Origin of the sequence: Pseudobacteroides sp., assembly GCF_036567765.1 — a bacterium.
Taxonomy (GTDB): Bacteria; Bacillota; Clostridia; order Acetivibrionales; family DSM-2933; genus Pseudobacteroides.
The window spans coordinates 1-57,671 of record NZ_DATCTU010000074.1; the positions used below are offsets into that span (position 1 = coordinate 1).

General features: G+C 38.1%; 61 protein-coding genes and 2 pseudogenes (1 of these 63 running past the window's edge). 23 read left to right on the plus strand and 40 right to left on the minus strand.

What is annotated here, in order from left to right; translation table 11 throughout:
- Window positions 1-242: 242 nt before the first annotated feature.
- The 13 genes and pseudogenes from VIO64_RS10510 to VIO64_RS10565 all read left to right on the plus strand — a co-directional run bounded on the left by VIO64_RS10510 (window position 243) and on the right by VIO64_RS10565 (window position 19,277).
- Window positions 243-1,385 carry a S53 family peptidase gene (locus tag VIO64_RS10510; RefSeq protein ID WP_331917890.1) on the plus strand — a complete coding sequence of 381 codons (1,143 nt, stop codon included), beginning with the start codon at window positions 243-245 and terminating at the stop codon, window positions 1,383-1,385.
- A gap of 95 nt (window positions 1,386-1,480) precedes the next feature.
- Window positions 1,481-2,473 carry a hypothetical protein gene (locus VIO64_RS10515; RefSeq protein ID WP_331917892.1) on the plus strand — a complete coding sequence of 331 codons (993 nt, stop codon included), beginning with the start codon at window positions 1,481-1,483 and terminating at the stop codon, window positions 2,471-2,473.
- A 181-nt stretch (window positions 2,474-2,654) separates the two neighbouring features.
- On the plus strand, window positions 2,655-3,944 hold the full coding sequence (locus tag VIO64_RS10520; RefSeq protein WP_331917894.1) for a pitrilysin family protein: 1,290 nt from the start codon (window positions 2,655-2,657) through the stop codon (window positions 3,942-3,944).
- Between the two features lie 364 nt (window positions 3,945-4,308).
- Window positions 4,309-4,524: pseudogene (locus tag VIO64_RS23080) on the plus strand (S-layer homology domain-containing protein); the annotation flags it as partial.
- A gap of 446 nt (window positions 4,525-4,970) precedes the next feature.
- On the plus strand, window positions 4,971-6,149 hold the full coding sequence (locus VIO64_RS10525; protein ID WP_331917896.1) for a phosphodiester glycosidase family protein: 1,179 nt from the start codon (window positions 4,971-4,973) through the stop codon (window positions 6,147-6,149).
- 41 nt (window positions 6,150-6,190) lie between these two features.
- A complete protein-coding gene (locus tag VIO64_RS10530) occupies window positions 6,191-7,231 on the plus strand; it encodes a bifunctional glycosyltransferase family 2/GtrA family protein (RefSeq protein ID WP_331917898.1) in 1,041 nt (346 codons plus the stop codon).
- Window positions 7,232-7,313: 82 nt separating this feature from the next.
- The gene (locus tag VIO64_RS10535) at window positions 7,314-8,909 is read left to right on the plus strand and encodes a phosphodiester glycosidase family protein (RefSeq protein WP_331917900.1); all 1,596 of its coding nucleotides are present in this window, start codon (window positions 7,314-7,316) and stop codon (window positions 8,907-8,909) included.
- Between the two features lie 44 nt (window positions 8,910-8,953).
- The gene (locus VIO64_RS10540; protein WP_331917902.1) at window positions 8,954-9,589 is read left to right on the plus strand and encodes a DedA family protein; all 636 of its coding nucleotides are present in this window, start codon (window positions 8,954-8,956) and stop codon (window positions 9,587-9,589) included.
- Between the two features lie 36 nt (window positions 9,590-9,625).
- The gene (locus VIO64_RS10545) at window positions 9,626-10,543 is read left to right on the plus strand and encodes a copper amine oxidase N-terminal domain-containing protein (RefSeq protein ID WP_331917904.1); all 918 of its coding nucleotides are present in this window, start codon (window positions 9,626-9,628) and stop codon (window positions 10,541-10,543) included.
- A 160-nt stretch (window positions 10,544-10,703) separates the two neighbouring features.
- Window positions 10,704-11,681: a cohesin domain-containing protein gene (locus VIO64_RS10550; RefSeq protein ID WP_331917906.1), complete on the plus strand. Its 978-nt coding sequence runs from the start codon at window positions 10,704-10,706 to the stop codon at window positions 11,679-11,681.
- Between the two features lie 107 nt (window positions 11,682-11,788).
- The gene (locus VIO64_RS10555; RefSeq protein ID WP_331917908.1) at window positions 11,789-14,473 is read left to right on the plus strand and encodes a CotH kinase family protein; all 2,685 of its coding nucleotides are present in this window, start codon (window positions 11,789-11,791) and stop codon (window positions 14,471-14,473) included.
- 202 nt (window positions 14,474-14,675) lie between these two features.
- Complete coding sequence (locus VIO64_RS10560; RefSeq protein WP_331917910.1) at window positions 14,676-17,054, plus strand: glycoside hydrolase family 9 protein; 2,379 nt, start codon at window positions 14,676-14,678, stop codon at window positions 17,052-17,054.
- A gap of 189 nt (window positions 17,055-17,243) precedes the next feature.
- Window positions 17,244-19,277, plus strand: coding sequence for an LTA synthase family protein (locus VIO64_RS10565; RefSeq protein ID WP_331917912.1), 2,034 nt, complete (start codon window positions 17,244-17,246; stop codon window positions 19,275-19,277).
- A 90-nt stretch (window positions 19,278-19,367) separates the two neighbouring features.
- Here VIO64_RS10565 and VIO64_RS10570 read toward each other — a convergent pair.
- A pseudogene (locus VIO64_RS10570) lies at window positions 19,368-20,789 on the minus strand (DNA translocase FtsK); the annotation flags it as partial.
- A 1,076-nt stretch (window positions 20,790-21,865) separates the two neighbouring features.
- Between VIO64_RS10570 and VIO64_RS10575 the strand changes: the two are divergent.
- The 9 genes from VIO64_RS10575 (at window position 21,866) to VIO64_RS10610 (ending at window position 28,263) form a co-directional block, all read left to right on the plus strand.
- The gene (locus VIO64_RS10575) at window positions 21,866-22,504 is read left to right on the plus strand and encodes a hypothetical protein (RefSeq protein WP_331917914.1); all 639 of its coding nucleotides are present in this window, start codon (window positions 21,866-21,868) and stop codon (window positions 22,502-22,504) included.
- A gap of 17 nt (window positions 22,505-22,521) precedes the next feature.
- Window positions 22,522-22,839, plus strand: a complete 318-nt coding sequence (locus VIO64_RS10580; protein ID WP_331917916.1) for a hypothetical protein — start codon at window positions 22,522-22,524, stop codon at window positions 22,837-22,839.
- Window positions 22,815-23,639 carry a hypothetical protein gene (locus VIO64_RS10585; RefSeq protein ID WP_331917918.1) on the plus strand — a complete coding sequence of 275 codons (825 nt, stop codon included), beginning with the start codon at window positions 22,815-22,817 and terminating at the stop codon, window positions 23,637-23,639. Before VIO64_RS10580 ends, VIO64_RS10585 begins: the two co-directional genes overlap by 25 nt.
- A gap of 88 nt (window positions 23,640-23,727) precedes the next feature.
- Window positions 23,728-24,378 (plus strand): PAQR family membrane homeostasis protein TrhA, encoded by a 651-nt coding sequence (gene trhA / locus VIO64_RS10590; protein ID WP_331917920.1) that lies wholly within the window; start codon window positions 23,728-23,730, stop codon window positions 24,376-24,378.
- Between the two features lie 142 nt (window positions 24,379-24,520).
- Window positions 24,521-25,363, plus strand: coding sequence for an MBL fold metallo-hydrolase (locus VIO64_RS10595; protein WP_331917922.1), 843 nt, complete (start codon window positions 24,521-24,523; stop codon window positions 25,361-25,363).
- A 368-nt stretch (window positions 25,364-25,731) separates the two neighbouring features.
- Window positions 25,732-25,956 (plus strand): anti-sigma factor domain-containing protein, encoded by a 225-nt coding sequence (locus tag VIO64_RS23085; RefSeq protein WP_414705266.1) that lies wholly within the window; start codon window positions 25,732-25,734, stop codon window positions 25,954-25,956.
- 308 nt (window positions 25,957-26,264) lie between these two features.
- Window positions 26,265-26,411 carry a hypothetical protein gene (locus VIO64_RS10600; RefSeq protein WP_331917924.1) on the plus strand — a complete coding sequence of 49 codons (147 nt, stop codon included), beginning with the start codon at window positions 26,265-26,267 and terminating at the stop codon, window positions 26,409-26,411.
- Between the two features lie 5 nt (window positions 26,412-26,416).
- Entirely contained in the window at window positions 26,417-27,739 is a 1,323-nt protein-coding gene (locus VIO64_RS10605; RefSeq protein ID WP_331917926.1) for a dockerin type I domain-containing protein, read from the plus strand.
- A 107-nt stretch (window positions 27,740-27,846) separates the two neighbouring features.
- Window positions 27,847-28,263 (plus strand): secondary thiamine-phosphate synthase enzyme YjbQ, encoded by a 417-nt coding sequence (locus VIO64_RS10610; RefSeq protein WP_331917928.1) that lies wholly within the window; start codon window positions 27,847-27,849, stop codon window positions 28,261-28,263.
- Window positions 28,264-28,565: 302 nt separating this feature from the next.
- Here VIO64_RS10610 and VIO64_RS10615 read toward each other — a convergent pair whose 3' ends face one another.
- From VIO64_RS10615 to VIO64_RS10650, 8 genes are all read right to left on the minus strand, one after another.
- Window positions 28,566-28,904 carry a hypothetical protein gene (locus VIO64_RS10615; protein WP_331917930.1) on the minus strand — a complete coding sequence of 113 codons (339 nt, stop codon included), beginning with the start codon at window positions 28,902-28,904 and terminating at the stop codon, window positions 28,566-28,568.
- A gap of 132 nt (window positions 28,905-29,036) precedes the next feature.
- The gene (locus tag VIO64_RS10620) at window positions 29,037-29,228 is read right to left on the minus strand and encodes a holin (protein ID WP_331917932.1); all 192 of its coding nucleotides are present in this window, start codon (window positions 29,226-29,228) and stop codon (window positions 29,037-29,039) included.
- 19 nt (window positions 29,229-29,247) lie between these two features.
- Window positions 29,248-29,844, minus strand: coding sequence for a peptidoglycan recognition family protein (locus VIO64_RS10625; RefSeq protein WP_331917934.1), 597 nt, complete (start codon window positions 29,842-29,844; stop codon window positions 29,248-29,250).
- 6 nt (window positions 29,845-29,850) lie between these two features.
- Window positions 29,851-30,183: a hypothetical protein gene (locus VIO64_RS10630; RefSeq protein WP_331917936.1), complete on the minus strand. Its 333-nt coding sequence runs from the start codon at window positions 30,181-30,183 to the stop codon at window positions 29,851-29,853.
- Window positions 30,184-30,312: 129 nt separating this feature from the next.
- A complete protein-coding gene (locus VIO64_RS10635) occupies window positions 30,313-30,531 on the minus strand; it encodes a hypothetical protein (protein WP_331917938.1) in 219 nt (72 codons plus the stop codon).
- Between the two features lie 235 nt (window positions 30,532-30,766).
- Window positions 30,767-31,597 carry a hypothetical protein gene (locus VIO64_RS10640; RefSeq protein WP_331917940.1) on the minus strand — a complete coding sequence of 277 codons (831 nt, stop codon included), beginning with the start codon at window positions 31,595-31,597 and terminating at the stop codon, window positions 30,767-30,769.
- Window positions 31,594-33,489 (minus strand): hypothetical protein, encoded by a 1,896-nt coding sequence (locus tag VIO64_RS10645; protein WP_331917941.1) that lies wholly within the window; start codon window positions 33,487-33,489, stop codon window positions 31,594-31,596. The genes VIO64_RS10640 and VIO64_RS10645 overlap by 4 nt, the downstream gene beginning before the upstream one ends.
- A gap of 69 nt (window positions 33,490-33,558) precedes the next feature.
- The gene (locus VIO64_RS10650) at window positions 33,559-34,236 is read right to left on the minus strand and encodes a stalk domain-containing protein (protein ID WP_331917943.1); all 678 of its coding nucleotides are present in this window, start codon (window positions 34,234-34,236) and stop codon (window positions 33,559-33,561) included.
- Between the two features lie 92 nt (window positions 34,237-34,328).
- On the opposite strand from VIO64_RS10650, the gene VIO64_RS10655 reads away from it, so the two are divergent.
- A complete protein-coding gene (locus VIO64_RS10655; RefSeq protein ID WP_331917945.1) occupies window positions 34,329-34,556 on the plus strand; it encodes a hypothetical protein in 228 nt (75 codons plus the stop codon).
- A 23-nt stretch (window positions 34,557-34,579) separates the two neighbouring features.
- Here VIO64_RS10655 and VIO64_RS10660 read toward each other — a convergent pair whose 3' ends face one another.
- The 31 genes from VIO64_RS10660 to VIO64_RS10810 form a co-directional block, all read right to left on the minus strand.
- Window positions 34,580-36,541, minus strand: coding sequence for a hypothetical protein (locus VIO64_RS10660; RefSeq protein ID WP_331917947.1), 1,962 nt, complete (start codon window positions 36,539-36,541; stop codon window positions 34,580-34,582).
- Window positions 36,541-36,942, minus strand: a complete 402-nt coding sequence (locus VIO64_RS10665; protein WP_331917949.1) for a hypothetical protein — start codon at window positions 36,940-36,942, stop codon at window positions 36,541-36,543. The genes VIO64_RS10660 and VIO64_RS10665 overlap by 1 nt, the downstream gene beginning before the upstream one ends.
- Window positions 36,933-37,124: a hypothetical protein gene (locus VIO64_RS10670; RefSeq protein ID WP_331917951.1), complete on the minus strand. Its 192-nt coding sequence runs from the start codon at window positions 37,122-37,124 to the stop codon at window positions 36,933-36,935. Before VIO64_RS10670 ends, VIO64_RS10665 begins: the two co-directional genes overlap by 10 nt.
- Before the next feature lie 185 nt (window positions 37,125-37,309).
- On the minus strand, window positions 37,310-37,675 hold the full coding sequence (locus VIO64_RS10675; RefSeq protein WP_331917953.1) for a hypothetical protein: 366 nt from the start codon (window positions 37,673-37,675) through the stop codon (window positions 37,310-37,312).
- A gap of 10 nt (window positions 37,676-37,685) precedes the next feature.
- Window positions 37,686-38,417 (minus strand): phage tail tube protein, encoded by a 732-nt coding sequence (locus tag VIO64_RS10680; protein ID WP_331917955.1) that lies wholly within the window; start codon window positions 38,415-38,417, stop codon window positions 37,686-37,688.
- Window positions 38,418-38,428: 11 nt separating this feature from the next.
- Entirely contained in the window at window positions 38,429-38,821 is a 393-nt protein-coding gene (gene gp17 / locus VIO64_RS10685) for a tail completion protein gp17 (protein WP_331917957.1), read from the minus strand.
- 1 nt (window position 38,822) lies between these two features.
- Window positions 38,823-39,146: a phage head closure protein gene (locus VIO64_RS10690; protein ID WP_331917959.1), complete on the minus strand. Its 324-nt coding sequence runs from the start codon at window positions 39,144-39,146 to the stop codon at window positions 38,823-38,825.
- The gene (locus VIO64_RS10695) at window positions 39,028-39,288 is read right to left on the minus strand and encodes a hypothetical protein (RefSeq protein WP_331918115.1); all 261 of its coding nucleotides are present in this window, start codon (window positions 39,286-39,288) and stop codon (window positions 39,028-39,030) included. Before VIO64_RS10695 ends, VIO64_RS10690 begins: the two co-directional genes overlap by 119 nt.
- Window positions 39,289-39,302: 14 nt before the next feature.
- Entirely contained in the window at window positions 39,303-39,869 is a 567-nt protein-coding gene (locus VIO64_RS10700; RefSeq protein WP_331917961.1) for a head-tail connector protein, read from the minus strand.
- 15 nt (window positions 39,870-39,884) lie between these two features.
- Entirely contained in the window at window positions 39,885-40,250 is a 366-nt protein-coding gene (locus VIO64_RS10705; RefSeq protein WP_331917963.1) for a hypothetical protein, read from the minus strand.
- Window positions 40,251-40,269: 19 nt separating this feature from the next.
- Entirely contained in the window at window positions 40,270-41,478 is a 1,209-nt protein-coding gene (locus tag VIO64_RS10710) for a LamG-like jellyroll fold domain-containing protein (protein ID WP_331917965.1), read from the minus strand.
- Entirely contained in the window at window positions 41,479-41,847 is a 369-nt protein-coding gene (locus tag VIO64_RS10715; RefSeq protein WP_331917967.1) for a hypothetical protein, read from the minus strand. It abuts the gene before it with no gap.
- A gap of 40 nt (window positions 41,848-41,887) precedes the next feature.
- Window positions 41,888-42,091 carry a hypothetical protein gene (locus VIO64_RS10720; RefSeq protein ID WP_331917969.1) on the minus strand — a complete coding sequence of 68 codons (204 nt, stop codon included), beginning with the start codon at window positions 42,089-42,091 and terminating at the stop codon, window positions 41,888-41,890.
- A 14-nt stretch (window positions 42,092-42,105) separates the two neighbouring features.
- A complete protein-coding gene (locus tag VIO64_RS10725) occupies window positions 42,106-42,549 on the minus strand; it encodes a hypothetical protein (protein WP_331917971.1) in 444 nt (147 codons plus the stop codon).
- Window positions 42,550-42,598: 49 nt separating this feature from the next.
- Window positions 42,599-43,819 carry a phage major capsid protein gene (locus tag VIO64_RS10730; RefSeq protein ID WP_331917973.1) on the minus strand — a complete coding sequence of 407 codons (1,221 nt, stop codon included), beginning with the start codon at window positions 43,817-43,819 and terminating at the stop codon, window positions 42,599-42,601.
- Between the two features lie 65 nt (window positions 43,820-43,884).
- Entirely contained in the window at window positions 43,885-44,619 is a 735-nt protein-coding gene (locus tag VIO64_RS10735) for a head maturation protease, ClpP-related (RefSeq protein WP_331917975.1), read from the minus strand.
- Window positions 44,616-45,866 carry a phage portal protein gene (locus VIO64_RS10740; protein ID WP_331917977.1) on the minus strand — a complete coding sequence of 417 codons (1,251 nt, stop codon included), beginning with the start codon at window positions 45,864-45,866 and terminating at the stop codon, window positions 44,616-44,618. Before VIO64_RS10740 ends, VIO64_RS10735 begins: the two co-directional genes overlap by 4 nt.
- A 25-nt stretch (window positions 45,867-45,891) precedes the next feature.
- Complete coding sequence (locus tag VIO64_RS10745) at window positions 45,892-47,442, minus strand: terminase large subunit (protein ID WP_331917979.1); 1,551 nt, start codon at window positions 47,440-47,442, stop codon at window positions 45,892-45,894.
- Window positions 47,432-47,983, minus strand: a complete 552-nt coding sequence (locus VIO64_RS10750) for a hypothetical protein (protein ID WP_331917981.1) — start codon at window positions 47,981-47,983, stop codon at window positions 47,432-47,434. The genes VIO64_RS10745 and VIO64_RS10750 overlap by 11 nt, the downstream gene beginning before the upstream one ends.
- Window positions 47,984-48,080: 97 nt before the next feature.
- Window positions 48,081-48,371, minus strand: a complete 291-nt coding sequence (locus tag VIO64_RS10755; protein ID WP_331917983.1) for a hypothetical protein — start codon at window positions 48,369-48,371, stop codon at window positions 48,081-48,083.
- A 3-nt stretch (window positions 48,372-48,374) separates the two neighbouring features.
- Window positions 48,375-48,656, minus strand: coding sequence for a hypothetical protein (locus tag VIO64_RS10760; protein WP_331917985.1), 282 nt, complete (start codon window positions 48,654-48,656; stop codon window positions 48,375-48,377).
- 3 nt (window positions 48,657-48,659) lie between these two features.
- On the minus strand, window positions 48,660-49,013 hold the full coding sequence (locus tag VIO64_RS10765) for an HNH endonuclease (RefSeq protein WP_331917987.1): 354 nt from the start codon (window positions 49,011-49,013) through the stop codon (window positions 48,660-48,662).
- Between the two features lie 626 nt (window positions 49,014-49,639).
- The gene (locus tag VIO64_RS10770; protein WP_331917989.1) at window positions 49,640-50,047 is read right to left on the minus strand and encodes an RNA polymerase subunit sigma-24; all 408 of its coding nucleotides are present in this window, start codon (window positions 50,045-50,047) and stop codon (window positions 49,640-49,642) included.
- A gap of 4 nt (window positions 50,048-50,051) precedes the next feature.
- Window positions 50,052-50,393, minus strand: a complete 342-nt coding sequence (locus VIO64_RS10775) for a hypothetical protein (protein WP_331917991.1) — start codon at window positions 50,391-50,393, stop codon at window positions 50,052-50,054.
- Between the two features lie 187 nt (window positions 50,394-50,580).
- A complete protein-coding gene (locus VIO64_RS10780) occupies window positions 50,581-51,942 on the minus strand; it encodes a DEAD/DEAH box helicase (RefSeq protein WP_331917993.1) in 1,362 nt (453 codons plus the stop codon).
- Window positions 51,932-52,252 carry a VRR-NUC domain-containing protein gene (locus VIO64_RS10785; protein ID WP_331917995.1) on the minus strand — a complete coding sequence of 107 codons (321 nt, stop codon included), beginning with the start codon at window positions 52,250-52,252 and terminating at the stop codon, window positions 51,932-51,934. The genes VIO64_RS10780 and VIO64_RS10785 overlap by 11 nt, the downstream gene beginning before the upstream one ends.
- Before the next feature lie 364 nt (window positions 52,253-52,616).
- Window positions 52,617-55,007, minus strand: coding sequence for a virulence-associated E family protein (locus VIO64_RS10790; protein WP_331917997.1), 2,391 nt, complete (start codon window positions 55,005-55,007; stop codon window positions 52,617-52,619).
- 4 nt (window positions 55,008-55,011) lie between these two features.
- On the minus strand, window positions 55,012-55,326 hold the full coding sequence (locus VIO64_RS10795; protein WP_331917999.1) for a DUF4406 domain-containing protein: 315 nt from the start codon (window positions 55,324-55,326) through the stop codon (window positions 55,012-55,014).
- Window positions 55,323-56,237 carry a DNA-methyltransferase gene (locus VIO64_RS10800; protein WP_331918001.1) on the minus strand — a complete coding sequence of 305 codons (915 nt, stop codon included), beginning with the start codon at window positions 56,235-56,237 and terminating at the stop codon, window positions 55,323-55,325. The genes VIO64_RS10795 and VIO64_RS10800 overlap by 4 nt, the downstream gene beginning before the upstream one ends.
- Window positions 56,224-57,519 (minus strand): DEAD/DEAH box helicase, encoded by a 1,296-nt coding sequence (locus VIO64_RS10805; RefSeq protein ID WP_331918003.1) that lies wholly within the window; start codon window positions 57,517-57,519, stop codon window positions 56,224-56,226. The genes VIO64_RS10800 and VIO64_RS10805 overlap by 14 nt, the downstream gene beginning before the upstream one ends.
- A gap of 62 nt (window positions 57,520-57,581) precedes the next feature.
- Window positions 57,582-57,671: the final stretch of a DNA cytosine methyltransferase gene (locus VIO64_RS10810; protein ID WP_331918005.1), read on the minus strand. 699 nt of this gene lie beyond the right edge of the window; only the last 90 of its 789 coding nucleotides appear in the window; the start codon falls outside the window, past its right edge; its stop codon occupies window positions 57,582-57,584.

Below are 57,671 nucleotides of genomic sequence, written 5' to 3' on the forward strand. Positions count from 1 at the left end.
GTACAATACCACATTAGTATAATTGTGGAAATTATAGCTGGAAATTTTAATAAAATTTTAACTGATTTGTGGGGGTGAAAAAGAAAATTTAACTCTCAAAAGTCAGATAAATAAAGCCCTCGGAGTTTCCGAGAGCATACCAATTAAATGCAGGAGGTGAAACCTATACAAAAGTAGTTTTAAAGCAATAGTTGATATTTGATGCTGTAAAGAAAGTGTATGTTTCAAGGAGAAGTTTTTTAATGAATAAGAAAGCGATTATTCTCGGTATAGTATTCCTATTGCTGACTTTTACCTGTTTAGGAATAAATAGAGCTTTTAAAACTAATGGAAATGATAAAATAAAGCCATCTATAAGCACTAATATTTTTGATAAGAAAAAGTCCAGTTATGACTTACCTGGCTATGAACCGTCTCAAATAAAAAAGGCGTATGGAATAAACAAAATCAGTGCAACAGGTAAAGGACAAAAAATTGGCATTATTGTTGCTTATGGGAACCCAACTATAGAAAAGGACCTTAGGGTATTTAATGATAGATTCAATCTAAAGTCAGGTGAGCTGCAAGTTTTTTATCCAGATGGAAAACCTGCAAAAACCGATGATAATTGGGTCCTTGAGACTTCCATGGATGTAGAGTGGACACATGCACTTGCTCCTAATGCCACCATATTGCTAGTTGTGGCAAAATCAGAGTCGAAAGATGATCTTGCGAGTGCCGTAAACCATTCAGTTAAACAAGGTGCCCATATAGTTACCATGAGCTGGGGATGCAGCGAATTTTCTGATATGTATAAATATGATAGATGTTTCAAAGATCAGGAAACGGTTTATGTTGCATCTGCAGGAAATAATGGTGCCGATGTACAATGGCCTGCGGTATCGAAAAATGTTTTAGCTGTGGGGGGAACCACTTTTTCATTGACTGCCCGCGGAAATTTAATAGAAGATGAAATTGCTTGGTCCGGTTCCGGCGGTGGGATAAGCAGCTTTGTGGGCCAGCCCGAATATCAGAAAAAGTATGGCATCAAATCATACAATTACAGAGCTGTTCCAGATGTATCATTTTTTGCTGACCCGGGCAAAGGGATATCTATCTACTCAAGTAAAACCGGATGGACCACTTCATGCGGTACAAGCTTCGGAACCCAAGCTTGGGGTGCTTTTATTGCCCTTGTTAATCAAAATAGAAAAAAACCGATATCAAAGCTGCAGGAAAAATTATATCAATTGGCTGATAGAAAAAAATATACCAAATACTTTAGAGATATTACTTTCGGTTCCAACGGTTTAGATGCTTTTAACAATGCAGATAGTCACTACGACTTTGTAACCGGTTTGGGAAGCCCTATAGCAGACAAGCTTTATTACAACTTAATAGATTGAATAATTGCAAACCTTGCATTATGCATATACTTTAAACTTCATTTGCCTTAAAGTTAAATACCCATAGATAATCAAAATATAGGAGGAATTTTATTATGAAAAATAAGACAGGAAGAAAAATTGCAAGCTGGATGTTGGTATTTGGATTGGCCTTATCATTTAATGCAGGAGCACTTGCAGCAAAAACTAATACTGACGTAGAAAGATATAATCAAATTGAAAAATTATTTGATGCCAAAGATAAGCTATTATTGGAAAAGAAGGTTGACAGCAAAAAAATCCAAAAGATTGAGAAAGATTTAGAGAGCCTTGGTGTTGAAAAACTTTCAACAAAGGATGTTTTAAAAAAGTTTAGCAAGAAAAAATCAAAAACCGGAGAAAGTATAATCACTCCTAATGTTGATGTTCCCCCCTCTACAAATGTAACCTGGTCTTCTTATAGAACCACATACAGCTATAACGGAAAAAGCTATGAGGTACAAAGATTAATTGCAGATGCAAATACCAAAGACTCAAATTTAAAGAATAACGGTTCAAGAGCTATTAGCACAAGTTACAAATGGCAAGCTGGACTAATGAACCTGATAAAAGTAACTGCAAGCGAAATTGGAGGAAATATTCCTGTGGTTGGAACAGCCATGACTTTCTACGATGCTGTTGTAGGAACAATTTCATCTGTAGGCAGAACAACTGAAATCGACGGTGGAGATTGTGTTTACTCATGGTCTTCTGTAACTCGTGCTGTTTTTTCATACGTAAAACCAGTTGGGAAATCCGATGATTATCAGACAATGTCATACATTTCCACCAAATCTACTGTAGCTACAGGATATCAGATTCCAACATTTACATATAAAACTTCAAGTGGAACCACTACCGTATCGCCTAAAATAATTCAAGGAAGCAAAACATTTACAATTACACCATCGGGATATGACAGTACATATAATGCTGTTTATTCTTTCGTGAATTACCCATATGCACAAACAAGAGCTACAGTTGACTCCTTTAACTTAACCGGCTTGGATAATAAATCGGTTTCAACTGTCTATGTTGTTTCACCTGCGTTTCCAGCACATATACGTTAATTTAGATTCTCTATCTTACACTTCTAAATATAATTCATAATAGTAAAGTTAAATATATAATAGAAATTTTCTATGACCTAGGGCTATTGGACATCCTCCAATAGCCTTTTGTTTTATTAAATGATACAATTTAAATAAACTAGTAAACTAGTATGTAAGTAAAGTTTTGTTGAGGTGATTTATGTTTAAAAGACAAAAAATTACTCTTGGTAATGGGTTAAGATTATTGCTAGACCAGAGAGATTCCAGTCAATCAGTTTCTATTTGCTGCATGGTAGGTGCCGGAGCATTAAATGATCCGAAAGGGAAGGAAGGGATGGCACATGTTCTTGAGCATTATCTCTTTCGGGAACAGGATGAAGAAGACAGCAACTACCATTTCAAGAATATAGAAAAATACGGCGGTTCAATAAATGCTTTCACAGGTATTGATAATACTGTTTTTGAAATTAATGTTCATAAGGAAGATGCTATTCAATCCATAGATGTTTTAGCAAAAATTCTATGTAACTTTAAAAAAAATGCAGATGCATTAGAGATAGAAAAGGAAATTATTATAGCAGAAATGAATGATGTAGGAGAAGACGGCAAAAACTCTTTTCAATATATAAAATTTGAAATGTTGGGCGTTAAAGAAAGTTTAAATCATATTATAGGCAAAAAAAGCTCAATAAGGAAAATTACACTGGATGATTTGTTTGATTTCTATAACAATTATTACTGTACAGATAACATGGTGATCTCAATTGTTGGATGCTTTGATAAAGACATAGTAATAAAAGAAATAGAAGATAGATTTTCTATGTTAAAGAATACGTCTGTAAATCCCAAAATCCACAAAAGAGATTTTTTAAAAGAACAAGGACCAAAATTAAAATCATATCAAAACCCTTACAATGGAGGCATACTATTATGTATTCCTTGCTTTTCACTAATGACGGAAAAGCTAGAATGCTTAGAGCTTATGGCTGATATTTTTTCCGATGGTACTCACTCAAAATTGTTTGAACACCTGAGGGAAAAGCAGGGACTAATATATAGTCTATCAAATACATTAACATTATCCCACAATTTCGGGATGATGGATATTATAATCTCCCTTCGCCCTAATAAACTACACAAAATTCTTAAATCTCTAATAGAAATTTCAGCTCAACTCAGAAACGAGCATTATTCAGAAGAATTTTTACATCAGGAAAAAATGAGATTTATCAAAAAGCGGTTTTTAATGATGGAGAATAACGCATATGCCGCATACTGGTACAATGAAAGAGAGTTAATTCTTGATAAGAATTTTGCAGATGATTTGCAAGAGTGGGTAAGCAGGGTAAATAATATAACTTTAGAGGATATAAAGTTTGTTAGGGACCACCTGTTCAATTCAAAAAACTGGTTTTTGATATGCATTGGCAATTTATTTTTCCTTCACAAATGGTTACTTACAGGTAAAATAAAGAAGATGTTAGCTTAACATGTTGCACCATTGGAGAGCCTTTTGATATTATCTTTATGTGTATAAAATATGCATACAAAATATTTTTTTATTGTAAGTGGAGATTTTATGAGAAGACAAATATTTTGCATGGTACTTTGTATTGTGCTTATGTCCATCAATTTTCCCAATCCTGCATATGCAGAAGTTCTGTTTATCCAGCAATAAATTATCTTACAGGCTTACACCCTAGTGATTTGGTTCATAGTATTTAAACCTTTGCTACTGGAACCAAACTCACTGAAGCTGTAGCAGGAGACTTTGATGGAGATAAAATACCAGACATTGTTTTAGCAAATAGTACGTCAGATAGTATATGTTTTCTTAACAGAAGCATTGGGCTCAAGATCAGATCATTGAATTAATTAAAAACAATATTATTTACGGATATCAGGACGGAACCTTTAAACGTGACAATAATATAACCAGGGCAGAATTGTCCATAATTATTGCAAAAGCTTTAAAACCCAATCCATCAGAAGGCAGCACCAAATTTAAAGGCGATAAGGATATACCGAGCTGGGCAAAAGGATATATTAAAATCATTTTGTTCATTTGAAAATTTTCCTGTTGAGCTTGTTCAGGTGTCTGAAATTTACATCCTGGCCAAGCTCTTTTTTATGGTTTTATACTTACAAAAAAATACGTTCAAAACATTAGCTTTATGTTTTACAATGATCATTTTACATTCTCAAATTCAGAGTTGGTATATTTTTTACATATTCTTGAATTCTAAGACTTAAAAACCAATTTAGCTATGTATAAATATAACGCGATCTTTAATTTATAATTGATTTTTACTATGGATATGTTCAAAGAATTTTTTATGTGAATATAAGTTTTTGCTTGCTCAAAAGCAGAGACTTAGTAAATAAACTTTAAGTCAGTTCCCGCATGTTTTCACGGGAGTTAAATTGGACAATAGGGAGGTTGATGCAATATACGTATAAAGCCATCCAAATGTTTATTTTAGTTCATTGCAACATTTTAGGAGGATAATCAAAAATGAAAAAAAAGTTATCAAAAAAGGCTAAAATAATTATTTCATCTGTAGGAGTATTTTTACTTATCATCGGAATAATCGCCTATTGGGCAGCAGACAGGTATTTAATTGAACATGTTGAAATAGATTTAAGCGAGATGAAAGTACCTGTTGCAAATGGAGATTTTACAGTGTCTCCAAGTGGAGATTTCCAGGCAACTCCGAGTGGAGAGCTTCAAGTAACTCCGAGCGGTACTATCCTGATAACTCCAAGCAGCACTCTTCAAGCAACAGCAAGCGGAAATCTTAAGGCAACTCCAAGTGTAACTCTTAAAACAACTCCGAGTAGTGCTGTTAAAGCGACTCCAAGCGGTATCATCAAAGCAACTCCAAAAGGAGACAATCCAGGCAAGAAACCTGAAACCCAACAGGCTGCCGGGCCTGAAAAATATACTGCAACCGATACAAGCTACAAAAGCGACAGCAAGACTATCGATATCAAAAAAGCAGTCACAGGTAAGGATGACGACATAGTGACGTATTATGTGGCTGATATAAAGCTTACTGACATTACCCAAATGAAGTCAGCTTTCGCCAAGAATAAATTTGGCAGAAATATAATCGAATATACTTCTGTTATTGCAAAAGAAAATGATGCGATTCTTGCTATAAACGGTGACTATTATGGGTTTAGAAAAGACGGTATTGAGATTAGAAACGGTATGCTCTTCAGGAATGAACCTGCAAGAACAGGCCTTGCCTTTTACAGAGACGGAAGCATGAAGATTTATAACGAAAAACAAACTACAGGCGAAGAGCTACTTAAAAGCGGTGTCTGGCATACCATATCTTTCGGACCTGCCTTAGTGGCTGACGGTAAAATGGGTACAGATATTGCTAATTATGAGGTTGATACAAACTTTGGCAACCATCCTATACAGGGAGTTCATCCCAGAGCCGGAATCGGTATGATTGATAAAAACCATTTTGTATTTGTAGTTGTAGACGGCAGGAGCAAAGGCTACTCAAAGGGCATGGAACTGGAAGAGTTCGCTAATGTGTTTCTGGGCCTGGGCTGCAAAACTGCCTACAATTTAGACGGAGGTTATTCCGCAACAATGTATTTCATGGGTAATCGCGTCAACAAGCCGGGAGGCAAAGAAAAAGAACGCGGTACAAGCGACATTATTTATATTAAATAATAAATAATTATCATTATCAAATTTGTATGGAGGTGAAGACAATGATTGTTTTAATCCCGGCATATGAGCCTACAGAGAAAATGTTGAAACTTGTTTTGGAGCTGAAAGAAAAAACGGATTGTAAGATTTTAATTGTAGATGACGGCAGCGGCGACAGCTATAGACAGCTTTTTGATAAAGCTGAAGAAAATGGATGCGTAGTACTGCATCATCCACTAAACAAAGGAAAGGGTGCTGCACTTAAAACAGGTTTTAGCTATATTCACTCAAATTGTGAAGCTGATAAGGTTGTATGTGCCGATTCGGACGGACAGCATCATGTGGACGACATTATTAATTTGGCTAATTCCATTGATAACGACACGCCTGAAATGGTTTTGGGTGTAAGGCAATTTGAAGGCGACGTGCCATTTAAGAGTCGTTTTGGGAATAGTGTTTCTGCTTTTACTTTTAAGATGGCTACCGGCATAGTGCTCAATGATACGCAGACAGGACTCAGGGGTTACCCTTGTGAATTATTGCCTTGGTTGTGCTCGGTAAATGGCGAAAGGTTTGAGTATGAGCAGAATTTATTGCTTAAATCAAGAAAATCAGGCATATCCATCAAACAAGTTCCCATTGCCACAATTTATGACAATAATAACAAGGGGACGCATTTTAGACCAATCCATGATTCTATCAGTGTTCTTTTACCGATATTGAAGTTTTGCAGCTCATCTATTTTATCGTTTTTAATTGACTTTGTTTTGTTAGTAATATTTAGGTCAATTACCGACACTCTGTTCTTTAGCGTTGTACCGGCAAGAATAATAAGTGCAACTTTTAACTATTCAGTAAATAAAATTTTTGTTTTCGATGCAAAAAATACATCCGATAAGCAGTCTGCACCTAAGTATTTCGGATTGGCACTTGTAATCATGCTTTTGAATTATTGCATGATGAAATTTTTCATAGAAATAATCCATATGCCCCTTGTCCTGGCAAAGGTGCTGACGGAACTCACTCTTTTTACCATGAGTTATACTATACAAAAGCTTTTTGTCTTTAAAAAGGATAACGATATAACACTGACACCATCATAATCTGGATTAACCACTTTTTATGGATTAAAAGTTATATAAGAAAATATATAAATGAGAATTTTTAATGAGGGGGAGCGTACAAATGTCAAACAGAAGAGTAAAAAAGGTAGCACCGGTTTTGGTCGTTATCCTTACCATGTTAATTGGTATTATGTGCCAACAGGTTAGTGCGGAAGGTGGTAATACCGTATCAGGTTATATTAAGCCTGCTCATGCAAATCAGACAGGTTCAGCATCTACCATGCTTTCCGGTTTTACCGTTGCTACTGACGGATACGAATTTCCAGGCCTGACTGATTCAAAAGGATACTTTGAGATAAAGGATGTGATGAGCAGTGCTGCGGCCTATACTTTTACAATATCCAAGCCGGGATATTTGACAAGGGAGATATCCAACATACCGGTTACCAATAGTATTGTTTTATCGGCTGGAAATTTACCCATTGATATTTGGGCAGGAGACTTTAATGGGGACCTTTCCATTAACATGCAAGATATAGCCCAACTTGCTAGGGCTTATAATACAACTAAGTCAGATACAAATTATAATCAGCTTTGTGACATAAACAGCGATAACTCTGTAAATATGCTTGACGTAGTCGGAGTGGCTAAAAACTTTAATAAAACAAGTTTAGACTATCCTAATGATATCACTTATAAGGTTGTACAGGTCTCAACACCAAGACCAACATATACAAATACTCCCAAACCTACCAATACACCTACTAATACCCCTACTAATACCCCTACTAATACCCCTACCAATACTCCTACTAATACCCCTACACCTACTCCTACTAATACTCCTACTAATACTCCTACTAATACCCCTACACCTACTCCAACCAGTACACCTACTAATACTCCTACAAGTACTCCCACACCTACACCAACAAATACGCCTGTACCAAGCATTATGCTTGACGACATGAACTATGTAGGCCCCGATAAAAGCATACATATTAAAAAGTATGAACAAGGTACCGGGCAAGACTTGATTACATATTACGTTGCTGATATAAAAGTAAGCAAAGGATCCGATATAAAATCTGCATTTGCCAAAAACACATTCGGAAGGAATATTACTGATACAACATCAAATATGGCTGAACAAAACAATGCACTTTTTGCCATTAACGGCTCGTACTATGGGTTTAGGACAGATGGCATTGAAATTAGAAACGGAGTGTTGTACAGAGATGTTCCGTTCCGCACAGGTTTAGCTATCTATAATAACGGTACTATGGAATCATATACCGAAACCAGCAATTCATCAGCGAATCTTTTGGCAAATGGGGTGTATCAAGCCATTTCGTTTGGTCCTGCACTTGTGAAGTCTGGAAATCTGCAGTCTCCTTTTGTAAATGTAGTAATTGATATCAACAGTTCCAGCCCGGCAGCAAGAAGACCAATAGAAGGTCCGAATCCCCGAACCGGAATCGGAATGATAGAACCAAATCACTTTGTCTTCATAGTAGTAGATGGAAGGAACCCTGGATATAGTAAAGGTGCCACATTGGATGAGTTTGCAAAAATGTTCTATGACTTAGGTTGCAAAGAAGCATTTAATCTTGACGGAGGCGGATCATCAAATATGTACTTTAATGGTAATGTAATAAATAAACCGTCTCTTGGCGGCGAACGCAACATAAGTGATATATTATATATCACAAAATAATAGAGGTCAAAGACTCCATAGCCATAAAAAGGGGATAGTATTTAATGGAAATAGTAACACAGTTAATTGATTTTGCTCTGCACATTGATAAGCATCTTGCAGAGATTTTTCAGAATTATGGTGCTTGGGCCTATATGATTCTATTTCTAATTATATTTTGTGAGACAGGATTGGTGGTTACACCATTCCTGCCGGGGGATTCATTCCTTTTTGCATTGGGTGCACTTTACGGCAGTGTGAACATGAAACTGGCATTTATACTTTTATTAACCGCTGCTGTATTGGGGAATACAACCAACTACTTTATCGGAAAATTTGTCGGAAACAGGATCCTTGAATTTAAAAAAATCCGTCTTGTAAGGAAGGAACACATAGATAAAACTCACACCTTCTTTAATAAACATGGCGGTAAGGCAATCATATTATCAAGGTTCTTCCCTATTATTCGCACGTTTGCACCTTTCGTAGCAGGTATAGGTAAAATGAGTTTTGCCCGTTTTTCTGCATACAACGTCATTGGAGGAATTACCTGGATAGTATCGTTCATGCTTTTGGGATATTTCTTTGGTAGTATACCGGCTGTTAAGAACAATTTTACTTTCGTAATTGTCGGTATTGTGGTCGTAACAACTTTACCGGCTTTTATAACCTTCATTAAGAGCCGTAAATCTAATAAGTAAAATTTACTACAAATTTTAAAAGGAGTGTATTTAATTATGAAAAGGTTGTTAAGTATTTTTGTTATTTTATGTGTATTGTCCACTGCCATGTTGGCTTATTCAGGTCCAACAACCTGGAAAGCAGAAAAAGCAACATTTAAAGTGATGGTACGTGGAGAAGTTTACTCTTCTGCCACCCCTGCAATTGTTGTTGAAGGAAGTACATTTTTGCCTTTAAGAGCAATGGGAGAGGTATTAGGAGTTTCTGTTGAATGGAATGCAAAGTTAAATCAGGCTGAAGTGGGAATGTCTGAAAAGTCAAAAAATGATACAACAAATACCCAGACAGAGCTATCAGAATCTGAAAAAGCCATCTGGAAAAAGGCTAGCTGGAAGGCAACCAAAGCAACATTTAAAGTTATGGTGCGTGGAGAAGTATTTAATTCCAAAAATCCACCAATAGTAGTTGAAGGAAGAACATTTTTACCTTTGAGGGTATTGGGTGATGCTTTAGGCGTTAAGGTTGACTGGAATGAAAAACTCAGACAGGCTGAGGTAGATATGGCTGCAGCAACTCCAACTACTGCACCTGCAACATCTACTACTGTAGCTACTGCTATAGCAACAACTACACCTGCAGTAACTGCTGCTCCAACAACTCCAGTGCCTGCAGCACCTGTAACTTCTACCCCTTCGACTTCTACAACAACAACTACTACTAATTCTTCAGTACCGGCAGCTACCTCAACACCAACACCTACTCCTACTGTTGCACCTGTAACTTCAACACTTAGTCCTACTGCGGTATCTGCAACACCAACTCCTACTCCAACAGATGATTGGTATGATTTAACAACTCCAACACCTACTACAGCACCAGCTACTCCTACTAAGGCACCTGCAACTCCTACCCCTACTCCTACTCCGGAGCCAGACTGGTATGATCCTGATTGGTATGATTTTGACAACTATTAATGGTAATAAAACATAGCTGCTAAACCATTAAGAATACAATATTATGTTTGTTCTCATTCTAATACAATCATAAAAAATACCCTAAGAACTGGAATAACCTAACAAGGATTTGTTCCAGTTTTTATGGTATCAAAAGACACTACTATTAGGAGGTTTTACAATGAAAGGAAAAAAGGCAATTGCCTTACTGGTAATCAGTTTTATTCTTATCAATGCTGTTTTATTATCGGCATTCGCGTTACCTGGCTCACAAGCATTAGTTTACGGTGATTTTGACAACGATTTGGACTTTGATTCTGATGATTATGCATTGTTCAGGCAGTTCATGCTGGGTATGATAAGTAAAGATAAGGTCCCGGCAACTACAGATGTTGATGGCAATGGACAATACGATTCTGATGATTATGCCTATATGCGTCAGCACCTTTTGGGTATGATCAAAATATTTCCGGTTCAGTCCCCAATAATTCCATCACCTACTAGTACCTCTTATGCTACGCCGAATATAACACCAATAGCAACTCCGACATTCACACCCGTGCCCACGCCAACTTTTACTCCGGTTCCAACCGTTGAAGCTGATGGATTATACATTGACTCCAGCAAGGTATCGTCCGATATGCTTAAAGTAACTCTTTACATAAAGAACATTGCTAATTTTTCAGGATACCAGGCAAATCTTGCATATGATCCTCAAGTTCTTAAGCCTGTATACTCCGATAGATCGGAGTATGATTCTCAATCCCCGGTTGAAACAGGAAGCCTGTTAACTAAAAACTATATACCGGTGGATTTTGCATTACATGACCTGCAAAAGGGCATTCTAAATTTTGGAAGAACTTATCTGGCAGTTAATTCATATAAAGACTCTGAAGTTTCTGAATCTTCAGGTTCCATAGGTGTTATATATTTTAGAATTCTCAAAAACCAAGCTACGCAAATAGGCTTAGAAAACTGCCAAACCATGCCTGGAGCAATTAACGGCACATTGGTAACCGATTGGGATGCAAATCAGCTCCTGAACTATAGCGTAAATGGAACAATTACCGTAACTCCTGATGGGGCAACAGGAACACCCACTACCTCAACACCCACTCCAGCTCCGTATGATTGGTATGAGTATTACGGTTACTGGTAATAAAGGATTATAGATCGCTGTCGTGAGAAATTATGGTGTATCATACATCATAATCTCCCACGACATTTAGCTCCCAAGCAAGTTTGTCCTGAAAGGGTGAGTAGGTATTGAGAAAGTTACTATGCATTTTATTATCATTGGTTATTACATCAACAATTTTCCCTGTCGGATATGCAAAAGCATTATCTAAAGCTGATAAATATAGCATTTTACTTATCAAGCCACCTGTTTTTTCAAGAGAAGGTGGGCTTTACAGGGAGCCTTTTTATCTTGCCTTAAGCACAGCTGATTCGCTAAAAGACGCAAACCATGCTCTAAGTACAAGCCAGGCGGTTTATTATACTCTTGACGGATCAGATCCAATACCTGGGGCTGTAGGAACCATAAAGTACACAGAAAGCATTCCCATAATGAGCAGAGCGGGAAATCCCAATGAACTTTCTCTTATATCAACATCCAGCAAATGGAAACCACCAAATGGTGAAGTATTTAAGGGGTGGACAATAAAGGCTGTTACCGTTAATGCCGAGGGAGTAAAAAGTAAAATTGTTTGCAATTCATATTTTATAGATTCAGATATTTTTAATAGATATAAACTTCCCATTATATCAATTGTTACAGACAAACCCAATTTTTTTGATAACAAAAAAGGAATATACCTAACTAATAATTCACAATCTCCAGAAACATCAGACAGCTCTCCAGTACCTATTCATATTGAGGCCTACGACACAGATGGAAGCTTATGGTTTTCCCAATATGCTGGTGCAAAGTTACATGGTCAATCTTCAAGCAGATACCCTCAAAAGTCGCTGAGGATATACGCAAGTGGAGACTATGACGATAAGAATACTTTCCAATATAATATTTTTTCTGGATTGGAAGATGCCGCAGGAAACAAGATAAAAAACTTTAAGCGTTTATTGCTCAGAAATTCTGGAAATGACTGGAGCAGCACAATGTTCAGAGACGGATTGATGCAGAGTCTTGTTTCCCACCTTAATATAAGCACTCAGGCTTATCGGCCGTCAGTGATGTTCTTAAACGGTGAATTCTGGGGAATACACAATATCCGTGAGCGTTTTGACAAATACTATTTTGCATCTCATTATAATCTTGATAAAGATAAGTTAGCCATACTTTCATGGAAGCTAAGTTCAAAGGAAACAATTGAAATTAATGAAGGAAACGAAGAAGACAAAAATACTTATTTAAACGATATTATAGAGTACTTAAAAGCAAACCCCATAACAGACAATAAAGTTTATGAAAATATAAAAACAAAGATGGATGTTGATAACTTTATTGATTACCAATTGTCACAGATCTACTTCGCCAATTCAGATTGGCCGGGAAACAATGTAATTGCATGGAAATACAAAACAGATGATGGAAGGTACCATCCTGATGCCCCAGCAGGACAGGACGGAAGATGGAGATGGGCTCTGAAGGATACGGAATTCGGTTTCGGATTGATAAGGGATTCATCACACGATACATTAAGATATGCTGCTGAGCCAACTATACCGGCAGTACAACCAACTGCTGCACCTACACCAGTGGTGCCATCAGTTGCTCCGGCAAGTGGAACGCAGCCAGTAGTAGTTCAACCAACACAAGTCCAACCTGTCCCAAATCCTCAAGAAGAAAATGAAAAGGGTGTTAGAAGGGGAAGAAACTTTGATTGGGCAGTATTCTTGTTTAAGACATTGCTTCAGAATTCCGAATTCAGAAACCAATTTATAAACCGTTTTGCCGATGTCATTAATACCTCCTTTGATTCTGCAAGGGTAAATCGGAAAATTGATGAAATGAAAACTGAAATAGAAAAAGCTATGCCTGAACACATAGATCGATGGCAGGGAATTTCAGATTGGAATTCAAATGTAGAACAATTAAAAAAATTCGCAAAAGACAGACCGAACTATATGCGAAAATTTATAGTAGATAAATTTTCCGGCAATGGCGTTACCGGAACATCAAAAATCAGCCTGACTTCTGGCAACAGCAAGGGATTTATCAAGATAAATTCCATTGATATAAAAGCAACGACACCTGGTGTTGCAACCCCAGATTCGTGGACTGGAACATACTTCAAAGGCGTCCCGGTAACGTTAAAGGCAATTCCCCAAAACGGATATGAATTTGTACGTTGGGAAGGTAAAGGTATTGCCAGTATCGATAAAACCTTAGACACACTAACTTTTGACCCGACTGAAGATATGAATATCACTGCTGTTTTTGCGGCAAGTCTTAAAGACATAAAGGGACATTGGGCGGAAAATTACATAAAGGATTTGATGAAAAAGGGCGTACTAAAAGGCTATCCCGATTTAACGTTCAAGCCTGAGGGCGGTATAGACAGGGCTTCTGCAGCTGTAGTAATAGCAAAGATATTAGGGCTTGAATCCGGCAAATACAATAAAAAGTTTGCCGATAAAATTCCAGATTGGGCTGAGGATTCTATAATGGCGGCATGCAAAGCCGGAATATTGAAAGGCTATGAAGATAATACATTCAGAGCGGAAAAAAACATGACCAGGCAGGAATTATCCGTTATAATTGTAAAAGCTTTGGGTGATAATGATTTACAATTTAAAGGCATTTCATTTAAAGACAATGATAAAATAGAAAGATGGGCAGCTTTTTATGTTACAAAAGCTGCCCATCTTCAATTGATAAAAGGATATGATGATAAAAGCTTTAGGCCGGATAATACAGCTACAAGAGCAGAATTTGCAGCTATAATAGTAAAGTTTATGAATATGTTAACATGCACCACAATTTCCTAGACATCAAAATGCCTAAAAGTATATTTTTTAACACTTATCATATGAGAATAGTGTAAAAATCTGATATAATTTAATTAGATATAAAACGAGCATTGCATGTTTTACCAATAACGGAAAAAGCAAGCAAATCAAAGTTATGGAGGTGTTAGAAGCTCAATTTAATAATGTCAATTTATTTAATTTTTTGAAAGGAAGGGATACGATGAAAAATATAAAATATTTTTCAAAAAAAGCAGGTTCTTTTATTCTGAGTGCTGTTATACTTGCTACAACAGTTACTCCTATCAATGTTAATGCTGCTGATGTAGAGTTTAACTATGCAAAAGCATTGCAGTATTCTCAATTTTTTTATGACGCAAACATGTGTGGTGCCGGTGTTGATGAAAACAACCTATACAATTGGAGAAGTGATTGCCATGTTTATGATACCGAACTTCCGCTTGATACTAAAAACACCAATATGTCGGCAAGTTTCATAAGTGCGAATAAAAGCATTCTCGATCCGGATGGTAATGGAAAGCTTGATGTTTCGGGAGGCTTTCACGACGCAGGTGACCACGTGAAGTTTGGTATGCCTGAAGCGTATTCAGGATCTACTGTGGGGTGGGGCTTTTACGAATTCAGAGATCAGTATGAAGCCACTGGACAAGATGCTCATACTAAAACAATATTAAGGTATTTTAATGATTATTTTATGAAGAGTACATATTTGGATGACTCAGGCAAAGCCATAGCTTTTTGTTACCAAGTAGGCGATGGCGATATTGACCACGCTTATTGGAATGCACCTGAAGTAGATGAAATGTTCAGAAGGGGTTGGTTTGCTACTGATGAGCTGCCATCGACAGATTGTGTAACAGCCGCTGCGGCTTCACTTGCAATTAACTATCTGAATTTCAAAGATGAAGACCCTACTTATGCAGATAAGAACCTAAAATATGCAAAAGCATTATTTCAGTTTGCCGAGAGAATCGATCCTGCAAAAAGAAAATGCAACGATGATGGTCCTAAGGGATATTATGCTTCATCCAAATGGCAGGATGATTACTGCTGGGCTGCTTCATGGCTTTATTTGGCGACAAAGGATGATCACTATTTAGATGAAGTATGGAAATATTATGATTATTATGCACCTTCTTGCTGGACACATTGCTGGAATGATGTATGGGCAGGTACAGCATGTGTTTTAGCTGAAATTAACGATTTATATGATAAAGACGGACAGGTATTTGAAGACAAATACAGAAAAGCTGCTAATAAAAGTCCTTATGAAACAATAGATTTCTGGAGTCAGATAGCAAAATTAGTAGATAATTGGATGAACGGCACAGTTCCCAAAATAACACCTGGGGGATACTCATTCCTTAACCAATGGGGTTCTGCGAGATACAATACAGCTACTCAATTTGTAGCCCTCGTTTACGACAAGCACCATGGTGATAAAGCATCAAAATATGGGGAATGGGCAAAATCTCAGATGCAATATTTAATGGGAAAAAATCCGATTAATCGCTGCTATATAGTAGGATACAACGACATTGCAGCTAAATTCCCACATCATAGAGCAGCATCCGGTTTGTCCAAATGTGAAGATACTGCTCCCCACAAATATGTACTTTATGGTGCTTTAGTTGGTGGACCAGGTGCCAGTGACCAACATATCGATGTTACAGCAGACTATATTTACAATGAAGTTACAATAGATTACAATGCCGCATTCGTTGGAGCATGTGCAGGTCTTTACAGATACTTCGGGGATTCTTCAATGAAAGTTACTCCGGATTTCCCGCCAAAAGTTATAATAGATCCTGGAAACAACGGCGGTGGTAATTCATACTGGGTAGAAGCATTTGGTGTTGATATAGCACAGGCTGACGGACCAAAGGCTACTGAAATAACTTTATATGTATGTTCCGATGTTAAAAAGACATCAAAAAATATTTCTGTAAGATACTATTTTGATTCTACAGGAATGACATCTCTTGATCCTAATAAGATTGAAATGAGGCAGCTATATGACCAGACAGCAGCAGAAACGGATTATGCAGCCGAGCTTTCAGGACCTCATCTTTATAAGGACAAGATTTACTATGTTGAAATAAAATGGCCGAATTTTGTGGTTGCCAATTCCAACAAAAAATACCAGTTTGCATTGGGAACATACGCTTGGCAAAACTATTGGAATCCTGCAGATGACTGGAGTCATCAAGGTTTAAGCATCGAAAAGGACAATTGGACAGGAAAGCCTGTAAAGACAGATAATATCTGTGTTTATGATGCGGGCGTTCTTGTAGGCGGTACTGAGCCAGATGGGACAAAACCTGTAGTTACAACGCCCACGAGTCCATCTCCTTCAAACACAAATACACCTACACCATCCCCTTCAAATGTTAAGCCCGGACCTGATCTGAATGGTGACAAGGTAGTAAATATGGCTGATGTTATACTTTTGGCTAAAGCATTCAATAGTGTTCCTGGAGACGCAAACTATAAAGCAGAATACGATTTAAATGGCGATAAGGCTATAAATATTGCCGATGTAATTATTATAGCCGCCAGTTTCAACAAATCAGTAAGCTAAAGGAAATTAGCAACGCTAATCGTGCTCAATCATTAATATTGGATATAGTCCTTCAAGGCTTTAGAACATCAAATTCTAAAGCCTTTTTTAATGTCTATGATATTATAAATATTTTTGTCGATATTTGCATGAAAAAGCGTTATAATAGTTGTATTAGCCTTCATTCCTGTATGCTGGAGGTAACTATTAATGAGATCAACTATTATTAACAAGCTTAAAGCTGCTCTTGCTCCCTTAAGCAAATATTGGGTTTTGGCATTTTACATAATATCAATAACTTATCTCGAGCTTATTTTCAGCCTTTGGACGTTCAAAGCCTTAAGTTGGGACTTTGCCTTTGCAGCCCTATTTTCTCTATCTGCAGGCAGTGTTCTATTTATACTTTCAAGCATATTACCTTCCAAAATAAACAAAATAGTAACTGCATCACTATTATCTCTGCTCATTATTGCCTACGGTATTCAACTTATATACTATGATGTATTTAAAACTCCCATGTCATTTTACTCGCTTACGGGGACAGGCGATGTACTTCAGTTTAGGGACATTATTGTAACTGCTGTTTTAAAAAACATTGTTGCAGTCATACTGCTTTTTGTTCCTCTCCTGATTTTGCCCTTTGTTATCAGGAAGGCTTCCATTATAAGATTAAGGCTAAAAGCTTTTTGCTTTATATTGTTATTTTTTGTACTTAGTCACGCATATTCCATAATATGTATCAACTTTACTAAGGAAAGCTCCTTTTCCCAGTATACGTTGTATTATAAATCTTACGTTCCTGAGCTATCCATAAAGAAATTGGGCCTTATGACGACAATGAGGCTTGACATAAAAAAACTTGTCTTTGGATCAGACTCCAGCGATAATAGTCCTGTATCGACTGATATGGATGATGAAGTCTCTGTTACAAATATTGTATACAAGATTGACGAAACGCCTATGCCAAGTATTGAAGTTGCTCCCACAGGCATTGCTCCAACCCCCGAACCAAACTATGAGGCCAATATTTTGGATATAGATTTCAATTCCATTATTTCAAAAGAGAAGAACAAAACTTTACTTGACATGCATAAATATTTTTCTACTGTTGAGCCTACAAAAAAGAACAAGTATACCGGAGTCTTCAAGGGATACAATCTGATTCTTTTGACTGCTGAAGGCTTCTCACCCTATGCCATTAGTCGTGAACTGACTCCAACCTTATATAAAATGTCAACTGAGAGCTTTGTTTTTAATAACTTCTACAATCCAGTTTGGAGAGTAAGTACCTCTGATGGAGAATTTGTTGCCTGTACCGGGCTCATACCCAAACCCGGTATTTGGAGTTTCAGCCGTACCGGTAAAAACTACATGCCATTTGTAATGGGCAACCAATTCAAGGATCTGGGTTATACTTTGAAAGCTTATCATAACCATTCATATAAGTATTATGACAGGCATATTTCACATCCAAACATGGGTTATGATTACAAAGGAGTAGGCAATGGACTGAATATAAAAAAGACCTGGCCCGAATCCGATCTTGAAATGATAGATGTTACAGCTGGTGAATATATTGGCGACAAACCATTTCACACGTACTACATGACTGTCAGCGGCCACTTGAATTACAGCTTCGGCGGTAACTACATTGCAAGAAAAAATAAATCCCACGTTGAGGATCTTCCCTACTCTGATACAGCCAAAGCATATATAGCATGCAATATGGAGCTTGAATTTGCCATGAAATCTCTTGTTGAGAAGCTTGAGGCTACCGGTATCGCGGATAAGACAGTAATTGCCATTAGTGCAGACCACTATCCATATGGTCTGCCGAAAGAAAATATAGATGAGCTTTCAGGCCATAAAGTTGAAGATAATTTTGAATTGTACAAAAGCACATTTATTCTCTGGAAAAAAGGGATGGATACTGTTATTATCGATAAGCCGTGCTCGAGCCTAGATATTATACCCACTCTATCAAATTTGTTCGGACTTGATTATGACTCACGGCTTCTGATGGGCACCGATATATTATCTGATGCCGACCCTCTGGTGATATTTTCAAACAGAAGCTGGATAACCGATAAAGCCAGGTTTAATACAGCATCTAACTCCATTGAATATACTAACGGTTCAAAAGCAGACAGCAATTATATAAAAGCTGTTAACAGAGTTGTTTCTGATAAATTTAAATACTCCGCAAAAATAATTGAAACGGATTATTACGGAAAAATCAAATAAAAACCAGCTGTGCCGCAGCCATTTCGGCTAGCTCACAGCTGGTTAAGTTTTTTTGATGCAGGACGTATTTATTTACGCAACTCTTACACCTTATGCATTCAGTTCAACCCACTCCTGCCTGGTTATCAATATTTGCCTGGGTTTGCCGCTACCATCCGATGCACTAACAACTCCCCATGCCTCCATTTGGTCCAAAATTCTCGCAGCTCTTGAATATCCGACTTTAAATTTTCTTTGTATCAACGAAGCCGAAGCCTGTCCTAATTCCAAAACCATCATGATAGCTTGTGGAAGTAATTCATCATCTCCACTTGAATCCGGCTTAGAGGTTTCAGTTGTCTGGTTATCTATTTTTTGTAGTATTTCCTCATCGTACTCTGCATGCTGCAGCGACTTGATATGTGTGACAATTCTCTCTACTTCCTTATCGGAAATAAAGCTTCCCTGCACCCTAAGCGGTTTTGGCTGACCTAGAGGATAAAACAGCATATCTCCCCTGCCCAGGAGTTTTTCTGCTCCTGCCATATCCAATATGGTTCTGGAGTCAATTTGCGAGGAAACAGCAAATGAAATTCTGGAAGGGATATTAGCTTTTATCACACCGGTGATTACGTTAACTGAAGGCCTCTGTGTGGCAATAACCAAATGCATACCTGCCGCCCTTGCCATTTGTGCTAATCGGCAAATAGAATCCTCCACCTCATTGGGAGCTACCATCATCAAATCTGCAAGCTCATCAATAATGATAACTATTTGTGGCAAAGTTTCCCCTTCTCCCCTTTCCTTTATCAGCTCATTATAACCTCTTAAGTCTCTAACATTATTTTCTGCAAATAGACGGTAACGATTAGTCATTTCCATTACTGCCCAGGTAAGTGCTCCCGATGCTTTTTTAGGATCAGTAACCACAGGAATCAGTAGATGCGGAATACCATTATAAACACCAAGTTCCACCACTTTTGGATCTACCATGAGAAGACGCACTTCTGCCGGAGATGCCTTATATAAAATACTGATAATCAGCGTATTAATACAAACACTCTTACCGGACCCGGTAGCACCTGCAATTAGGAGGTGAGGCATTTTTGCGATATCCCCAACAACAACATTTCCCGCAATATCCTTTCCCACTGCAAAGGCCAGCTTGGAAGAGTAATTCTGAAATGCTTTTGTATCAATAACATCCCGAAGTAATACAGGCACATTCTTCTTATTGGGTATTTCAATTCCAACAGCTGCCTTACCTGGAATAGGTGCTTCTATTCTCACTCCTGTCGCAGCAAGATTCAGTGCAATATCATCAGCCAGATTAATGATTTTACTGACCTTAACCCCTGCATTGGGCTGCAGCTCATAGCGAGTAACTGTAGGTCCCTTGCTCACATTTAAAACTCTCGCACCAACCCCGAAACTCGCTAATGTTTCAATCAGTTTGTGGGAGTTATATTCAATAAAAGCCTCAGTTTCTTCATCATAATTGGACACTTCATTTTTTTTAAGCAGCTCAACCGGAGTTTCATAATCGGCCATATCCAACAACATTTCCCGAGACTGCACAGGGGTGCTCACAGGGGTGCATGGTGCCCTATGAGAAACAACACGACTAGGCCTGTAAACAGTTATTACTTTCTTATCATTGATGGCAACTGGAATATTATTTTTCTCTTCCTCCAAACTATCTTCTATATTCTCTTCTATACTCTCCTCAATAATCTCCTCTACATTCTCTTCTTCCAAACTAACTTCTACATTATCTCCTGCATTTTCTTTTTCATTTTCTTCCTTACATTCTATAAGCTCAAACTTCATATCCTCAGCATCCGAACTCGAAGTCTCTAAAAGTTCACTCGCTTTATCTGTCTCTTCCTTTTGCTCCTCTACCCTTGGTCGAATAGGTTCAAATGGTGACCGGTAGGGCACAAATTTTTTAATTTCTTCCCTTGGAAGACTTTTAGCGGAATTTTTTATGCATCCGCCAACAGAATTATGCAGGTTTGATGCTTGAGAATTTTTATTCAGTGCATCTTGATTATAGTTGGAATGAGCCATGGGTTTCTGCTCTGAGCTTTGACTTGAAATCTCCCAGTCAAAATTTTTACCCATTACCCTTAATCCCTTATTTTCATTGGATCCAACAATATTCTGGGTATTACCTTTCATTTTTTTATATACTTCATTTGAGTAAATGTTTCTTTTCTTACGTTGTTGCTCGTTCTGTTTTAACAGCAAACAATATATAAAAGCAAAATATGCAGTTATCTCCAAAGCAATAAAAAAAACAAACTTTATCCAAGAACCCCAGGTAAGATACATCAAAAGTGATATCATAATACCTTGAAAAACAAAGAAGTTGCTATTAAGCCTTTTACTATTCTTTCTTACATTTGAACGTTTCCTCATTCGTATATACATACCCTTCTTCATAAGAATTATTATTCAATTTAATATAGCACATTTTCGACATTTTTTGAATCAAACTTAACCTAATAAGGTATAGAATTTTTTAGAATCGGGTTATTGATTTGATTTTCTTCTATAATCTAATATATAATTAAAATGTGCTTTTATTTAATTTATGAGGTGTTTGTATGAATGATGAAAATTTTGACTCTTTAAAGCGTAAAGAACCTAATAAAAAAAGTGTAATGCTAGTTGTTATAGCAGCGGTAGTCGTTTCTCTGCTTTTTTTAGGCATTGCCCTGACTACTGGCCCCAAGCTGCTAAAAAAAGAAAGTGCTCCAGTAGTTCATATCATCGGCAACTTGCCCTATGAATTCACTGAACCCGAACTAAACATTGATCCCACCCATGAGTTTGTATTTGATGCAAAATATGACCCCAAAAAAGTTGAAGGATATAATCCCCAGGGTAATTTTTCCCATGCCATTGCAGTTTATTGCGATCCAGGTATGACAGTAGAAGCAAAAGGTGTACTAATAAATTACGATTCTTCAGATTATAAGTTCCATGTAAAACCCCATTACAGCGGAGTATCAGGAAGCAGTACTACCCTGGAAGTGCACAATTTTCCAATAAAGGTGAGTGGGGGTTTCATAGTGAGTACTTCACCGTGCAGAAGCTTGATCCAAATACAGGTGCAAAACTTCAAAAGCCATTGGTCAAAAAATTTACTGTGCAGAAAAAACTTGAAAAACCCGTTTTTTCATTTTCAGTTGATGAACATGGCACAGGCCATTTTTCATGAAAGCCTATACAAAACAGCTTGAATTATTATATTGTTTCTATGGAGGAAGGCAGCCCTTGGTTACATATTATAGTTAAAACGACCAAAACTGAATGGACAACATCTGAACAGGATAAGTATTTACAGGAAGATCTGTCATCGGGTAAAGTCTATAGTCAGAACACGGCTTTTAGAAATTATAGATATTCGGAAGATGATATGCACAGTGAATACTACTTAGATGAAGCTGACCTTCAGAAAATACCTAAAAAATATTTTGGAGTTATTGCTGAATCTATTGATTCCATGTCAGCATTATCCTTCATTGATAGTGATGAAATTTTAAATTTGATGTGTGTAATATTCCCTATGTTATAGAGGGTACACTGCTCAACGGTGAATATAGAATTGAGAAGTTCGACAATAAGACATATAAAAAAGAAGTATTACGAATTGTCGATAGAATTAAAGAATCACAGGTCAAGACAGGTGAGGATAAAATAGCCTTTAAATACAGTACTGAAAAGTATGACATTAGTAAACTAAACATTAGCAAGACAGCACCTGATGTTCCATACAAAGTCTCTGCTACCAATACTTTCACGGAATATCTTGCTGCCAACATGATCGAAGGTAATGAATATATAGATGTAAGTAAATATATGGATGGTAGTCAAAAAGGTGTTGACCTATATGACGCTGCATATGAAGCATTATACCAGAACCCCTATATAATGGGCGTAAAAGATTTTGATTACCTTGATAGAAATAAAATACTTAAAGTTAAATACAAAATCTCCTCCAAGGAAGAAATCAGAAAAGTTCAAAAGGCAGTTGCCAAAGAAGTTGACAGCGTTGTGGGCCGTATTATCAAGACTGGCATGAACGACGAGCAAAAAGTAAAAGCTATCAATGACTATATGGTGAAATCAGGCAAGTATGACTACGATGCATTAAACGCACTGAAGGCAGGAAAGCAGGATAAATTCATTCATGCATGGAATAAGGTAAAGGTCAACGGTGTATGGAAGCTCATAGACGTAACATGGAACGATTCAGAATATGAACCAAACGGTTATTACCTGCTTACTGACAAGCAGGCTGAAGGAAAAAGAAAACAGGCTCAGGACAAATTCTTTGTTATTGATGTTTTGGTCAATAATTATATAGCAAAATAGAATAATAAGAATGTAATCAAAGTATTGCAATATTCCCAGAGAAATGTTTCATTTGAGCAAGAATTATTTTTAAAAGGAGAATAATCAATTGTCAAAATTACCGATCAAACTCACTTTTGGAGAAGAAGTCGCAAATGCTGTAACCCACGGTGTATCATCATTGCTCGTACTGTTTTCCATGCCATGGGTATCAATCGTAGCATACACCAAAGGCGACTCAATATATGATGTAATTGGCGTTACTATTTTTTGTGTGTCAATATTTTTTATGTTCCTGATGTCAACACTTTACCACATTATGGAACATGAGACTAGGCATAAAAAAGTAATGAGAATATTTGATCATATATTTATTTATGTAGCAATAGCAGGCACATATACCCCCATAGCAATTTCTGTAATTGGTGGGTGGCAAGCTGCTGTTATACTTTCCATACAATGGGCTATGGTTTTATTCGGCATACTTTACAAGTCCATTTCAAAAAATTCAATGCCTAAATTCTCACTTACTATATACCTTATTATGGGTTGGACACTTATTATTTTTATGCCGCTGTTCTTCCAAAAAGCCAATCCTCCGCTTTTTTGGCTTATTCTTGCAGGGGGAGCACTGTATTCTGCCGGAGCCGCTATCTACGCCCGCAAGGGTTTCAAATACCATCACATGGTCTGGCATTTATTCGTATTTTTCGGTGCACTAACGCACTTTATCGGCATATGCTTCTTTATGTATAAATAATAAAAGGTGGTTGGAGAAGTTATATGTTGTAAAAATGTTCCCATAAAGGAGAATTAAATATAGATGCGTAAACAAACAATTGTGAATTAGTTTACAAAATAGTAAAATATACTCAATAAAACAAAAAAGGAGGGTCACCCCTATGAGAAAAAGTAGAATGATATTATTGACTCTAATACTAAGTTTGGTCATATGTCTATCTTTACAGGGTTGTGGAGGAATTAAGGAAGCTAATGTAAAGGATACACCAACAAAACCTGCTACTACAGAAAACAATACCAGTACTGTGGCAGTAACAGCTGAGAAGGTGAAGAATTCCGTTTATAAGAACGATACTGGAAAAGTGCTTATAAAAAGTGCTACGACTGACAAGGAAGGAAGCAATACCTCCTATCTTATAGCATCAAAAAAGGGTACTGCTGCTGTTCTTGATCCCTATATGCTTACACCAGAAGTGGCAGGAATCAAGCCTTCTATCATTACAATAACCCATGATCACCCAGATCATATGGACTATGACTATATCCAAAATGATTGCAGGCAGTCCATGATGAAGGAGGAAAGCTTTACTGTAGATGATATCAATGTTACAGGTATTGCTGCTTCCCATTTTTCAGGTGATATCAATAAGGAGTATCCTTCTAATGCCATATATGTATACGAAGTAGATGGATTACGTATAGCTCATATGGGTGATTTAGGCCAGGATAAGCTTACTGATGAACAGTTGGAAAAATTAGGGCAGATAGATATTGCCTTTATGATATTTACAGATTCACCCAGTTATGGCACATCCACCGAAAAGTGTATTACAGTACTTAAACAATTTAAACCAAGTATAGTTATACCTACACATAATTCTCCAGAAGTTATAGATGCAGCATGTAAAGAACTTGGTATTAAAGAAAAACAAGATATGGAGTCTCTTGCCATAAGCAAAGGCGATATTGAGGCTGGAAAAATCAAGTTCATAAGATTGAAATGATTGGATAAAAAAGGCATAGAAACTATGATGCCTACATAGTTTAAAAGTTATTGAACTCAGACATTAGAAAGCCGTTATGGTACAGTATAAAATACTGTGTCATAACGGCTTTTTCAAATTATGCAAAAAAGCAGCTATTGGATTGTTGCACAAATAATATCTTGCTTTTTTAGCTTATTCCTGAGGTAGTTTTCTTAAGTTAAATCATCTTAATTATTTTTATAAAATTCAGAAGTTAACTTCAAATTGTGGACTTAAAAGTACAAAATCATTCGAATTATTAGAAAAACTAAAAAGAAGAATTAAAAATTATATTTGAGATCAATTTTGCTCATATTAAGAGGTGAATGTAAATGGAATACAATGGTATGATTGTATGTTTGGCAAAAGGTAAAGCAATCGTGATTACTAGAGACTTCCAATCTTATTATATAAAAAGAAGCCCTACATATTATGTCGGAAGGAAAATTGAATTTACAGAAACGGATATAATAAAAAATAGACCTTTAAGTTTTAAAATGGGATTAACTACCGCATGCATTGTTATTTTATTTGCTGTTTTATTTTATTTGCTGTTGCGGCTTATATCCTAAACTTTACCAGTATTATAAATAATGAAAATATAGATATTAAACCTAAAGTATTCGCCTATATTGATATACGTATGGTAAAACATCAATAAAAATTTTGCGAACAGTTTTTCAATCGAAGATGCCAAGAGAGTACAGGTTAATGAGTTATCAAAAGGAGTATTGGGAAATATATCTGAAAGTGATAACCCTAAACCGGGAAAAGAACAAAATTCAAGTTACTCAAGTTACAAAATATATAAATCTTTTACCAAATAATGTATAATTATTATATTATTAATATATTTTATATTATTTTGGGGGGAGTACAATTGAAAAACAAGTTTATTGCATTTTTAATGCTTATTTTGCTGATTGCCACACATACACAACCCATGGGCTTTGCACAGGGTGATATATCAATAAATAGTGTGGTCAAATTTAAAGCCGTTGCTGCAGGAAATAGAGTTTTACAGTAGCTATAATGGAAAACGGTAACGTTGCTGCTTGGCGTGATAACAATTATGGGCAATGCATTATGCCGGAAGAATTGACAAATGTTAAAGCTATTGCTGCTGGGTACAGCCATACTGTAGCATTAAAGGAAGATGGTACTGTTGTTGCTTGGGGTAGGAACGATGCCGACCAGTGCAAAATTCCATCGGAGCTGACGAATGTAAAAGCTATTGCTGCAGGATACAACCATACTGTAGCATTAAAAGAAGACGGCTCTGTTGTTGCTTGGGGCAATAATAGTTATGGACAATGTTATATACCAACAGGCGTAACAAATATAAAAGCTATTGCTGCCGGAAATTGCTATACAGTGGTATTAAAAGAAGATGGGACTATTGCTGCATGGGGTAATAACAATTATGGTCAGTGCAATATTCCAGCAGATCTTATAAATGTAAAAGCTGCTGCCGGGGATGGATTTACGATAGCACTAAAAGAAGATGGCACTGTAGCCGTCTGGGGCAATAACAAAAATGGTCAATGTAATATTCCAGCAGGTCTTACTAATGTAAAAGCTATTGTGGCCGGAGACATGCATGCTGCAGCGTTAAAAGAAGATGGTACTGTTATTGCCTGGGGATTAAACAATTATGGCCAGTGCGATATTCCCGAAGGTTTGAAAAATGTAAAGGCTATTGCAGCAGGAGAGAGGCATTCAGTGGCACTAAAGGAAGACGGTACTGTTGTTTCCTGGGGTTATAATGGTGACGGCCAGTGTAATATACCTGGCGGACTGAAAGATGTTGTTAAAATTGATGCAAGTAGTGATACTACATATGTAATATTAGAGGATGGATCAATAGTTGGTATTGGAAACAAAAATATAATTATTCCTTCCATGTATTCATTTCTCAACACAGAAGTTAGTATAAGTCCTGAAGAAATACAAAAAGGTGAAGATGCAACTCTAATTATAAACGCAAGTATTAATGGAACACCTTTAATTGGAACCTCGGAAATAGGAAACGCTTCATATGCTCTAGATGTTGACGGTCAAACCCTTATTAACATTAATACAAAAGCTTCTGATATTTATGAAATAAAAATATTTGATGAAAACGGCACACTTATCAAAAAAAAGAATTTAAAGTTAGCAATTCCTAAGATTTTAGGTGATTTAAACAATGATCTAACTGTTAACATGTTGGATGTAATCATCGTTGCCAAAGCATTTAACACCGCTCCAGAGGACCCTGAGTATAATCCAATCTGTGACTTAAATGGTGATAATGTCATTAATATAAGCGACATAGTAAAAATTGCTATGAATTTTAATATTAGCTATTTGTAAACTTTTGAGTTACATCTGTTCCTCTTTATAAGTATCGGTAGTATCTGATATAATAAATTCATGTTATATATTGTAAAAGCAAAATTTACAAAGGATGGTACCGAAAAATGAACTCATACCGTAAGGAATTGTATTTCAATATCCCTGAGAGAAGAGCATATGTGAATATAACTTCTCAAGTACAACAATGCATTAATGAAAGCGGTATAAAGGAAGGTCTTGTATTGGTAAATGCAATGAATATTACTGCAAGTGTTTTTGTAAATGATGATGAAGCTGGACTCCATAAGGACTTTGAAAAGTGGCTCGAGAATTTGGCACCTGAAAAGCCTCATAGCCAATACAATCATAATGGTTATGAAGATAACGCTGATGCTCATCTAAAGCGTCAGATTATGGGCCGAGAGGTTGTTGCCGCCATTACCAAAGGAAAGTTGGATTTTGGAACATGGGAACAGATATTTTATGGGGAATATGACGGCAAGCGTGAAAAACGGGTTCTTGTAAAAATCATAGGTGAATAGTTCTTGAATTTTCTGGACAAAGAAAAAGAACTTTATCATTTACAATAAATCTAGTTGATTTTAGACGGTTTTTCATTTTTCATTTTTCAAGCCAGAATTCATAAAATTCAAGCTTGGGAAATAAAACAAAAAACCTTGAAACTGCTTATAATCAGTAGTTTCAAGGCTTCAATTTATAAGCCCTTAACCAGAATCGAACTGGTGACCTCATCCTTACCATGGATTAATTTAAACACCTTGTATATGTTGATACTGTAGCGATACATGATTTGCAAAAATTAGTTGTACCACTTAAGTACCACTTAAGATTTTTCTGCATTTTTCATTTGATTTTTCATTAACTCAATCTGCTTTTGATTCAATTGCCTGTTAATTTCATTGGTTTCCTGCATATCATGCAGATGACCTATAATTAAAAACCCCATACCCATAATTCCAAATAAAGTAGCAAGAATAAAGAAGCCTGTTGCATAATTGCTGTTTATTATATAATTATATGCATCGCCGCCAACATAGGCGTTTGTTGAATAATCCGCAAAAGTTGAATTGCTATAATGTTCAATTTTGTCATATCCAAAATAAATTAATACAGCACATATCACAAACATGATGCAACCAAGACTTATAAACATTTTTCTCATTATAAAACCCCCCTATAAGTTAATTTACTTACATTATATAGCAAAGAAATAATATAAAAAAGCCTTCACATTAATATAATCTAAATAAAAACACGAAAAGCCCAAGGGGATAGCCCAAGGGCTTTTTATTACTTAGAAACCTTTTTTATTTGTAGGATTGTTGAATACACCCCAGGCAGTTGCGGCCAATAATACCAAGTCGATTAATTCATCAACCTTTGGCACTTCAACTTTAAAATATGTCTTAAGCACAAAAACGATTAATGTAATAGTTGATACCCATGCAGCTTTGCTTCTCCATCTTGATTGCTGTTGATTAGCCATATAAAACACCTATCCTTTCCTACTGCTTCGCAGCGTTAATAATTAATTGCCTTACAAATTCACCTTTGCACAAGCCGCCTTTAACGGCGTTCTTTGCCCAATAATCTGGGCTGGCCATATCGCCCTTACTTTGCCATGTCTTAAGAGCATTTTCAAATTCATTATCCTTTTCCAGAGCCGCAAGCACCTGCTGCAGCGGAAAGTACTTCCCAGGGCAAGCAGTGTTGCCAAATCGCTTGTGTGGCCCAATCTCTCTTAAGTTTTTGAATCTAGTCTTATGGTACTTTAGCCTTTCAACCAGACTATTAAATTGAGCCTCAGGCATCTTGGTTTCAATGTCATAATTGCCTTCGCAACATATGCCATAACTCTTGCTGTTCATATTTTCACACTGGGCCCCGATATGGTCGCCTCTGCAGATAACGACGGTACCGTCTTTCCTGATGTACTCATTGTAGCCGATGCCATTCCAGCCGTTAGCCTGGTGCCATTGGTGGATCTGCTCAGGTGTTGCGGTAAAGGCTGCAGGATGATGCAGCACAACAAAAAGCACCTTCGAAAGATTCAAAGGTACCAGGGGGGATTGCCAATTAAATTTTGGGGTTATGACTTGCATAACGGATCACGCTCCTAACCATTTGGCTATTCCTGCTAATAACAGCGTTACAATAGCTCCCATTATAAACTTTGTTAAATCGTTCCATCTTTCTCCAGGCTTGCTTTTAAGGTTTTCAATTTGAGCTAATAGAGTTGTTTGGTTGTTCTTAATGTCTGTCTTAATATCTTTAATATCTGCTTTAATGTCCCTGATAGCTTCGTCTCTGGATGTGCTTTCTGCTGCAGATTGACTTCTATATTTTTCAACCTCTATCAATCGTTTAAAAATATCTTTTATGTCGTCCTTCATGGTGTTAATTTCGGCCTCATGTGCCTCATGCTTTGGACACTCTCCCATCTTTCGCACCTTCTTTCTTTTTATCGTTACTTGCCACTTTTGGAGGCGGAGGCGGTGGAGGCGGAGTGCTAAAAATGGTCCCTATAAAGTTTTTGACCGTGTTTATTAGGTTAAATGGGTTTAACATTATCAGTTCCCTCCCGTCTTTATTTGTTGGGTAATTTCGCCGTTTTTGACTGTTTGGCTTTGTTGCCAACTGTAGTTGAAGTAAAAAGCAAAAAACAAACTAACAGAAACAGCAAAAGAAAGAATTAAAACCATTAGTATGACAAATAGTCTTTTGTTGCTTTTTTCTACTGTTATGGCTAATTCGTGAGTTGCTTCGATCAATCTCTCTAAGTTATCCATACATACACCTTCCTTTAGCCACTACCCTATGAAGATAAAATAAAAAGGACCCTGGATAAATCCAAGATCCTTAATACTCAGGTGTATGTATTTATACACCCTGCCCACGGGCTGCCCAATTTGTTTATGCAAGGCGGCAAGCTTTGGGCAAAGCCGTCACTTAAGAAGAGGTGGCCACCCCTAACAAAAGAAGCCGCTTTGCGTATATAAGGATACCAAAAATATTTTATTTTGTCTATATCCATTGTCCATATATTGCGTCGCTAGACCTGTACAACCCTCCTACATCGTACATTATGTCATGATTGCACCATAATACTTGATCGAAGGTTTCAGCTGATGCACTAATGGATATAGCATTAATATTTTGTTGTGATACCACCTCCCAAGCACCATTGTTAAGCATGTAAGAATGATTTAATTGAAAATCAGGGGAAACAACACTTGAATATCCTGGCGGTGACGCAGTATATGTAAATCCTTTCTTCTCAAGCGACTCAATTTTTGTTTCGCCACCAGGAAGGCTAAATATTAATATATACTTTTGCACATCTGCAGGAAGCGGAGGCAAGCCAGCAGGATAATTCAACTGAGTAGCAGTGCCAACATATACACTAGGTTTATCCCAATTGCCGTCACTATTTACAGGCAACGGTTCACCAGTGTAATAATCGTATGTTTGAAAATTTGCTTCCATGTATACGCTGTTGGCAAAGGTAGAGCCTCCCGAAGTCGATGATATGTTTTCTTTGGTTTCTACTACTGTTCCGAACGTTGATGCACGTCTGGTCAATATGGTAGTAAAACTTGTATCGGCTGACACTAACCAAAAGGCCGAATATCTGTTATATGCAGCACTCCACCGCATTTCGCAAATTATATGCAATGGTGGTGGAAGCTCTTCAAACCCATAAGTATATTCGGCTACAGCTGGGCCAGGATTTAATGCCCCATAGGCCGTAAATCTTATTCGATATGGGTATGCATCTTTAAAATTACAATAGTATAGCTTGCTTTTTTTAAACCCACCATCTGCAAAGTGCAAAATCTTATCTTTATTAATCATGTTACCACGCCCCAAATATACCAGCCCAACCCGTCACAATATACGTTTAGGGCTTTATTGTTACCAGCTAAAGTATAACTTGCTACGTTATCGATTGGCCCAACAATAGTCTTTGTATTTGTGTCTCGGCTTTTAAATGTAAATGTGCGGTATTTTAAATCCGATGTAGGAGTCGGCAGTGTTATTGTAATGGCATTAAATAACTGGACTATACTATCCGCTTCCAATGCTGTTAGTGTTCCGCTAGCTGTCTTGTCAATTACTCCAACGGTAGTATTGAGCCATAAATCATTTTGCTGTGGGCTTGTTGGGGGTGTTGGGCTTACTGCTACATTGACACCAGCCTTATTTATTACTGTACCGCCTCCACCACCACCACCAACAAATGAGGCGTAGGCGTCATAGGCATTTTCAGAATATTGGGTTGAGAAGTCTGACTCTGCACGGGAAGTTGCTTTTATAATGCTTTTTGCAACATCCCCGCTTACATGCACAAATCTTACTTCTTCGACCAAGAAATATTCAGGGGCTGTCATTCCAAACTCAGTAAGTTGCACCTTTAACTTTTGTCCGGCTCTGAAATCCATGCTTTGTGTCTCGAAAGAAATTTCCTTTGGAGTAACAAGCCCATATCGTTTTATGTTATTCCTAACCAGTTTGTTTGCGTCTGGATAATATACAATCGTGTCGCCTGGTGCTTGGTCTGTAATTGCTGATACTGTAAAATTATTGTTGTCAACTACAGTAACAAGCCTTTTTGCATTGTTTCTTGATGTATTAACAATCATATCCCCGTTACTTAAACCATGATTTGTTATATTAATATTAGTTGTAGTGGTAGTACTGCCAGCAGTCTTTTCAACTGTGTTGTCTACCTCGCTATCCTCTACAATGCAACCATACACACCCGATCCGCCTTCAACATCCTGACAATCCTTAATCGCCTGAAGGTTTTCGCCCCAAGTAACTATTTTATCGCCAAAATCATCAGCACCACCGCGGAAAAAGACTTTGTTGCGATAGTTAATTTGGTTCTCTTCAAGTTCAATTTCTCGGACTCTATAGGCGTACATATAAGCTTCTCCGGTTACAAGTCCAAAAGGAGCATTAACAACTGTGTCCTCTTGCTTAAAATGCAGTTTTCTATTGTTATCAATGTAACACTTATATCCAGATGCATCGACCATATCCTTGAGGATTTGAGCTATAGATATAGCATTGCTTGGCACATCTGCCGGATATTCATCCCATAAGTATCCGTTGCCAAACTCTGAATAAGTGTAGGTAATACCTTCCTCGACGAGATAATTGTCAATAATGGACTTTATAATATCTTTGCTGTATATCGGACTGGACCAGTTGGCCATAATAGTACGTCGGCTTGGAATATGGTTGTACCCTTCGACGATTACATCAGCCGTAAGTTTAAGGCTATTACCGCCGCTTATTCTCCTTTTGTTGATCTGTTTTATAGCACCGCCGAATATTAGTTGATTATCATAAAGCACCTTGACATTTTGACCGCAATTTGGCAATTGTGCATCCTCTTCAACAATCATCTTAAAGCGGCAATCATTGCGACGATCCATTCTGTCAGATACCTCTAAACTGCCTTGTTTAATAAATTCCGTTTTGTCTATAAATTTAAATAAGCGAATTTGATTGCCTTCGGCTTGGTCTGTGATAGCCAGAGGGATAGTAAATGTGTTTGCATCTACACGGGTTATAATGCGACTACAAGGATCGTTATTGTTTGTAAATCTTAAAGTCCTGTTTACTATCATGTCGCCAGTCTGCAGATTGTGATTGGTTAGTTTAATAGTTGTAGCATCAGTGCCTGACTCAGCAAGTTTATTATCAACATAGCCTTGAATTAATACTTGAAATCCCATATGAAACTCCTTTTTTAGCAAAATAAAAACACCGCCTGTTTAAAGACGGTGTTTAATGCCTATAAAGTTTTATTCCTGATATTGCACCTTCCCATTTTCATAGAAAAAGTATAATTTATCAGCATCCGAATTAATTTTTAATACAGCAACGCCCTCCCAAACTTCGCCGGGTTTTAATTTCTTTTGCTGTATAAGCTCATATCCATCAGGTGCGGCAACGCTTGTTAATATCGCCCCTCTATTCCAACCTAGCTGACTTGGTAAAATATACTGCTCATGCTTATCAATGTTTTCAAAGCGGAACTTCCATATCTCGTACTTGATACCCGAAACCGTTTCGCCGTCTGCAACTTTACCCAACACACTGACTTTAAAAACGTCTCGTTTTTGCATGTTGTCATGTGCAATAAACTCATTCTTCCCGACCTGGACATTTGGGTTTGGTGTGCTTACGGGTGTTGGCGTGGGGGTTGGTGGTACATCTTCAACAATATCAATGCTTACGCCGCCAGTAATTTCAACTTGTTTTTGTACTTCGTTCCAATCAACGCTTGCACCCAATATTTCGCCTATTGCTCTAAGCGGTAAGTATGTGCGACTGTCTACAACAATGGCTTTGTCAGTGCCCTTGTATTCCGTGCCATTGATCAATATTTTATATTTTGCTGTCTGATAAGTATTTGCAGCATAAGCGATTCCCGTCATAAGTACAAAACAAGCGATAAAGCCAGTTATAAACTTTTTCATAATTAACCCCTCCTGATTTAATCTGTTTTATACTTTTATTGTATAACTTTTAGAAATAATATACAATAGTGACAAAAAAGGAGGAATAAAAAATGTTTAACATTGATATTGAGGAACTCAAACAAAAAGTTGTATCTGAAATTGGGGGTGTAACTGAAAAAGAACTTATTGAAGCTGGTAAACTTCAGCCAATTGAGGCAATAGGTGCATCCATCGCAATATCAACAAGTCATGCAGTTAATATCTGTTTAAAAGTTATTGAAGAAAACAACAAAGCCATTTGGAACGAACTGATTGCAAGAGGCGTTATAAAAGAGTAAATTAATAGGCTGAATGTTTAAGTTCAGCCTAAATCCAATCCTTTTCTTTTAAGCTTTTTAATGACTAAATCCGTCAGTTTATCACTTAATTTAACAATATCTTCATCTTTCGCCCCACCATTAAAGTTATTAACGATCTGTACTACATTGGCCTGAGTTGCCATATCACGCCTTACGCTGTCATACGCCAAACTTGATGCTATATTAGACTTTTGACCAAACAAGCTGTTAACCTGCTGCAACTGTTTATTAGATGCTTTTGCAACAACCTGTAGTTGTTTAGCTGCTGACGGTCCTAAAGCTGCAAGGTCATTATACAATTGCTGACTAATCAATCCCTGATTTGCTTTAGCCTGCAAAGTTGCTAACGATGTTTGATAGGTCTTAATAGCGTTTAATTGCCCTTTTAAACGGTTTATCCATCGTTCCATGTTAATTGGTTGGTCTTGGGTTGCTTTCTCGAAAATACCTACAAAATTTGAGAACTCACGGGCCTGTGAACGTACAGCGTCAATAAAGTCTCTTATCTTGTCTGTGATCTTATCGTATGCCTCAGTCCCAGCAGTGCCAAGAGATTTAAACTCGTTTTTAAGGTCGTTAACGGTACTTGGGGTATTAAGCTTTGGAGTCTGAACCTTGCTCCACTCATCCATTATAGTTTGAGCTTGAGACATCTTCTTCCGGGATTCCTCCATTTTTTTCATGGACCCCTCAAGTTGCTTTTGTACTGCGTCTATTTCAGGCTGCATTGAGGTGCCGGGCTTAAACAATTTGCTTTGGTTTCGCCTCTCAAGCTCACTTCGTTTTGCCATGATTGATTCGTATACCAAAGCTTCTTTCATAAGCTCGTTGTTGTATCTCTCTTTTGCTTGTTTAGCCTCAATATAACTCACAGCCAAGACAGCACTTCCTAGGTCATTAGCAGCTTTTTTCTGCCTTATCATTTCTGCAGTGGTTTGTATAAGCCGATCTTGAGCTTTTTTCTGCGATTGCTCAAATAATCCAAAACCATTTGTAGCAATTGCAACCGTGCCAACTAATGCAGCTATACCAGCTATTGCAGCCACAACAGGATTAGCCATCATAAACGACAATGCTGTAGTTGCTGCACCTATCGCCAGAACCAACGGACCTACTGCAGCGGTTAGCCCTAATATTGCTAATATGGTGTCCTGCGTAGCTGGGTTTAGCTTATTCCATCCGTCAAGGAGGTTATTTGCATAACCCATTAGCTTAGATACAACAGGGATGAGCTTTTGGCCTATTTCAATGCCCAGCTCAGACATTTGTTCTTTCAATCTTTTAAGTTTGTTTGATGGGCTGTCTATGGTCCTGGCTAAATCGCCGTGTGCAAGCTTTGTCATTTCCATAAATGCAAGATATCGGACCAGTATTTTTTGCTGTTCGCTCATAGCCTCGCCTTGTTTAATAAGCCCATTTCGCATTGCATAGCTTTTCAGCACTGTTTCAGTCAATACCGCACCATATTTTTTCAACGGCTCAGATTCACCCGAATAAATTGCGTTGAGGTCTTGCATTACTTGCTCATTTGTTTGATTATAAGCTGAGGCAAGGTCATAAGCACGTTCAACCAAAGCCCTGTTCATATCAAAAGCCGCTTTTACAGGCACACCCATTGATGTGGCAAGCATCTGAAAACCTGCTATGTTTCTGCGAATATTATAAGCATTAATTCCAAAAGCATCGCTTAATGATTCGCTCCAAGACCTTGCTTGGTTGGTCATTTTGCCCATTGCTACACCAAATAAGCTTTCGGACTCCACTGCATCCATAGCCATTTTTGTAAATGCACCACCAACGGCAACTAGTGGCAATGTGATAGCCGCGGTCATTCCTGCACCAACAGCGGTCATTTTTTGCCTGACTCTTGCCATAGTGGAGTTAACTTGGTTCATTTGCTGCGACCATTGCGATATATCTGCAACAAAACGGGTTACTATCGTTCTAACTACACCGCCAGCCATTAACTACCACCTGCCTTACTCACAAAAGCAACTTGCATATGGTCAATGATCCTATTTTTGCTTTTATCAAATTTTCTGCGAATTTTTTTACTTCCAGAGGCGTTCTTTGTACCTGTTTCCCAATGAAATGCATTGTCATAACCGTCTATTTCGCCGCCTATAACAACAGACGCAGAAGCAACATTTTTGTTTTTCTTTTTTCCAAGATTGACGTTTATTTTATCTCTAACGTGCTTGTCGTCGTTGCTTCGTGGAATAACTTCTTTCAGCAGCGGAGCCGTAAAGTTAGCAGCTGCAAGGACAACATCGTTGATAGAGCTTTCTCCATTGTTTTTCATCAACCTAATATCTTTAATTAGACTTTCAACGCCTTCCGTTTTTACTTGCATTATTATGGGCATGTTTCCACCTCGCCCTCATCGATTATTATTTCTTGAGCACCAAATGCGGCGGCAATGCACCGCACTTGTGCCTCCATTTGCTCTGCTGTCATAGGTTCTGACTTTTTAGGCTCAAGTAAATCTTGTAAGTCTGGATAATTTACTTTCGAATCAAACAAACAGCCAATTCCTATCCGAACCATGTTACCTGTCCACCAGGCGTTTACTATTGGTTGTTGACTTTCGGTTTTGAGTTTTTGGATATGTGCTTCGACTTTTATGTTAAGTTCCATTGGTGTGCAGTCCAAAAACTGTTCATAGGTCATATTTAGCTGGCCGACAGCTATTTTTTCGTATGTCTCTATTAAATTCTTTAGCCAATCGGCCTCTATATGTTTGGGCTGGTTTCTTCCGCTTTGACCGCTGTAGTTTCAAGCGTCTCATTAATGTCAATCTCAATCCCGTTAGCGGCTGAAAAAGCACTAGAAACAATCTGGACAAAATTAAACATGTTGTCGATATGTTCATCAATTAATTCTTTTGTCTTTTCAAAAGTCAGGTCTTTATCTTCGTGTTTTAACCCGGCAAACAAGCATTTTGCAGCTGTTTCGTAGTTGGTTTGAGATAAATCCATAACTATTTGGCCACCAGGTTTTCCACACAACGTTTCTGCTAAAATCAAAGCATTGATGGTAAATTTAATTTTCCTTGGTCTATCAAGCTGTATAATTTTAAAAGGTACCGCCATTGTCAATCAATCCTCCTTATGCCCTAGCAACGTTAATTCTGTATGTCTTTGGTGATTTTCCAGTTTCCTTGACCGTTACATCAATTGTTGTGACGCTGCCAGCAGCTCCCAAAGTAATAGCCCCAGATGCAACACCAGAAGCAACTGTTTGACTTTGCCCGTTAGGTGCTGTAATTGTGCATATACCCGCTGCGAATGTCGGGGTTACTGTGACCGTTGAAACTCCTGTTAAAACTGTATATACATATGGCTTATCAACCCCGCTTGTAGCAGCTGCAAAGGCAGGGTACCAGGTGCCAGAACCAGAAAGCGTCATGCCTGTTATGTTGTTAGAAAGTGTTATTCCAAGTGTGGGCACCCCGGAGATTTTTATTGCTCCACTGAATGGTATAGCCCCGTTAGGCTCAGCTTTGCCGATTTTAAACTGTTTAACATACCCCGAAAACGTCAAGGATGTGCCTGTCGTACTTGGGAATGCTATTGCAAAATTTTGCAGCGTTCCATTGATCAAATCGCTTTGAAGCCCGACTTGACCGTTAGTGTCTCCAGGGTAAAAATAACCTTCAAACGGAATTTCTCCCGTCCTTATAAGTCCTGGCAAAACCTCTTCGTGGTTGCTTGCGGATTGCAAGGTGGTAACGTCAACCATTTCCCTTTGCAAATCATATCCGTCAATGCTTGTTAACTCAGCCACTACGTTTCCGTTTCTTGACAGCGTAGTGCCGTAACCTATTACTGCATTGCTCATAATATCAACTCCTATTCCGTGTAATAGAATTTAAACTCGATTTTGTAGTTGTGATCCCGGATCGGATCGCTATAGTCTTTGCCCAAAATGACTTCAATTTCGATCATTTGAACGTGGTATGTGTCCATGTTGCCTTGATAGTTCTTAAAGGCTTCTCGCAGCTGTTTATACACTGCAAAAGCCTCAGCGTCTGTGTTCCCATGACAATCAAATTGATAGTTGACTGTCTGAAGGTTTTCTTCGCCTCCAAGGGTGTAGTCAACTTCGGAAGATATAAGATGGTAGACTATGGCCGGAAGTGGCTTTCCTTGCGGTACAAAGTCAGGATAAACCCTACCACTAATCAAACTATTTAGATCGCTATAGCCCTTCAAATACTGCGTAAATGCCTCGTGAAACTTCATCCTATATCACTTCCTTTGCTGATATTAAATACTGTTCGCTTGCCTCGTCTACGTTGTCCACGCCCAATATGTCAAATATTCTGCCGCTGTACTGTATTCGGTGCTTAGTTGTAAGACCTGCAAAATACCTGATTTTAAATACCTTCGTGACCTCACTATATTTCTTTTGGGCCTGGTAAAATTCCCTGGCACCCTGGCTCAGTATGTCACTCCACACTGTTCGCAGCGTCGTCCAGTTTTCTAGCTCGCTGCCGTTTAGTTGTTCGACTGGCTGATTCTGCTGTATCGCTATTCGTTTGTTCAGTTCTCCTGCTGATATTGGCATCCTCCAACACCTCTTTACATTTACCTTGCCGCTCCCATTCTTTCAAAGTGGCTGCGGTTATAAAAATACCGGGACTGACAATTTCATCAATCGCCAATGTCCCGGTTGGGGTTAAAATCTCTTCTAGCATAATATATTTCAATTTGTATCAACCTCCTATAGTTGAGGTATTCGGTTCGGGTAATAAATCCGGTTTACCGTGTCTATGTGGTCCTTTGGAATAGCCTCATCACGGTACTTGTAGAATAGCCCAACATGGAATAACATTGCATCCTTAAAGCAGCTTGGTATATCGCCATTATAGCCGCACACAAAGCGAATACGGACCGCATTAATAGGATAAGGTGTAAATACAGGCCATGATTTACTATAGCCTAAAACTACCTTTCCTGGTTCATTGTCAATATCAACTATGTAGTCAGTATCCGGCATTGTTTTAACGGTTCCGTTGCTGTCCTTGTAGGTTATAGAGGTTATTGCCTGTAAAGGTGGTTTTGGTATTTCAATGTAACTGGCACACGGAAAGTTGTTTAAAGTCAATTCCCGTGTTTGAGTACCAAATGCCCTTCGAGTGTATGTCTCTCCGTATTCCCTTGCAGATATTATCCACTTATTGAGTTGATCATCCTCGCTGGTATCATCAAGGTCAAGCCTCAAATGCCGCTTGACCTCTGTTAAAGTTATAGGTTCGGTTGCTATTGGGGTAATTAGTTTGTAACCCATTTATGCCTCAACTCCTTAGCACATCATGCCCCATTCGTCGCTATATGCAATATCAAGAGGACTTCCAAATGTTTTAGAATATGTATCAAAAGCCTGTATCCTTTGATACTCTGCAAAATCACTTGACCAGCAATATTGTTTGTAACCTTTTATTATGCCAAGCAATTCATCTCTTAAGTCTTTGTCTGCAAATGTTGACCAGAAGTTTATAAAGATATATTCTGTTTCACCTACGTAAACAGTGTTTATATCGTTTCTGCCTCTACCCAAGTTGTCAAGATTTAAGGCGTAATTAGGAGATAATATGTTGTAGAGTTCGTTTGCTTTATCTTCATGTTCTTTTAAAAAAAACATATAGCAATTTACTGTATAGCTTATCATAATTACCTTCTTTCTGCGGTTATACCGCTATGCCGAATCGTTGATATAGTCCTGTTTTTACTGCCCAGTTATGTATATTCTGGAAGTCTGTTTGAGCTATTAATTGAGGCCCTATTAAGCCTTTAAAATACAATGAATTATTACCTCTACATCCAATGCGGAAATTTGGACGAGATGGTAACACACCGGAATGTAATTGTGTCATAGCTAATTTACCATTGATATACATTTTTACAGTTGCCCCATCCCATGTAAATCCAGCAAAATGCCAATTTCCTTTAATTATCGAATTGGTTGGTGTACCTGTGCCTTTTTGAGTCCCATTAAGATATAATACAAGTGAATTAGCGATGCCAGAGTAATAAAATCCATATTGCATGTCAGTTGCTTGTGTATCATTCTTTGCTATTATATATCCTGTATTGGCTGTAATATCTGGATTAAATGCCCCATAAACAGATAAGGGTTTTTGGGGAGAAGCACTTATAATATCAATGTTACTGTGATTATTGCTGCTAATATGGTCTGTTGAACCATTTAAATATCTGCACGTCCCGTAAGGTGCTGCAACTTCTTTATCGATTATATTAAGTCTAGGCCTTATATCAGTAGACTGGCCGGATGTAGTGCCTTTAACAGCAACGCATGTTTTAAACCACCCAGCACCTGTCTGACCTATTGAGCTAACTCTAAGGCCCACTTTAACTTGGAATTTGGCGGCTGTGGCTGGTGCTATTATATTTTCATTTATTCCAACAACCCAATCTGCTGATGTATTAAGCGTCGCTATAGTTGATGTGCTAATATAAGCACTGCCACTGGTATACCAAAGAACATATAAACGCGGGGTAGTTGTGCCTATATTTTTATAAGTTATACTTAATGAAATAGCTTCATTTGCAACACAGGGGATATCTGCTGAACTTACATACGCATCCCCTCCAGCAGTCGATGCTGTTATTTCAATTTTTTGTGAAGATTGCTCAACTGTAAAATTAGTAGTTATACCTGCTCCTGCAAACTTTACCCAACCATCTGCAACTCCATCTGCATTTGAGTCAGCGTCCATCATATAATTTTGAACTAAGTTATCTCTAGGTTTAGATACGCCATATACTTCCGCATAATCCTTAAATTGCGTGCATCCCTGGTCCAAATCAGGATCAACATAAAAAACACACCCCGGAGGTAGCTCAATAGGGTGTGTTTGAGGATAAACAAAATCCATCTACATCACCTCTTCAATTTTTACATAACCAGTAAAACCGGTGACAATTGCACTGCCATTCGAAAATACGAGCCTTAAATCAGCATTTACAAATATATTTTCAATAGTTTTTGATTGAACTGCATTAGCTGCATATGAAAGAACGCCTATATGCGATGGCTTTTGAACTCCATTTATGGTTTTAAGAGCATAAACATTGCATGTAACTGATGTTTCAAGAGACTGATTATCAAAGGTTATTTGGTATTTGTCTACAGGTTGTGCTGGCTTTGTAAAGTTAATTGTAACTGAGGTATTCACCACTGCATTATTGGCCCATGTAACTGATCTGTCAATATCAACTTGTTTTGATGATATTAAGTAAGACAATTAAATTCACCTCCAATTCAAAAGCGGCTAAAAGCCGCCCTTAAATTATTTCAACATAACCACCATCGACCAATTCGGCGGCTTTTTCTTCTGTTACTTCTATAGTTTGCCCCGGGTAAATAGAGCCCTCTGGTCCAGCTTCTAAAGTCTTATATGTAACCTTAACCATTTTAGGGGCTTCGATTACAGGCGTTTCCTGCTTAACTTCTTCAACTTCCTCAACTTCCTTTTTGTGCTTAGTCAAAATAAACGCCTCCCTTAGTTAACCGATATTCCGGTTATTCTCACGTCAGTGCCCTGAGTAACTGGATATGATTTAGAGTTGTATTTAATAGCAATAATTGATTCTACTGCAATATTTGCAGTAGCTCTCACAAAATCAGGTCTTACATACCTTTTGCCGGGCTTAACAACGTCTAAAATAACCAATTTATTGTCACTGTTGGTTGCGGTTGCTGTAAATGCTGCGGTTACTGCCTTATATGCACCGTCAGCAACGTCGGAAGCATCACCACAATACGCTTTTAACGTTCCAACTGCTGTGTCTGCACAATCACCAAGTTTTGCAACAAATAAAACCGAATCAAAATTTCCACCTGTTCCAAGGTCGATTATGTCGCCGTTCAGTGTGTCGCCTGTTCCTGCTGCTGTATTATTCATAGCAGCCTCAAAGCTGCAGTTTTTAACTAAAGATTCTATCATTTGAGTTATCCTCCTTGTAATTTGTTGGTGTTATTTAGTTGTTTAGTTATTAGGGTGCTAATTTAACTCTTGCGAAAGCCTCTTCCATAACCGGCATTCCATCAGTTTCAAGCCTGCCAACATAGTCAACCTGATTAGTTCTTGCATACAGTTCCATTAATACTTGAATTTCCATTGAAAGCGAATCTACTATCCAGTAATTTTTCAAGTTTCCTAAAATCCCAACATACTTTGCTGCGGTAAATGTGTTTGGTGCATATTCACTCATGTTTACAGGGAAATTTAACAACCGATCAGGTTCTCCCACAACAACAGATTCCTGCCATACATATTGACCTTCGCTGTCTTTTATTTTGCTTAGCATTTTTATTGCGTCTCTGTGGAATACCCACTCAAGACCGTTTTGATATTGCTGTTTAATGCTGTACTTAGCATTTTTTAAACCATCAAAGGTTATAGCTGTCTGAGTGTTGTCAGTTGATACATCTCTGTTTGTGCTTATACCATCAGCAGATGCAAAAAACAAGCCAAGCGGCCTTCCGTTTCCGTCACCTGTCATATAAGCATTTTCCATTAATTCAGCAAAATCGTAAGCCATTTCAGCTCTTACAATTCCATCAACCTCAGGTGCATTTCTTATAAGGGTTTTAGAAATTAATATTTCTGCTGTAGCTGGATTTGGTTTAAATTCTTTTTTGCCAAATGCAAGCGTTGTATCGGCTGTCGGTGTACCAAGTTCAGTTCCCCACGCTGCTGAGTTCATTCTTGCAGTTTTCTTTGGATATCCCAAAGATTGTGCACCTTGTAAAGCCGGCAAAACTTTTGCTTTTTGTCTCATAAACAAAAGATTGTCAATTTCCTGTATAAGTTCCATGACAAATTTTTGAGGTGCAACTAAATATCCAGCTTGTGTTGGATTGTCCTGTTGTAAAGCGTTGTAAGCTGCAAAATCAGAAGCCGAACCGCTCTTAAGATAATTCATAAATAACTTTGTTTGTTCTGCTTTAACGTCTTTTTGTCCTTTATTTCTTGGATCGTCTAACTGCTCTCCACCTTCGCCTGTTATTCTGTCTCTCTGCAATTGTTTTTCTAATGCAACAATGATGTCATTCTTTGAATCAAATGCGTCTTCAAGCTTTTTAAGCTCATCTTTCTTAATTTGATCCATTGTATCTTCTTTGCCTTCATACTGATTCACAATCTCACGAATCTGAGTATTTATATTGGCTCTTTCCTGCTTTGCCTGTATTATTCTTTCAGCTAAAGTCATTTCTTTTCCCTCCGTTTTAGTTGATTTTTGATATTAAAAAAGCACCTCCTTAGGAAGTACTGTTTTTATAGGGTGTTATTAAGTTTTTTTCTTAAGCTCCAAAGGTATTGAACATTTTCGCTTGGTTCTTTGGGTTTTGGCTTTTCTTCCACATTATTTTTTAATACTGCAATCTTAGGTGGATTTTTATATTTTGACATATCAAACTTTTGATTATTGAGCATTAAAAAACTGCCATCTAATGAGGCAGCTAATTGCTTGCTTTCTTCAATTTCATCCGCAAACCCTAAGTTAACAGCTTCCTCTGCTGTCATCCAAGTTTCGGCATCCATCATTTCAACAATCTTTTCTTTTTCGGTCGCGGTCTTACCCATATAAGCTGCAACAATGCTTTCATCAATTTTATCCATATCGTCAGCTAATTTGCGGAAATCTGCAGCGTTTCCGACTCCAAAAGTCCAAGCTTTATGTATCATCATCATTGCATTTTGTGGCATTATAATTTTGTCGCCAGCCATTGCAATAACTGAAGCAATTGAGGCTGCCAAACCATCAACATAGACTGTTTTGTTAGCCTTATGACGTTTCAGCATGGAGTGTATTGCTTGCCCTGCAAAAACATCGCCGCCACCGGAATTGATATAGATATCAAGTTGTGAAATATCTCCCAATCCATCAAGGTCCGACTTAAATTGCTTTGGTGTTACTTCATCGCCCCACCATGTAGAACTTGCAATCTCACCATATAGCATTAATTCCCCTACGCTAGCTGACTTTGCTTTAAATTCCCAGAATTTCATTGTGTTCCTTCGCCTCCTTTCTGTGTATAATTCTCTTCAATCTTGGTAACTGGTATCATGTTTCCGTTTACCATGTAAATATCGCCGCCCTCATATGGGTTCATGTCCTCCAGCTCTCTGACGTCGTTAGGGCTTAAATAGCCGTTTTGTATACCTGTGTTGTAATAATCTTTCCTCGCTGTAGTATCGCCTCTTAATAAGGCATTTGTGAGGAATTTAGCATAAAACTTTTTGCGTTCCTTTGGGTTTAACAAATCCTTATATATGCTTAATTCAAGTTTCACACATAAAGGATTTAAGCATGTTTGCACAGCGTCGGTGTTTTGCTGCTCTATGTTACTAAATGTTGCACGTTCAAGGTCCATAACTTTATGAGGCGGCACACTAAAAAAGCGGCAAATTTCAATAATTTGAAACTTTCTGGCCTCAATTGCCTGTGACTCTTCGGGGTTGTTGCTAATCTTATTGAACTTGCTGCCGCCATCCAAAAACATAACATTAAAAGCATTGTGAAGTCTTTGAAAATTATCTCGAAAATCCTTTTTAAACTGGTCAAACATTTGTGGAGATAATTCGCCAGCCATTTCAACGATACCACTTACCGTTGCACCATTAGCAAAATACTTGCTTGCATATTCTTCAAGGGCTATTCCTAATCCCATAGCGTCCCGGGCTATATCTACTGGATCAAGTGCAGAATCTTTGTTTTGAAACCTTTTACCCACTGTTACCATCATATTCTCAGAATAAATCGGTGATGATTCTTGGCCTTTTTCAGTTATGGTGTAATATCTTTCGTTGGTGGTTTTGTTGCGGTATATTTTTACTGAACTTGTGGGAACGTTCCAAAGTTCTTTTATAAATCCGTTTATATCTCTTTTAATATAGGCAAATCCATATCCGGTTAACTCTAAATTCCACACATACATTTCCCAAAACTCTGCGGCGGTTGTTTCTGGGTTTGGTAAGTAGTGCAGCAAGTGGTATAAATCCATATTATCGGCTTTTTCTTTGCCCTTTTGTAATCGCTTATATAAAACACATGGCAAACTCGATATCGTAGATGCTTTGTAATTTACACAAGCAAAAACCGCTGATACTTTACAAGCGGTTTCTCTGTCAACATCAACACCGGATTTGCTTTTTGCGTTTCCTCGTAAAAGTGCTAAAAAACGCTTTTCTACATCGGAAAGGTCTTGATTTTTATATTTTTTCTCAAAAAAACGGCCTATTATTGGTATTTTCAAGCTTTTTACCTCCTTTCCGTGTAAATTATGTGCAAAATATCTTACCGTATTTTTCGTAAGAAGATACTTTCTCAATCCTCATAGCCATAGCCATTCCAGTTATTAAAGCAACAATCAAGTCAATTTTATCTTTTGACCTGTTTTTCATTGGCTTGATATTCTCGTTACCATCTACGGCTATACTTACATTTCCAAAGCACCAACGTCCTGTTGGGTGCTCTTCATGTGTCATTTGCCCTGTTTGTAAAAGCCTTGCTATTTCTTTCATTGGTGGCGACAGGTTTTTAAAATCTTGCCCTATATTAATAACCTCAATATCGTGCTTTTGTAGCTGCTGCGTTAGCATTTGGGCGTTCCAAGGGTCGGCACATACCATTTTTAAGTCATATTGTTTGCTATCCGAAACAATTCTTGATTGTATAAAATCATAGTCAATTGCATTACCAGGAGTGGCAAAAATATAGTTATTTTTAACCCATTTATCAAAAGGCGTCCCAGTTCTTTTAATCCTGTCTTTCATCTTTTCCTCAGGTATCCAGCCCTCAAAAAGTACTCGCCAATCTTCTAAACCTTCTTGAGGTGGAAATATTAACGCTTTCCCTGCTAAGTCACCAGTACTCGCCAAATCTAAGCCCATATAGCACTTTTTGCCTACTAAATCGGCCTTATTCCATTTACCAACTGTTTTATCCCATAAAGTAATAGGCAACCATCCGACAGCTTTTAAAGATACCCACTGGTTAAGTCTCAACCAACGAAATAATTTTTCTTTTTCTGGGTCGTTTCTTGCTCCTATTGCCTCTTGCCTTACAGATTCTATGTTAATGGTTACGCCAAGCGACGGATTGACTTCATACCAAAGTTTTTCGTCAAATATATCCGCATCATCTGGGGCTCCAAATATTTTTACATACCAATAAGGGTCAACAATTTCTTCGTCCCTTAATTTTCTGGCGTACTCATGTACCTCCCAGCCAATTGAATGACGGTCAGGATCGTCACCAGCTGTTGTAATTACCCAATAAAGAGGTTCTTTTCTCGCCGCACCGGATCCGAAAGTCATTACGTCCCACAAATTCCTGTTTGGTTGGGCGTGCAATTCATCGAATATTACGACGGTGGGGTTGATACCATGCTTTGTAAATGCTTCAGCTGAAAGAACTTTTAAGAATGTTCCGGTAAGTTTGTTGATAATCATTTTCTTACTGTCTACAATCTTAAATATTTCCTGTAGGTCGTCGTCTTGCTCAATCATCTGCTTTGCAGCGTTATAAGTTAGTGACGCTTGATCCCTGTCAGCTGCACAGCAATATATTTGACCGCCTGGCGGGTCTAAGGCCAAATGTGTGACACACAAACCCGCTATTAAAGTTGTTTTACCGTTCTTTTTAGGTATTTCAAGGTATGCATATCTAAATTGCCTGAAGCCATGCTCGTTAACTGTACCATAAACATCCCATAATATATTGTGCTGCCAATTTTGCAAAACTAAAGGCTGACCGTAAAAATCGTCAACCAGTTTTAATAGCTGAATAAATTGTATAACCTCAAGTGCTCTGTTTTTATTATGAGCCATTCAGACCAGCCCTTTGCTTTAAAAATGCAGCCATTGGACTGTCGCCTTTTGACTGTTCTTTCTTTGGGATGCTACGCAAAGCAGACTGTATTGTCATGATGTTTTCTTTCTCTATATCAAACATCATTTTTCTTTTTTCCATAATTTTTTTATCAGCTACTAAAAGCCTATTGTAAATTTTGTCTTTCTCAGATAAATATGTGACATAATCAAAAGAGTTTTTTTGGTATTGCTCCCAAAGTTCTTTTAACTCAGAATTTGTTGATTCTTTCAATGCCTCGAAAAATTGGCACTCGCCGTATAGTAAACAGTAACGATTAATTACCGCTTCATGTAAAGCGTCATCTTTTTTTATCGCACTCAACACTTTTTTTATTCTTAAAAATTCTTTATGAGCCGCAGGATTTTTCTTAACTTCTGGCCATTCTTTTAAAGAGGCACCGGTTAATAATTCTTTTTCTGCTTCGGCCCTGATTTTCTTTTCTGCTTTAGTCCGATGGCCTTTTACAAGCTCAATCGGCTTTGATCTTCTGCCCGCCATATAGGCCACCTCCTAAAATTACTCATTTTGGGAAAAAAATTTTTGTGTCACTAGGCTACGGTCTTGGACGTGCGTTCCAGCAAGGATTTGTCTCCCCCTACCCCTTCATCTCAGGCACGTTTCCAATTGTTAGACTGTTTACCATTTCTATTATTGATTCTTTCTCCAAGACTTCAATAGCCTTTTCTAATGCCCCTATAAGCATAGAATATCTTTTCTCGGGCCAATTGTTTTTAATTATTTCTATAGCCTTTGCTGATGAAATGGTTTTGTTGTTAGTGTGCGATTGCAACTCTTCAACTTTTTCTCTCATCTCTTTTAGTTTTTTCTCAAACTCTGCTGTATCTAAATTAAGCTTGATTGTTATTTCTTTAGGTATTGCACCCATTCCTCATTCTCCTTTCCTCAACACCATATCAATATCAATATCCTTATCAATAACCACTGTCTTGACGGCATGAAGCCCAAGCGTCTCAAGATGTTTGTCAAGTGCCTTCTGTATTTCGTCCTGTACTTTCTTGCTACATACGTTCCTGGTCCTTACTACAATCGTGTCGCCTTCTTTGATCTGCAGCACCTTAATGTTGTTAAGTGCTTCTTTTCTGTCCAGTAACCACCAAGCTGCGACCATAACCGCAATAAATATAAAAGCCGCAATTAAATCAATTGTCATTCCTCACCCTCCTTTCACGATCCTATTTCCTTTCATACTGTTACACGGAATACAAGCCGGCTGATGATTGTCTTTATCCCAAAATAACGGATCATCTGGACCTTTAGGCGGCATACGGTGATCCACACACTCAGATACATAAGCACATTGCGGACTTATCTTTAACACACACAGATGATTACCAGGCTGCTTCAAAAACCTTTTGCTATACTGTGACCATTTGTAGTTATAACCTCTTTGATGTGCCGTTCCTCGTCTGTATTCGCTGGATTGTTTTGTATGCTTCGTACAATATCCGCTTGACACCAGCTCCCGGCAGCCAGGGTAATTGCACGGCCTTTTCGCTCTGTTCGCCATAACCTTTTTCCCTTTCCAAGTATTTTGCAAATGATTCGCACTGCTTATTGCTCTTGCAATCATAACAATTAACTCGCTCTATGCACTGCATTAAATCAACTCCTTGTAAAACATGAATCGAAGAAGCCGGATTCGAACCGGCACATTGGTTTCCACCAGGAACTTGTGTCTTTGTTTCCACCTGGGACTTGTTTACCGTACTCTTCCGATAAGTAATTCTTCGACGAAAAAACAGCCTAAACACTAAGTCAGGCTGTTTTTAATCTATATTACCAGGGTAATTAGTTATTTTACTAAATAATCGCACTATATAAATGTAATGTGTCCACTTAACCCATCTAAGTATATCCCACGGTGTAATCAAACACTTGGGAATTATGTACTGGCTTTGCTCTTTGTCCGGTTGCCCCATTAATAATGACCGTGACAATTTTGATTATTAAATCATTCCAGCTTATCCCTAATAGCATCGGATCACCCTTTCATGTGTAAATTGAAAACCACCTTAGTCTCTGTTCTAAAGCGGTTTTCTGCTTGTGTGTTTAAAAGGTATTATTCATTAAAGTTTATACTTCTGACAATACTAATATATCACATTCAAAGTGGCCATGGGTGGCCAACTTTTTTTAATTTTTACTAAAAAACTTTGAATGCTTTCTCCTTACTGTCCTTGCAGAATATCCAACCTCTCCGCCTATCTGCTCCCATGTCATTCCGTTTATGTATTTGAGAATTATTATTTGCCTCAATAGGCTATCATCTAAGGTATTAGTGTATTCAAGGACTTTGTCACGTTCATCCATTAGCTCGTCAAGTTTTCGCTTTAACTTACTCTGTAGCCGATTAAGCTTTGCATAATATGCCTCGTAATCATAACCTTTAACCATGAAGGATCTTTCAACATACGGGAAAACATTTGACGATCCTTTTACACTATCTGCCGCATAAGGTATATCAGCATAGCCTATTTGATTTTTTATAACTCTGATTTCTGACTGAATAGCTGCTATTTTGCTTAAATCTTTTTGGGTCATAGAATCAACTCCAATCATCGTCAAATGCCTTTAACTCATTTATACTCATTCCTGCTAATCCTGGGCTTTTATCTGAATCCGTGGCCTCAAAATAAGGTTTTGGGTGCTGCGGATACATAAATTCAATCATTGCTTGATTTGCAACGTCTAAGAGATATTCCGTGTTGCCTGTCTGCTTGTATAGCTCTAGTCTTTCCTCAAGTGTTTTTATGCTGTTTACAAGCTTATTACCGTAATTCTCTTTAACAAGCCCGTACTTGTAATAACTCATAACCATTCTATTTTTTCTGAGGTTATCAAAATTCTCGGAATACTCTGTCTTTAATATTCTCTCAAATTCACTCATCTACAATTATCCTCCATTCTTTGGACACGATTTCGGACATAATTCACAAGGCTTACATATTTCAAACAATAACATATAACATGGTTCTAGCCTTGTTGGATAATACTTTTCCAGCAACTTAGCTGGTGGATTATGTCCATACATTCCCTTGTATACCACTATATACTCATTGCGTTCCATTTAGTTGTCACACTCCTTTAACCTTCTCAATCCTTGCCTTTAATGCTTCTAACAGCCTATTTTGCGTTGTGCTTTTATCCTGTAGTGCTTGTATAACATCGCTGTCCACCCCATCCTCAACAATCAAATGATGTATTATAACCTTTTCCGCCTGGCCTTGTCTGTGTAGTCTCTTGTTAGCCTGTTGGTATAGTTCCAAGGACCAGTTAAGGCCAAACCATATAATATGATTGCCGCCTTTTTGGAGGTTGAGGCCATATGCACACGACGCTGGATGTGCTAACAGGATATCAATTTTCCTGTCGTTCCAATCGTCCTCGTCTTTAGGTCCTTTTAACTCTCTTACTCTTAGGCCTGTTTTGGCCAATGCCTTTTTGATTCTGGCTAAGTCATGCTGAAAGTTATAAAACACTAAAGCTGATTTCCCGTTTAAACCTTCCACAAGTTCCATGAAAGCCTCAATCTTGCAATTATGTATTTCTACTATTTGCCTGTTTTCATCATACACAGCACCATTGCAAAGCTGTAAAAGCTTATTGGTCAATACTGCGGCACTGCCCGCATCAATGGTTGACTCATCAATTTCAAGAAGCATTTCTTTCTCCAATTTCGTGTAAGCTGCTTGGGCTTTGCTGTCAAGTACAACCGGAACATCAACGGTTATGCAATCAGGTAGCTCTAAATAGTCCTCCGCCGACATGCTAACGCATATATCGCCAATTGAACCCTTAATAATTTCGTCCGCCCCAGGTTTTAGCGTATAAGTCATATTGTATGGGTTATAATCAAAATACCTGGTCCTGAAATGGGAAACAAACTTACCAAGCCTTTCACCCTCATCCAGCAAATACACCTGTGCCCATAAGTCAATCAATCCATTTGGTGCTGGTGTTCCTGTTAGCCCCACAAAACGCGTCATATGCTTTCTAACCCATGTAAGTGATTTAAACCTTTTGGCCTGATGATTCTTAAAGCTGGAAAACTCATCGACTACCACCATGTCAAACGGCCATGCATTGCGGTAATAATCAACTAGCCATTGCACATTATCGCGGTTAATCACATAAATATCTGCTGGTGTGTTTAAAGCTCTTACGCGTTTTGTCTGGGTGCCAAGTACAGAAATGACTCTTAGCATTTTCAAATGCCCCCACTTAGCTGCTTCTTTGCTCCATGTTGCCTCCGCCACTTTCTTTGGTGCTATTACCAAGACTTTTGATATTGCGAATCGATTATATTTTAGGTCATTGATTGCTGTTAGTGTAATTACCGTTTTTCCCAATCCCATATCAAGAAATAGTCCAATCGATTTATCATTTAAAAGTCTGTTTATGCAATAAAGCTGATAGGCATGTGGATTAAATTTCATAGTTGACAACCCTTTCAATAAATCTGTTTATTTTCTCCTTTGTGTCCAAAGTGTCTACATAAACACCTAGTTTTTTTAGCTCTTTTTGCTTGTTTAGCTGCTGCGGCCTGGGCTCTTTTCCTGGTGCTTTAAGCTCAATAAAATACACTCGGCCGCCTCTTGCACCTGGTATTATAACAATCCTGTCTGGTACCCCTCTATTTCCAGGAGACGCCCACTTATATGCTTTACCGCCTAACAGCTTTACTTTATTTCTCAAGTGTCCTTCTATGTCGTTCTCCTTATCAGTGAATTTAAAATTACCACTCATATATTTTCACCTCTGAAATTCGATTTTTTTAGCTTGTAAACTTTTAAACTTAATTTCCCTTATATATACGCGTATAGGCGTATTAGGCGTATGCTATATTACCTATTTACCTATTTTTATATTTTATATAGAATTAAAGTTTACAAAGTTTACAAAGTATATATAATACAGTGATACCAAGGGTGTGCCCTGTAAACTTTCTTGTAAACTTTCTCCTTTTTAAAGTTTACAAAGTTTACAAACCTAAAAATTAGAAAGTTTACAAATTGGGTAGAAAGTTTACAGATTTTCAATAGAAAGTTTACAGACTTTTATGCCTAAATTGCCTAATTTTTAAAAAGTGCCAAAACAAAGTTTACAAAGTTTACAGCTTAACAAATCCTTTTTGCATTCCATAGCACCCAAATCTATAAACATTATTGTATTTAATCCACCCTTTTAATTTAGATAGGATTGCATTAATCTCAATAGCATCTGAACGCTTCATGTGCTTTATATCTCCTCCGAGGCATTCACACCATATTTCTAACGCACATATCCTATCCCGTGCCACGGTTTCGCACTGAACGCGGCCAAACTCGCCCGACCAATATAATCGCCTCTCGGCCAAACCTCTTTTATCCCAATCCGGGGGCACAGGCCTATCAACAAACTCCTGCACAATCCCCTCCTTGGCGTTACTAACTTGGTGTATTTCCTGCTGTATTTTTGCCTCTGTTTCTGCTTCACCTTTAAGATATAATGTTTCACCCATCTGCCAATAACAAAAAGCCTCTGCCCATATTTGGTCCACTTCTTCCGGAAGATCACTCCATACATTCTTAATAGCTTTATATTCGCCTACATCCACAGGCCAAAATCTCCTATTACCGGTACTATCTTTTAAGAATTCACTGTCGTTGGTAGTACCAAAGAACACGCACCTACGCGGATATGGGTTGGTACGTTTACCGAAAGGCTCACGGTATATATCCTCTACTCTGGACATAAATTGCTTAACTGCATTAGTCTCGGATCTACTTAACCCGTTCAATTCTCCTATTTCATTTATCCATGTGCCTTGAATCATTTCGCTTGCTTCTTTGCCCTCAAATGTCTGCAGTGAATCACTAAACCAGTTCTTTCCTAACAGCCTTAAAAAGGTACTTTTCCCGATTCCCTGAGGGCCTGAGAATATTGGCATGGTATCATATTTACATCCAGGGGCCATTGCCCTGGCCACTGCTGCAACTAGTGATTTTCTTGAAACCGCTCTTGTGTAAATGGAGTCTTTGGCCCCCAGATAATCACTTAATAGGGTATCGAGCCTTTTCACTCTGTCCCATTCCAGCCTAGTGAGATATGTGTTAACAGCATTAAACGAGTTCTTATGTACACACAGCCCCAAAGCATCATCGATCTTAGTACTGCTTGTTATTCCGTATGTCTTTTCAACATACCATCTAATACCTCTATCGTCGTTATCGCTCCAAACCCTGTGTTCATGCCTGGGATCCCAAGGTAGTGATCCAAACACCAAAGCCCTGTTTGAGAATTCATCGAAAGCCAATTTGTTTTTAATTAGAGGATCGTTTTCCAATATGATCAACACATTATCTGTAGTTTTGGCCACTGCTCCGGTCGTAGGACTTACCTGTAATCGTGCTATCCAGTTAGCATTTTCAACAACTAACCCGGAAAATTCTGCTGTTGCTTTCTCATACCGTTCCTGATTTAACAGTGTTGACACCTGGCTATCAGATACAGCGAATTCACACATAGCCGTATAGCTCGGCATTTTATTTACAGGTGTGTCGGGCTTAACATCGTCATCCATATGGCCGAACTTATGCAGCCTTACAAGGTCGAAAGCATTACACAATTTACTGCCCGCCGGATCTGTCGCATGGTGGGAATACAGGAAATTACCGTTTTCATATATAATCGCCCCACCTACAGTCGAGCCACCTGTAAATGTCAATCTGTCTTCCAGGTTATCACATGTAGTGTATATACCAGGTAAAAAAGTCTCTATTGCACTGTATACGTCGTACACTCTGCAGAAAGCACCAACAACGCCCGCTTTGGTTAACGGATCGCCCTGCCTCTGTGCCAGCTTTACATGTTCAGCCTGCACGCCTGGCACTTGCGGCCACTCTGATACATTACGCCAGTCAGCGTATTGAGCCAGAACACCATCAACTGATAGAAAAGGCTTATCACCTACCTGATATACATACTGGCTATCACTACAGCATGACGGCCAGTACATAAGCCTATGGGTCTCAAAAGTGGAAGGGTCACACATTTCTATACCAATCCATGATGCAAGCTTTCTGGCTAATGGCTTATATTCATCTGCTGTCGCTGTACGGTCTAATGGTACAAGTATGCGAAGCCTTGGCTTAATCGGTTCGTGTTTCCTGGTGCTGTACACCGCATAGCCGCAACCTAAAGACTCTAAGCGGAGTAATATCGTATTAGTCTCACCTGACTGTATGTTGTCAAGGTCCAGGGTAACAATGTCACGGCCTAATACATTAGTGACCTTACGCCTGTTATCCTTAAGAGTACCGCCCACGAAACCGCCTACGTCCTTTAATTCGTCTTGACGTGACTTAGGTAACCTAAGATATTCAAGCAAAGACTCAACTCCGCGTGTAGGTGTTTTAAGCCGTTCCACCAACTCCGACCAATACAGTGATTGTGCTGGCCATAAGGTTGCTTTTCGTGATCCTGCCGATGAAATTTTTATTTGTCTGTCATAATTAAGCATGGTATCATTCCCCATCGTAAATTATTGGAATGTTGTTGGTCCTAGCAAACCTTAATTCGTTCTTTGTACCTTCTGATCTCTGCCAACCTTCTATAGCCACTATTACATCGCACCGATTAAGTATTTCTATATCGCCATCAAGGAAAGTTTCGTCAGGAACTACGCCATCAAATAAAGCTGAATTACTATGAGGACAAATGACTGCGTAGCCTTTTTTCCAGTATTTCTTTGCTACTTTTCTTGCCCTTATAATGTTGAGCACAATTCCAAGTTTGGTTTTAGCTCTGTACGGCCCCGCTATGTAGGCTATTTTCATCATGTGCCATTCACCTCCTGCAGCTCCGGAAGTTCTGCATCTTCCAAGTCTTTTATTGTTGGTTCTAATAATGCATTAAAGCAATTTCCTATAGCCTGTTGGTAATAGCTGCCTTTTAACTCTATGCCTAATCCTCTGCGGCCCATCCTGATAGCCATATATATTTCTGATCCGATACCAGCAAATGGACTGAGCACAATATCATTTGGATTGGTCCATAACTCAATGCATCTTTTTATTACTTCTAGCTGCAGAGGACATATATGGCGTTCGTCTTTTTCCTCTCTGGCCGATTTCCTCTGCAGTGTATCGCCTTGTTTAATATCTGTCCAAATAGGTGATGCGTATCGCTGCCACATGCTAACCGGGAATGATTCGTCTGTGTGTGTTACTCTTTCGGGATTTTCCCCGGGCTTTCGCATTGTAACAACAAAATCAGGAATACCCTGGCGGCTCATTGTGCTGTCTTTCTTAAGCTGTTTATGTAGTAACCCAAGTGCTTTTGTTCGTTGCATTGCGACAACTGGATCTTTCCAGATACAAACCTCTGAGTGATATATCCAACCCTCTTTTACAAAAGTTTCTATGAGCTTTCCTCTAAAGTCTGTTATTCCAATAACCCCGTCTCGCTCTTTACTGGTTGGAAGGTTCATACAGTGAAAGCTTAACAACCGCCCCGGCATTATAACTCTGTACAACTCCCTGACTAGGAATATAAAGTTATCAAAGAATTCATCATGGCTTTTGCAATTTCCCATATCTCTGTCACTGTTTGAGTAGGTATATAATGAAGCAAATGGAGGACTAAATATTGAATAGTGTATGCTGTTATCCGGAACACCTTTAAGGACCTCAACACAATCCCCGTTGTACATGCTGTATCTACTTGTCACACCTTGACTAATAACTTGCAATTTGTCTCATCTCCTCCCATTCCGGAAGCACCATTTTAATTTTTGGGTTGTATGGTGTATCTATCCGTTTAGTTGTTTGTAATTCCTTTTTGGTTATCTCCTTGGTGTATTCAATCATGGCCAATTGCATTTTTAGGGCATCGCTCTGTTTTCTCTCAATGTTTTTTTTTACACACCCCTCTTTTGCACTTATGACAATATGCACATTAACCGGTTTATTCTGGCCAAACCTCCAACAACGCCTAACAGCTTGATAATACTGTTCATAGCTGTCTGACAGCCCGACAAATATCATATTGCTGCAGTTCTGCCAATTCATACCCCAGCCAGCTATTGATGGTTTTGTCACCAGGGCTTTAACTTCACCTTTGGAGAATCCGAGCATCGAATCAGATTTATGCTTCGGTTTATCACTTCCGCAAACTTCAACTGCACCGTCTACGGCTTTGGTTAGTGCTTCACTTTCTGCGTTGAGATCACACCATACAAGCACTTGACCGTCTAGGCTGTTTGCTATCTCCGCAGCTTTTGCAACTCGTAGTTCTAAGCTGTCTTTCCTTGCTTGCCTACGTTCCATCAGCGATAAGCTTTCCTGTATAGGCTCCTCGCCATCAACTATATGTTCTATAATGTTGAGTGGCGGAAGGTTGTAGCATTCTCCCGAGTATCCTAAACAATCAGGGTTATTGATAAACACGGACCAGGAGGCCATCCACTGCCAGAATACGTCCTCTGCATGTCGCTTTAATCTCCATTTTGAGGTGCCGCCACCATCATGCACAAAGTACATGGCCAGCATTTCAGCTCTTGTCATTACTCCAAGGAATTCAGCGTGATTGCCTAATTCCATGTAGTCATTTGGTGCAGGTGTCGCAGTACAAGCAAGCCTATAAGGTGTTTGATTGAAGTTATCAATTATCAGATTTCTCATTTTGCTGTCAAAGTGCTTTAGTATCGAGCTTTCATCCAGGATTATTCCTACAAATTCACTGGCCACGAAGTTATGAAGTTTTTCATAATTTGTAATGTTTACACCGGGTTTGACGTCTGCTTGGCTTTCACATATGTTAAGTGGTATGTTGAATTTTTCTCCTTCTCTCTTTGTCTGTTCTGCCACTGCAAGCGGTGCAAGAAGGAGAACATTACCACCTGTGTGTTTATGTACCTGATAGCCCCATTCTGTTTGCATTGGTGTTTTACCTAATCCACAATCAGCAAATATAGCCGCCTTACCTTTAGCCAATGCCCAACGAACTATATCACGCTGGAAGTCATACAACATTGGGTTAAGTGTGTTCTTATCTATTTCAAAGCCTGAAGACTGTAATATAAATCGTTTCTTCTCTAAGAATGTTTTGTAATCCATAAGTCACCTCTCAATATATCTGCTATTGCCCTAAGTATTGGGTAAACTTGCTGCGGTACTACTGCATT

What these genes read in the sequence shown, in the direction of transcription:
- VIO64_RS10510 (WP_331917890.1), top strand. Translation starts at nt 243, where the DNA reads ATGAATAAGAAAGCGATTATTCTCGGTATAGTATTCCTATTGCTGACT.
- VIO64_RS10515 (WP_331917892.1), top strand. Translation starts at nt 1,481, where the DNA reads ATGAAAAATAAGACAGGAAGAAAAATTGCAAGCTGGATGTTGGTATTT.
- VIO64_RS10520 (WP_331917894.1), top strand. Translation starts at nt 2,655, where the DNA reads ATGTTTAAAAGACAAAAAATTACTCTTGGTAATGGGTTAAGATTATTG.
- VIO64_RS10525 (WP_331917896.1), top strand. Translation starts at nt 4,971, where the DNA reads ATGAAAAAAAAGTTATCAAAAAAGGCTAAAATAATTATTTCATCTGTA.
- VIO64_RS10530 (WP_331917898.1), top strand. Translation starts at nt 6,191, where the DNA reads ATGATTGTTTTAATCCCGGCATATGAGCCTACAGAGAAAATGTTGAAA.
- VIO64_RS10535 (WP_331917900.1), top strand. Translation starts at nt 7,314, where the DNA reads ATGTCAAACAGAAGAGTAAAAAAGGTAGCACCGGTTTTGGTCGTTATC.
- VIO64_RS10540 (WP_331917902.1), top strand. Translation starts at nt 8,954, where the DNA reads ATGGAAATAGTAACACAGTTAATTGATTTTGCTCTGCACATTGATAAG.
- VIO64_RS10545 (WP_331917904.1), top strand. Translation starts at nt 9,626, where the DNA reads ATGAAAAGGTTGTTAAGTATTTTTGTTATTTTATGTGTATTGTCCACT.
- VIO64_RS10550 (WP_331917906.1), top strand. Translation starts at nt 10,704, where the DNA reads ATGAAAGGAAAAAAGGCAATTGCCTTACTGGTAATCAGTTTTATTCTT.
- VIO64_RS10560 (WP_331917910.1), top strand. Translation starts at nt 14,676, where the DNA reads ATGAAAAATATAAAATATTTTTCAAAAAAAGCAGGTTCTTTTATTCTG.
- VIO64_RS10565 (WP_331917912.1), top strand. Translation starts at nt 17,244, where the DNA reads ATGAGATCAACTATTATTAACAAGCTTAAAGCTGCTCTTGCTCCCTTA.
- VIO64_RS10575 (WP_331917914.1), top strand. Translation starts at nt 21,866, where the DNA reads ATGAATGATGAAAATTTTGACTCTTTAAAGCGTAAAGAACCTAATAAA.
- VIO64_RS10580 (WP_331917916.1), top strand. Translation starts at nt 22,522, where the DNA reads ATGGAGGAAGGCAGCCCTTGGTTACATATTATAGTTAAAACGACCAAA.
- VIO64_RS10595 (WP_331917922.1), top strand. Translation starts at nt 24,521, where the DNA reads ATGAGAAAAAGTAGAATGATATTATTGACTCTAATACTAAGTTTGGTC.
- VIO64_RS23085 (WP_414705266.1), top strand. Translation starts at nt 25,732, where the DNA reads ATGATTGTATGTTTGGCAAAAGGTAAAGCAATCGTGATTACTAGAGAC.
- VIO64_RS10605 (WP_331917926.1), top strand. Translation starts at nt 26,417, where the DNA reads ATGGAAAACGGTAACGTTGCTGCTTGGCGTGATAACAATTATGGGCAA.
- VIO64_RS10610 (WP_331917928.1), top strand. Translation starts at nt 27,847, where the DNA reads ATGAACTCATACCGTAAGGAATTGTATTTCAATATCCCTGAGAGAAGA.
- VIO64_RS10615 (WP_331917930.1), bottom strand. Translation starts at nt 28,904, where the DNA reads ATGAGAAAAATGTTTATAAGTCTTGGTTGCATCATGTTTGTGATATGT.
- VIO64_RS10620 (WP_331917932.1), bottom strand. Translation starts at nt 29,228, where the DNA reads ATGGCTAATCAACAGCAATCAAGATGGAGAAGCAAAGCTGCATGGGTA.
- VIO64_RS10625 (WP_331917934.1), bottom strand. Translation starts at nt 29,844, where the DNA reads ATGCAAGTCATAACCCCAAAATTTAATTGGCAATCCCCCCTGGTACCT.
- VIO64_RS10630 (WP_331917936.1), bottom strand. Translation starts at nt 30,183, where the DNA reads ATGGGAGAGTGTCCAAAGCATGAGGCACATGAGGCCGAAATTAACACC.
- VIO64_RS10635 (WP_331917938.1), bottom strand. Translation starts at nt 30,531, where the DNA reads ATGGATAACTTAGAGAGATTGATCGAAGCAACTCACGAATTAGCCATA.
- VIO64_RS10640 (WP_331917940.1), bottom strand. Translation starts at nt 31,597, where the DNA reads ATGATTAATAAAGATAAGATTTTGCACTTTGCAGATGGTGGGTTTAAA.
- VIO64_RS10645 (WP_331917941.1), bottom strand. Translation starts at nt 33,489, where the DNA reads ATGGGATTTCAAGTATTAATTCAAGGCTATGTTGATAATAAACTTGCT.
- VIO64_RS10650 (WP_331917943.1), bottom strand. Translation starts at nt 34,236, where the DNA reads ATGAAAAAGTTTATAACTGGCTTTATCGCTTGTTTTGTACTTATGACG.
- VIO64_RS10655 (WP_331917945.1), top strand. Translation starts at nt 34,329, where the DNA reads ATGTTTAACATTGATATTGAGGAACTCAAACAAAAAGTTGTATCTGAA.
- VIO64_RS10660 (WP_331917947.1), bottom strand. Translation starts at nt 36,541, where the DNA reads ATGGCTGGCGGTGTAGTTAGAACGATAGTAACCCGTTTTGTTGCAGAT.
- VIO64_RS10665 (WP_331917949.1), bottom strand. Translation starts at nt 36,942, where the DNA reads ATGCCCATAATAATGCAAGTAAAAACGGAAGGCGTTGAAAGTCTAATT.
- VIO64_RS10670 (WP_331917951.1), bottom strand. Translation starts at nt 37,124, where the DNA reads ATGGTTCGGATAGGAATTGGCTGTTTGTTTGATTCGAAAGTAAATTAT.
- VIO64_RS10680 (WP_331917955.1), bottom strand. Translation starts at nt 38,417, where the DNA reads ATGAGCAATGCAGTAATAGGTTACGGCACTACGCTGTCAAGAAACGGA.
- gp17 (WP_331917957.1), bottom strand. Translation starts at nt 38,821, where the DNA reads ATGAAGTTTCACGAGGCATTTACGCAGTATTTGAAGGGCTATAGCGAT.
- VIO64_RS10690 (WP_331917959.1), bottom strand. Translation starts at nt 39,146, where the DNA reads ATGCCAATATCAGCAGGAGAACTGAACAAACGAATAGCGATACAGCAG.
- VIO64_RS10700 (WP_331917961.1), bottom strand. Translation starts at nt 39,869, where the DNA reads ATGGGTTACAAACTAATTACCCCAATAGCAACCGAACCTATAACTTTA.
- VIO64_RS10705 (WP_331917963.1), bottom strand. Translation starts at nt 40,250, where the DNA reads ATGATAAGCTATACAGTAAATTGCTATATGTTTTTTTTAAAAGAACAT.
- VIO64_RS10710 (WP_331917965.1), bottom strand. Translation starts at nt 41,478, where the DNA reads ATGGATTTTGTTTATCCTCAAACACACCCTATTGAGCTACCTCCGGGG.
- VIO64_RS10725 (WP_331917971.1), bottom strand. Translation starts at nt 42,549, where the DNA reads ATGATAGAATCTTTAGTTAAAAACTGCAGCTTTGAGGCTGCTATGAAT.
- VIO64_RS10730 (WP_331917973.1), bottom strand. Translation starts at nt 43,819, where the DNA reads ATGACTTTAGCTGAAAGAATAATACAGGCAAAGCAGGAAAGAGCCAAT.
- VIO64_RS10735 (WP_331917975.1), bottom strand. Translation starts at nt 44,619, where the DNA reads ATGAAATTCTGGGAATTTAAAGCAAAGTCAGCTAGCGTAGGGGAATTA.
- VIO64_RS10745 (WP_331917979.1), bottom strand. Translation starts at nt 47,442, where the DNA reads ATGGCTCATAATAAAAACAGAGCACTTGAGGTTATACAATTTATTCAG.
- VIO64_RS10750 (WP_331917981.1), bottom strand. Translation starts at nt 47,983, where the DNA reads ATGGCGGGCAGAAGATCAAAGCCGATTGAGCTTGTAAAAGGCCATCGG.
- VIO64_RS10755 (WP_331917983.1), bottom strand. Translation starts at nt 48,371, where the DNA reads ATGGGTGCAATACCTAAAGAAATAACAATCAAGCTTAATTTAGATACA.
- VIO64_RS10760 (WP_331917985.1), bottom strand. Translation starts at nt 48,656, where the DNA reads ATGACAATTGATTTAATTGCGGCTTTTATATTTATTGCGGTTATGGTC.
- VIO64_RS10765 (WP_331917987.1), bottom strand. Translation starts at nt 49,013, where the DNA reads ATGGCGAACAGAGCGAAAAGGCCGTGCAATTACCCTGGCTGCCGGGAG.
- VIO64_RS10770 (WP_331917989.1), bottom strand. Translation starts at nt 50,047, where the DNA reads ATGACCCAAAAAGATTTAAGCAAAATAGCAGCTATTCAGTCAGAAATC.
- VIO64_RS10775 (WP_331917991.1), bottom strand. Translation starts at nt 50,393, where the DNA reads ATGAGTGAATTTGAGAGAATATTAAAGACAGAGTATTCCGAGAATTTT.
- VIO64_RS10780 (WP_331917993.1), bottom strand. Translation starts at nt 51,942, where the DNA reads ATGAAATTTAATCCACATGCCTATCAGCTTTATTGCATAAACAGACTT.
- VIO64_RS10785 (WP_331917995.1), bottom strand. Translation starts at nt 52,252, where the DNA reads ATGAGTGGTAATTTTAAATTCACTGATAAGGAGAACGACATAGAAGGA.
- VIO64_RS10790 (WP_331917997.1), bottom strand. Translation starts at nt 55,007, where the DNA reads ATGCTTAATTATGACAGACAAATAAAAATTTCATCGGCAGGATCACGA.
- VIO64_RS10795 (WP_331917999.1), bottom strand. Translation starts at nt 55,326, where the DNA reads ATGATGAAAATAGCCTACATAGCGGGGCCGTACAGAGCTAAAACCAAA.
- VIO64_RS10805 (WP_331918003.1), bottom strand. Translation starts at nt 57,519, where the DNA reads ATGTTGTATGACTTCCAGCGTGATATAGTTCGTTGGGCATTGGCTAAA.